51 protein-coding genes, 2 tRNA genes and 1 pseudogene (2 of these 54 running past the window's edge) are annotated in these 57,671 nt (G+C 61.6%); 26 read left to right on the top strand and 28 right to left on the bottom strand.

Annotated elements, in window-relative coordinates:
* The 8 genes from X728_RS152490 to X728_RS152520 all read left to right on the top strand — a co-directional run.
* Positions 1-333, top strand: partial view of a hypothetical protein gene (locus tag X728_RS152490; RefSeq protein WP_023831658.1) — the end only. It extends 1,251 nt beyond the left edge of the window; the window shows 333 of its 1,584 coding nt (coding positions 1,252-1,584); the start codon falls outside the window, past its left edge; the stop codon is at positions 331-333.
* A complete protein-coding gene (locus tag X728_RS152495) occupies positions 330-773 on the top strand; it encodes a GNAT family protein (protein WP_031195509.1) in 444 nt (147 codons plus the stop codon). Before X728_RS152490 ends, X728_RS152495 begins: the two co-directional genes overlap by 4 nt.
* Positions 766-1,779 (top strand): hypothetical protein, encoded by a 1,014-nt coding sequence (locus X728_RS152500; RefSeq protein WP_023807192.1) that lies wholly within the window; start codon positions 766-768, stop codon positions 1,777-1,779. Before X728_RS152495 ends, X728_RS152500 begins: the two co-directional genes overlap by 8 nt.
* Positions 1,780-1,782: 3 nt before the next feature.
* The gene (locus X728_RS1000000167835; protein WP_023831655.1) at positions 1,783-4,308 is read left to right on the top strand and encodes a glycoside hydrolase family 104 protein; all 2,526 of its coding nucleotides are present in this window, start codon (positions 1,783-1,785) and stop codon (positions 4,306-4,308) included.
* Entirely contained in the window at positions 4,308-6,428 is a 2,121-nt protein-coding gene (locus X728_RS0135215; RefSeq protein ID WP_050589906.1) for a hypothetical protein, read from the top strand. The genes X728_RS1000000167835 and X728_RS0135215 overlap by 1 nt, the downstream gene beginning before the upstream one ends.
* A gap of 212 nt (positions 6,429-6,640) precedes the next feature.
* Positions 6,641-7,789, top strand: a complete 1,149-nt coding sequence (locus tag X728_RS152510; RefSeq protein ID WP_155923976.1) for a pyocin knob domain-containing protein — start codon at positions 6,641-6,643, stop codon at positions 7,787-7,789.
* A 48-nt stretch (positions 7,790-7,837) separates the two neighbouring features.
* Positions 7,838-8,761, top strand: coding sequence for a glycosyltransferase (locus tag X728_RS152515; RefSeq protein WP_348524518.1), 924 nt, complete (start codon positions 7,838-7,840; stop codon positions 8,759-8,761).
* A 295-nt stretch (positions 8,762-9,056) separates the two neighbouring features.
* Positions 9,057-9,419, top strand: a complete 363-nt coding sequence (locus X728_RS152520; RefSeq protein WP_023831649.1) for a hypothetical protein — start codon at positions 9,057-9,059, stop codon at positions 9,417-9,419.
* Here X728_RS152520 and X728_RS152525 read toward each other — a convergent pair.
* Positions 9,403-10,188 (bottom strand): hypothetical protein, encoded by a 786-nt coding sequence (locus X728_RS152525; protein ID WP_023831648.1) that lies wholly within the window; start codon positions 10,186-10,188, stop codon positions 9,403-9,405. The genes X728_RS152520 and X728_RS152525 overlap by 17 nt on opposite strands.
* Positions 10,185-10,751 carry a CatB-related O-acetyltransferase gene (locus X728_RS1000000172075; RefSeq protein ID WP_023807183.1) on the bottom strand — a complete coding sequence of 189 codons (567 nt, stop codon included), beginning with the start codon at positions 10,749-10,751 and terminating at the stop codon, positions 10,185-10,187. Before X728_RS1000000172075 ends, X728_RS152525 begins: the two co-directional genes overlap by 4 nt.
* A gap of 68 nt (positions 10,752-10,819) precedes the next feature.
* Between X728_RS1000000172075 and X728_RS152535 the strand changes: the two genes are divergently transcribed.
* The 8 genes and pseudogenes from X728_RS152535 (at position 10,820) to X728_RS152570 (ending at position 17,169) form a co-directional block, all read left to right on the top strand.
* Positions 10,820-11,632, top strand: coding sequence for a glycosyl hydrolase 108 family protein (locus X728_RS152535; protein WP_023831647.1), 813 nt, complete (start codon positions 10,820-10,822; stop codon positions 11,630-11,632).
* A gap of 112 nt (positions 11,633-11,744) precedes the next feature.
* On the top strand, positions 11,745-11,987 hold the full coding sequence (locus tag X728_RS152540) for a hypothetical protein (RefSeq protein ID WP_023831646.1): 243 nt from the start codon (positions 11,745-11,747) through the stop codon (positions 11,985-11,987).
* 14 nt (positions 11,988-12,001) lie between these two features.
* On the top strand, positions 12,002-12,163 hold the full coding sequence (locus X728_RS152545; protein WP_023831645.1) for a hypothetical protein: 162 nt from the start codon (positions 12,002-12,004) through the stop codon (positions 12,161-12,163).
* Between the two features lies 1 nt (position 12,164).
* Positions 12,165-12,566 carry a DUF1515 family protein gene (locus tag X728_RS152550; protein WP_023831644.1) on the top strand — a complete coding sequence of 134 codons (402 nt, stop codon included), beginning with the start codon at positions 12,165-12,167 and terminating at the stop codon, positions 12,564-12,566.
* Positions 12,567-12,736: 170 nt separating this feature from the next.
* On the top strand, positions 12,737-14,740 hold the full coding sequence (locus X728_RS152555) for an acyltransferase family protein (RefSeq protein WP_023831643.1): 2,004 nt from the start codon (positions 12,737-12,739) through the stop codon (positions 14,738-14,740).
* Between the two features lie 387 nt (positions 14,741-15,127).
* Positions 15,128-15,388, top strand: a complete 261-nt coding sequence (locus X728_RS152560) for a metal-sensing transcriptional repressor (protein WP_023831641.1) — start codon at positions 15,128-15,130, stop codon at positions 15,386-15,388.
* Positions 15,385-16,350, top strand: a pseudogene (locus tag X728_RS152565) (cation diffusion facilitator family transporter); the annotation flags it as partial. The gene X728_RS152560 and the pseudogene X728_RS152565, both read left to right, overlap by 4 nt.
* A 105-nt stretch (positions 16,351-16,455) precedes the next feature.
* Positions 16,456-17,169, top strand: coding sequence for an ABC transporter permease (locus tag X728_RS152570; protein WP_023831639.1), 714 nt, complete (start codon positions 16,456-16,458; stop codon positions 17,167-17,169).
* Positions 17,170-17,852: 683 nt separating this feature from the next.
* Here X728_RS152570 and X728_RS152580 read toward each other — a convergent pair.
* The 5 genes from X728_RS152580 to X728_RS152600 all read right to left on the bottom strand — a co-directional run bounded on the left by X728_RS152580 (position 17,853) and on the right by X728_RS152600 (position 20,226).
* On the bottom strand, positions 17,853-18,074 hold the full coding sequence (locus X728_RS152580) for a hypothetical protein (protein WP_348625636.1): 222 nt from the start codon (positions 18,072-18,074) through the stop codon (positions 17,853-17,855).
* A gap of 392 nt (positions 18,075-18,466) precedes the next feature.
* Positions 18,467-18,557, bottom strand: a tRNA-Ser gene (locus X728_RS152585).
* 6 nt (positions 18,558-18,563) lie between these two features.
* A tRNA-Ser gene (locus X728_RS152590) sits at positions 18,564-18,654 on the bottom strand.
* A 111-nt stretch (positions 18,655-18,765) separates the two neighbouring features.
* Positions 18,766-19,941 carry a porin gene (locus X728_RS152595; protein ID WP_023831636.1) on the bottom strand — a complete coding sequence of 392 codons (1,176 nt, stop codon included), beginning with the start codon at positions 19,939-19,941 and terminating at the stop codon, positions 18,766-18,768.
* Positions 19,942-19,986: 45 nt separating this feature from the next.
* A complete protein-coding gene (locus X728_RS152600; RefSeq protein ID WP_023831635.1) occupies positions 19,987-20,226 on the bottom strand; it encodes a porin in 240 nt (79 codons plus the stop codon).
* Positions 20,227-20,551: 325 nt separating this feature from the next.
* Between X728_RS152600 and X728_RS1000000167830 the strand changes: the two genes are divergently transcribed.
* Entirely contained in the window at positions 20,552-21,274 is a 723-nt protein-coding gene (locus tag X728_RS1000000167830) for a hypothetical protein (RefSeq protein WP_155923608.1), read from the top strand.
* A gap of 569 nt (positions 21,275-21,843) precedes the next feature.
* On the opposite strand, the gene X728_RS152605 is transcribed toward X728_RS1000000167830, so the two are convergent.
* The 4 genes from X728_RS152605 to X728_RS152620 form a co-directional block, all read right to left on the bottom strand.
* Positions 21,844-22,098: a GlsB/YeaQ/YmgE family stress response membrane protein gene (locus X728_RS152605; RefSeq protein ID WP_023704219.1), complete on the bottom strand. Its 255-nt coding sequence runs from the start codon at positions 22,096-22,098 to the stop codon at positions 21,844-21,846.
* A 105-nt stretch (positions 22,099-22,203) separates the two neighbouring features.
* Positions 22,204-22,410 (bottom strand): hypothetical protein, encoded by a 207-nt coding sequence (locus X728_RS152610; protein ID WP_023683046.1) that lies wholly within the window; start codon positions 22,408-22,410, stop codon positions 22,204-22,206.
* 80 nt (positions 22,411-22,490) lie between these two features.
* A complete protein-coding gene (locus X728_RS152615; RefSeq protein ID WP_023698188.1) occupies positions 22,491-23,111 on the bottom strand; it encodes a ribonuclease D in 621 nt (206 codons plus the stop codon).
* Positions 23,112-23,188: 77 nt separating this feature from the next.
* Complete coding sequence (locus tag X728_RS152620; protein WP_023831633.1) at positions 23,189-24,574, bottom strand: M20/M25/M40 family metallo-hydrolase; 1,386 nt, start codon at positions 24,572-24,574, stop codon at positions 23,189-23,191.
* A gap of 444 nt (positions 24,575-25,018) precedes the next feature.
* Between X728_RS152620 and polA the strand changes: the two genes are divergently transcribed.
* Positions 25,019-27,946 (top strand): DNA polymerase I, encoded by a 2,928-nt coding sequence (gene polA, locus X728_RS152625; protein WP_023831632.1) that lies wholly within the window; start codon positions 25,019-25,021, stop codon positions 27,944-27,946.
* Positions 27,947-28,149: 203 nt separating this feature from the next.
* Here polA and X728_RS152630 read toward each other — a convergent pair whose 3' ends face one another.
* Complete coding sequence (locus tag X728_RS152630) at positions 28,150-28,554, bottom strand: Fur family transcriptional regulator (RefSeq protein WP_023669789.1); 405 nt, start codon at positions 28,552-28,554, stop codon at positions 28,150-28,152.
* A gap of 294 nt (positions 28,555-28,848) precedes the next feature.
* Here X728_RS152630 and X728_RS152635 point away from each other — a divergent pair, with 294 nt between their 5' ends.
* The 5 genes from X728_RS152635 to amrB all read left to right on the top strand — a co-directional run bounded on the left by X728_RS152635 (position 28,849) and on the right by amrB (position 37,164).
* Positions 28,849-31,068: a caspase family protein gene (locus X728_RS152635; protein WP_023751420.1), complete on the top strand. Its 2,220-nt coding sequence runs from the start codon at positions 28,849-28,851 to the stop codon at positions 31,066-31,068.
* A gap of 101 nt (positions 31,069-31,169) precedes the next feature.
* Positions 31,170-31,550 carry a hypothetical protein gene (locus X728_RS152640; RefSeq protein WP_245266142.1) on the top strand — a complete coding sequence of 127 codons (381 nt, stop codon included), beginning with the start codon at positions 31,170-31,172 and terminating at the stop codon, positions 31,548-31,550.
* The gene (locus tag X728_RS152645; protein WP_023831629.1) at positions 31,547-32,260 is read left to right on the top strand and encodes a hypothetical protein; all 714 of its coding nucleotides are present in this window, start codon (positions 31,547-31,549) and stop codon (positions 32,258-32,260) included. Before X728_RS152640 ends, X728_RS152645 begins: the two co-directional genes overlap by 4 nt.
* 12 nt (positions 32,261-32,272) lie before the next feature.
* Positions 32,273-35,296: a caspase family protein gene (locus tag X728_RS152650; RefSeq protein WP_023831628.1), complete on the top strand. Its 3,024-nt coding sequence runs from the start codon at positions 32,273-32,275 to the stop codon at positions 35,294-35,296.
* A gap of 149 nt (positions 35,297-35,445) precedes the next feature.
* On the top strand, positions 35,446-37,164 hold the full coding sequence (amrB, locus tag X728_RS152655; RefSeq protein ID WP_023831627.1) for an AmmeMemoRadiSam system protein B: 1,719 nt from the start codon (positions 35,446-35,448) through the stop codon (positions 37,162-37,164).
* A gap of 29 nt (positions 37,165-37,193) precedes the next feature.
* Here the strand turns inward: amrB and X728_RS152660 are convergent, their stop codons facing one another.
* Both X728_RS152660 and X728_RS152665 read right to left on the bottom strand, forming a co-directional pair.
* Positions 37,194-38,996 carry a hypothetical protein gene (locus X728_RS152660; RefSeq protein WP_245266141.1) on the bottom strand — a complete coding sequence of 601 codons (1,803 nt, stop codon included), beginning with the start codon at positions 38,994-38,996 and terminating at the stop codon, positions 37,194-37,196.
* 188 nt (positions 38,997-39,184) lie between these two features.
* Positions 39,185-40,264, bottom strand: coding sequence for a serine protease (locus tag X728_RS152665; protein WP_023733608.1), 1,080 nt, complete (start codon positions 40,262-40,264; stop codon positions 39,185-39,187).
* Positions 40,265-40,666: 402 nt separating this feature from the next.
* On the opposite strand from X728_RS152665, the gene X728_RS152670 reads away from it, so the two are divergent.
* Positions 40,667-41,758 (top strand): trypsin-like serine protease, encoded by a 1,092-nt coding sequence (locus tag X728_RS152670; protein ID WP_023831625.1) that lies wholly within the window; start codon positions 40,667-40,669, stop codon positions 41,756-41,758.
* 80 nt (positions 41,759-41,838) lie between these two features.
* On the opposite strand, the gene mgrA is transcribed toward X728_RS152670, so the two are convergent.
* From mgrA to X728_RS152705, 7 genes are all read right to left on the bottom strand, one after another.
* The gene (gene mgrA, locus X728_RS152675; RefSeq protein WP_023831624.1) at positions 41,839-42,885 is read right to left on the bottom strand and encodes an L-glyceraldehyde 3-phosphate reductase; all 1,047 of its coding nucleotides are present in this window, start codon (positions 42,883-42,885) and stop codon (positions 41,839-41,841) included.
* Positions 42,886-42,942: 57 nt separating this feature from the next.
* Positions 42,943-44,085, bottom strand: a complete 1,143-nt coding sequence (locus X728_RS152680; protein ID WP_023691996.1) for a Gfo/Idh/MocA family oxidoreductase — start codon at positions 44,083-44,085, stop codon at positions 42,943-42,945.
* Positions 44,086-44,096: 11 nt separating this feature from the next.
* Positions 44,097-44,843 carry a sugar phosphate isomerase/epimerase gene (locus X728_RS152685; protein WP_023831623.1) on the bottom strand — a complete coding sequence of 249 codons (747 nt, stop codon included), beginning with the start codon at positions 44,841-44,843 and terminating at the stop codon, positions 44,097-44,099.
* 118 nt (positions 44,844-44,961) lie between these two features.
* Complete coding sequence (locus tag X728_RS152690) at positions 44,962-46,062, bottom strand: ABC transporter ATP-binding protein (protein WP_023728557.1); 1,101 nt, start codon at positions 46,060-46,062, stop codon at positions 44,962-44,964.
* Positions 46,063-46,067: 5 nt separating this feature from the next.
* Positions 46,068-47,003: a carbohydrate ABC transporter permease gene (locus X728_RS152695; protein ID WP_023669802.1), complete on the bottom strand. Its 936-nt coding sequence runs from the start codon at positions 47,001-47,003 to the stop codon at positions 46,068-46,070.
* Positions 46,996-47,889, bottom strand: a complete 894-nt coding sequence (locus X728_RS152700; protein WP_023683029.1) for a sugar ABC transporter permease — start codon at positions 47,887-47,889, stop codon at positions 46,996-46,998. Before X728_RS152700 ends, X728_RS152695 begins: the two co-directional genes overlap by 8 nt.
* An 81-nt stretch (positions 47,890-47,970) precedes the next feature.
* On the bottom strand, positions 47,971-49,209 hold the full coding sequence (locus tag X728_RS152705; RefSeq protein WP_023683028.1) for an ABC transporter substrate-binding protein: 1,239 nt from the start codon (positions 49,207-49,209) through the stop codon (positions 47,971-47,973).
* 391 nt (positions 49,210-49,600) lie between these two features.
* On the opposite strand from X728_RS152705, the gene X728_RS152710 reads away from it, so the two are divergent.
* A complete protein-coding gene (locus tag X728_RS152710) occupies positions 49,601-50,644 on the top strand; it encodes a LacI family transcriptional regulator (RefSeq protein WP_023824641.1) in 1,044 nt (347 codons plus the stop codon).
* A 34-nt stretch (positions 50,645-50,678) separates the two neighbouring features.
* On the opposite strand, the gene gndA is transcribed toward X728_RS152710, so the two are convergent.
* On the bottom strand, positions 50,679-52,106 hold the full coding sequence (gene gndA / locus X728_RS152715) for an NADP-dependent phosphogluconate dehydrogenase (RefSeq protein ID WP_023704233.1): 1,428 nt from the start codon (positions 52,104-52,106) through the stop codon (positions 50,679-50,681).
* A 206-nt stretch (positions 52,107-52,312) separates the two neighbouring features.
* Between gndA and X728_RS152720 the strand changes: the two genes are divergently transcribed.
* Positions 52,313-52,750 carry a VOC family protein gene (locus tag X728_RS152720; RefSeq protein WP_023831622.1) on the top strand — a complete coding sequence of 146 codons (438 nt, stop codon included), beginning with the start codon at positions 52,313-52,315 and terminating at the stop codon, positions 52,748-52,750.
* A gap of 66 nt (positions 52,751-52,816) precedes the next feature.
* Here the strand turns inward: X728_RS152720 and X728_RS152725 are convergent, their stop codons facing one another.
* From X728_RS152725 to X728_RS152750, 6 genes are all read right to left on the bottom strand, one after another.
* Positions 52,817-53,368 carry a hypothetical protein gene (locus tag X728_RS152725; protein ID WP_023831621.1) on the bottom strand — a complete coding sequence of 184 codons (552 nt, stop codon included), beginning with the start codon at positions 53,366-53,368 and terminating at the stop codon, positions 52,817-52,819.
* Positions 53,369-53,605: 237 nt separating this feature from the next.
* Positions 53,606-55,231: a copper resistance CopC/CopD family protein gene (locus tag X728_RS152730; protein ID WP_023831620.1), complete on the bottom strand. Its 1,626-nt coding sequence runs from the start codon at positions 55,229-55,231 to the stop codon at positions 53,606-53,608.
* A 53-nt stretch (positions 55,232-55,284) separates the two neighbouring features.
* Positions 55,285-55,803: a YcnI family protein gene (locus X728_RS152735; protein WP_023669809.1), complete on the bottom strand. Its 519-nt coding sequence runs from the start codon at positions 55,801-55,803 to the stop codon at positions 55,285-55,287.
* A gap of 37 nt (positions 55,804-55,840) precedes the next feature.
* A complete protein-coding gene (locus X728_RS152740; protein WP_023824644.1) occupies positions 55,841-56,380 on the bottom strand; it encodes a copper chaperone PCu(A)C in 540 nt (179 codons plus the stop codon).
* A gap of 104 nt (positions 56,381-56,484) precedes the next feature.
* Positions 56,485-56,841: a DUF2946 family protein gene (locus tag X728_RS152745; RefSeq protein ID WP_023831619.1), complete on the bottom strand. Its 357-nt coding sequence runs from the start codon at positions 56,839-56,841 to the stop codon at positions 56,485-56,487.
* Between the two features lie 210 nt (positions 56,842-57,051).
* Positions 57,052-57,671, bottom strand: the 3' portion of a protein-coding gene (locus X728_RS152750) for a GntR family transcriptional regulator (protein WP_023700141.1). Its footprint extends 283 nt past the window's final position; 620 of the gene's 903 nt are visible here — the last part of the coding sequence; its start codon lies off the right edge, out of view — the gene reads right to left on this strand; the stop codon is at positions 57,052-57,054.

Raw genomic sequence — 57,671 nt, 5'->3', positions numbered from 1 at the left:
AAGATCGTTCACATGGCGCGGACGGTCTTTCTGGCCAGCCGCAAATTCATCGCCAAGCTTTCAGTCTCGAAGGACTATCAGGTCTCGCTGCCGTCGGCGCCGTCGTCGGTTGCCGACGATGTCGTTTTCGATGAATGGGATCTGGGCCTCTGGGATGTTGCGAAGTGGGACGCCAGCGCAACGAAGACGGTTTCCACGAAATGGGTCTCTGTCGGCCTGACGGGCTTTGCCATCGCGCCTCAGGTGCAGGTCACATGCGGTATCACTCCGACCCCTGATGCCGAGCTCGTCGCGATCGACATGACCTATGAAGTCGGTTCGGTGGTCGTTTGAAACTGATTTTCGGCCATAGCGAAGCGATCGCTCGGTTCGTGGCCGACATGACGCCGGGCTGCGAAACCGGCTTCGGCAAATGCCAGGCGATCGGCGTGGGCGATGACGAAACCGGCGAACTAGTCGCCGGCATGGTGTTTCATGACTTTCAACCAGGACCGGGCCTGATCCAGATTTCGAGCGCTTCGAAAACGCCGCGATGGCTGACGGCGGATGTCCGCCACATCATGTTTTCGTATCCGTTCGACCAGATCGGTTGCCAGATGGTCGTTCTGCAGGTTTCCGCAAAGAACGAGCGCATGGTTCGGATCGCGAAGGCCTTCGGCTTCACCCCTTACCTGATCAAGCGCATGCGCGGCCGCGACGAAGACGGCTACGTTTTCACGCTCACTGAAGAAGACTGGCGCAACGGCCGTTTCACGAGGAAGACAAATGGGTAAAGCCTCAGCACCTAAGCCGCCAGATCCCAAGGAAACTTCCGCGGCGTCGACCGGGACGAACATCTCGACCGCTATTGCCAACTCATATTTGAACAATGCCAATCAGGTCGGGCCTGATGGCACGATCACCTATACGAACAGCGGCACGCAATCGATCACTGACCCCTATACGGGCAAGACCTATCAAATCCCGACGCGCACCGCGACGACGACGCTTTCCGCCGCGCAGCAGGCGATCAAGGATCAAACCGACAAGGCCCAGCTGAACCTTGGGACGCTGGCCAATACTCAATCCGCGTTCCTGCAAGACTATATGTCGAAGCCGTTCGACGGCTCGAACGACGCCACCGAAGCACGGCTGCTGCAGCTTGGGAAAGCGCGCCTCGATCCGATCTTGGCTCAACAACAGGATGCCTTGGCAACAAAGCTCTCAAATCAGGGCATCAAGCTCGGCTCGGCCGCCTATGACCGTGCGATGGCCCAGCAGGGCCAGAACGTCAATGACGCCAACAACCAGCTAATCCTTTCGGGGCATGGGCAGGCGTTCGCGGAGGGCCAGGCAATCCGCAACCAGCCGATCAACGAAATCACGGCGCTGCTTTCCGGATCGCAGGTCAGTTCGCCACAGGCCGCCGGCTATACCGGCAGCACCATTCCGACAACCGACAACGCTGGGCTGATCAACCAGAATTACCAGCAGCGCGTCGACGCAGTGAATGCAAAAAACGCGCAGACCGGAAGCTTGGTCGGTGGTCTTTTTGGTCTCGGCAGCAAGCTCATCGGACTGTCCGACGACGACGCAAAAAAGGACAAGGAACGGCTCGCCGACATCACCCCGGAAATGGGGCTGTGGAAGTTCCACTACAAAGGCGAGGCGAAGGGCGCTCCGATGCGGCTTGGGCTCATGGCCAGCGAAGTCGAGAAGGTCCGACCCGATGCTGTTTCGCGCCGGCCTGACGGTTATCGCCAGGTCGACTACGGCAAAGCTCTGTCGCTGGGGGCCTGAGACATGGCGTTGTCATTCATCTTCGATGCCGAGAAGGGCGAGACGCCTGCGTCAGTCGCCAAGAAGCGGGCAATTGTCCAGGCGCTGATGTCTTCTCAGCGCGCGCCGCAGAACATCGGCGAGGGCTTGAATGCGCTCGGCGATGGCATCGTGCAGAATGTGCTCAACAGGACCGCCGACGCGGCAGAGACCGCTGGACAAGCCCATGCGACCGATGCTTTTGGCGGCATGATCAACGCTGGCACATTCCCGGCGGCTCCGGGCTCTCCAGTTGCGGCCTCCGCGAGCGGCGCGGCCGACTACGGCGGCGACCAACTCGCATGGCAGGACGCAAAGCCTTACCAGAAGGCGCTGCTCAACACGATTTCCGGCCCAGAAAGCGGCGGTCGCTACAACGTCATCTATGGCGGCGGAAAATTCGATGATTTCTCCCACCATCCGAACCAGGCGGTGCGCATCCAAACAGGGCCGAATGCTGGCCGCACCTCGTCGGCCGCTGGCAAATATCAGTTTCTGGGCTCCACATGGGACGATGAGGCGAAGGAACTTGGCTTGCCCGACTTCTCGCCAGTCAACCAGGACAAGGCGGCATGGAACCTCGCCGCCAAGACCTACAAGGCCAAGACGGGCCAAGTGCTTGATGACGTTCTTCAGTCCGGCGATCCTGACGCAATCGCCAACGTCGGCCAGGTCTTAAGCGGGACGTGGACGAGCCTTCCCGGTGGTATCGAACAGGGGACAAACACGAACAGGTTCGTTGCGACCTATCAGAAGGCGCTTGGCGCCGGCGCTACGCCCGCACAGGCAACGCAGGCGGCCCAGCAGGAGCAGTCACAAGACCCAGTTCAGGTTGCCTCGCTCGATCGCTCCGCTGGTATGACACCGGCCCCGAGCCTCGCCACCATGTCGCCCGGCACCACGGCTCCTGCGTATGATCCCAGCGGCCTTCCTCCGCTCGATCCTAACGACCCGATGGCACCCGCAACGCGTCCGACTTATCCCGGCGCTCCGCAAGGATCTGGAAAAGCTGGTGAAGTTCGCCGCGGCGCCGACGGCAAGACCTATCAGTTTGTCGAAACGACCGGCATGGCCGGCGCGACTGGTGATCAGGGATGGATCCCGGTCAATGCCGATGCGCCGCTGCCCAATCCCGGCCCCGGTGATCCTGCCGCGACCACGCCGGCCGGCCAGCGCGTCCTGTCAACGATGATGAGCTCGGAGCCCCTCAGCGGTCGCGGTGGCGTCGTGCAGGCCCTCAGCGCGGCTCAGCAGCCCGGTCCGGCGGCAGCGGCCCCGTCGCCGGTCGTTGCGGCTCTCGCCGGCGCTCAGCAGCCCCAGCAGGCTGCACCAGCCTCTCCCGGCGTCCAGAAGGTCGCTCAGGCGATGTCTCCGCAGGAAGACCTGTCCAGCATCCCGGTAGAGGCTGGCGGCAGTGGCGGCGCTATCCAGCCCGGTCAGGGCGGTCCGTCTTTTCAGCAGATCATGCAGGTTGCCGCTGACCCTTGGGCATCGCCCGAACAAAAGGCGATGGCCAACATGATGCTCCAGCAGAAAATGCAGGATGCCGATCCTCTGCGGCAGCTGCAAATTCAGGCTGCGCGCAAGTCTCTGGCCGTTCCGCCGAAGCAGTGGCAGAAGCTGGACGACGACACTCTGTTCGATGCGGCCAGCGGCGAGACGAAAAGCATTTCAGGCGGCGGCCCGACGAAGTTCGAAGGCAACGGCCTCGATGCCCAGGCTTGGAACATCCTCTCGACCGCCGATCCCGCTTCGCGAGAATATGCGACTGCCTACGCCATCATTTCGCAGCCAAAGACGCAGATGGTGCAGACGCCTGATGGCATGGTGCCTATTCAGGTGCCGCCCAACCTTCCGGCATGGCTACAGGCTCCCGGTGGTGGTGCCGTGCCTGCCGCACCAGCCGCACCAGGAGTGACTTCGCCCGCTCAGGTAGCGCCTCCTGCTGCTGGGGCACCGGCTCCCGCCGTCGCTGCGCCGCCTTCGGCCGCTCCTTCTGCAGGAGCCGTCATCCCCGGCACAATGAAGCCGACAGAAACACAGCGGAACCGGGTTTCCTCGGTCAACCAGGCGTTCGATGCCATCACCGGCGAACTCGACCGCTATTCGGAGCTGGTCGCCAAGACCGGCATCGAGGTAATGCCCGGCGCGTCCAAGGACAATCTGAACACCGTCCGTCAGGGCATCATGTTGCAGATGAAGGAACTCTTCAATCTGGGCGTCCTCAACGGGCCTGATCTCCAGTTGATGGAAAACATGATCTACGACCCGGTTGTCGACGTGACCAAGGACGGCGGCGCATGGAACCTTCCGAGCCAGGTCTACACCGCCGCAATTGGCGGTGCTGGTGATAGGGCGGCCAACAGCGTCAAAGAGCTGAAGCGCATGCTGGAAGGCATCAAGGCTTCCGTCGACCGGACGACGGCCGAGCCGAACGCTCCGGCACCATCGTCAAATCCGGATGGCTGGAAAGATGTAGGAAACGGCGTGCGGATCAGGGTCAAACCATAATGGCAACATTCGAAATTCAAGGCGCAGACGGCAAGACTTACGAAGTCGATGCGCCCGACGAGAAGACCGCACTGAGCGCCCTCGGACAGGCGGGCGCATCCTCGGGTCCGGATGCCCGCGCTCAAGCGGGCATTGGGCTCGCCCAACAGATGCATGCGCTGTCACCCGAGCAAAAGCGCGCGATTGCCGGGGTCGATCAAGAGACGTTGCAGCCGAACCGCGTTCCTGCCTTCGCACCACCTGGCTACAATGCGCTCACCGACAGGATCGAGGGCGACGATGCTCTGAGCAAAATGCGCACCACCTCGGGCGGGATTCTGGAGGGCATCCCGATCTTGGGCCCAATGATCCGGGGCGGCGTCGATCGTGCAGCTGCTGCGACAATCGCGGGAGCGTCTGACGAGACCTATGACCAAGTTCTGAAGCGCATCCAAGCGGGCACCGTCGCCGAAAAGTCGATGAACCCAAACCTCGACAAGGCGTCACAAGTCACGGGCGCTGTCGCGGGCACTATCCCGGCGATGGCGGCAGCGCCTGGGGCCTTCGGTATTGGCGTGGCGTCGGCGCCGTTGCGCTTCGGCGCCAGTGCCTTGACCGGCGAACTTATCAACGGAACCGATGCGGCAATCCGTTCTGGTGGAGATCCTACGGCAACAGGCATTGGCGCGGTTACTGGAGCCGGCCTCGGTGTGCTCGCCCCGGCTATCGGGCCTCTCGTCGGCCGAGGCGTCAAGTATGTTGCCGATGGCTGGAACCTCGGCGGTGCAGCCAAGGAACTTGGCATCGACAAGGTTGCCGCGGCGATGCTGTCAAGGGCGGCAGGGCGCGACGCGCTCGATGCCGGCGCGCTGGGTCAGATGGACAAGCTCGGCCCCGGCGGAATGATCATGGATCTGGGCGAAAATCTTCGTTCGCAGGCCGGCGGCTTGGCAGCGTTGCCCGGAGAAGGCAAAGCCATTGTTCGCGGGGCCGTCGACGCGCGCAATGCCGGTGCAAACCAGCGCATCACCAGCACGATCGACCAGGAACTTGGCCCAGCCCCTATCCCATCGCGCATCAATGCCGGCATCGACGTGAACCAGGCCAACCTGTCACCGGAATATCGGGCGGCCTTTGCCAACGCTTCGCCGGTCAATCCGCGACCGATCGCCACCTATCTTGATCGGGAACTCCAGACCCTTCGCGGTGAGGCGCAGCGCGGTCTACAGCGTGTTCGCACGATGCTGAACCGCACCGGCACCCAAGAACTGGAAAGCAATCCCGTTACGTTGCTTGAAACCCGCAAGGCTATTGATGGCATGCTGGAAACGACGGTGGAAACGAACGCCCGCAACGCGCTTCAGACGGCCAGACAGGCTGTTGATGACGAGTTGCGCGCTTCCGTGCCCGGCATCAAAGAAGTCGACAGCAAATTTGCCGAGCTGGCCCGCCAGCGGGAGGCGGTCGGACGCGGCCAACAGGTGCTGTCCAGCGGCCGGGAAGCGCCGAGGCCCGCCGAGCTCGCCCAAGAAGTGCAGGAAGGTGCGTTGCCGCAAGGCATGCAGATCGGCCCGTCTGCTGTCCCTATGCGGCTGCGCGAGGGGGCGCGTGCCGAGATTGAGCGCATCGTGGGGACTAACGCAAATGACCGCGTTGCCCTTCAGCGCCTCATCAAGGGCGAAGGCGATTGGAACCGCAGTCGTCTTGCAACGCTTTTCGGTAAGGACCGAGCCGACCGCATCATCGGTCTTCTCGATCGCGAGAAGCACTTCGCCGATACCACGGACATCGTGACGCGGAATTCACTCACCGCCGCCCGCCAGGCTTCCCAGCAAGAGCTTACCGGCTCAGGTGCCGAAGCCTTTGGCGTGCCGCAAGCATTCATGGCTGGCGGAGTAGCGGGAGCGACCCGGGCCACTGCCATGAAGGGTGTTGATGCCGTTGTCGAAGCTCTTCGAGGAATAAAGGATGAGTCTACGCGCACCGCCATGGCCCGCATCCTGACCAGCAACAATCCGGATGTGCTTGAAGCCCTTCTTCGTGCTGGGCGTGGTTCCGGTGTGTCAGGCTCAGAGGTCGATAAGGTCGCGCGCTCTCTGCTCCTCTCGCAAGGCCAGCGATCGGCGCTCCCACAGCAATAGCGCAACGAAAACCGCCGTCGTTCCCATAACGCCAACGGCAAGACCGATGACGAATTGGGGCTCCAAGCTTCGGAGAAACCCTCCAATCACGTCGTGCAGCACGACCATAATGCCGATCGTGACGACGGCGGCGATGATCTGAAGAATTCTGACGCGCATAGGCGCGGAACATACGAGCAAACCCCAAATATTAAAAGGTGCTGCCAATGCCTATGAATGGAGCCGGCGTCACGTCATGGCCGCCGAACACAACGGCGATTCCGAACACGACGATCGAGAGCGGGAAGTACAACGCCTTCTTGGCCGATCTTCTGTCGATCATGAACACGCCGCGCCCAATCACGATGGGCGGCACGGGCGCGAGCTCGGCGGTCGGTGGCAATGATGCTCTGCACACGACCAGCAGTGTCATCGCATCAGCTGCGACGACTGATCTGGCCGCGGCAACCGGTGTCTCCGTCACGGTGTCGGGCGCGGCGGTGATCACCGCTTTGGGCGTGCTGCCCAGCGGCGTCTTGCGTTTCCTGACCTTCTCCGGAGCGGCGACGCTTACCCATAATGCCGCCACGCTCATCCTGCCGGGGGCCGCCAACATCGTTGCCGCAGCCGGTGATACCGCCGTGGCGCAGTCCCTGGGTGGTGGCAACTGGCGTGTTCGATCCTACATCCGCGCGTCTGGCCAACCAGTCGCAGTAATCTCTGATGCCAACCTCCCCGCGCGCCTCGGTGTGGTGGCTAAGACGATCACCGACTGGAACACTGCGCTCGACAACGGCTGGTATATGGGCAGTGGGGCGGCCAACGCCCCTGCGGCAAACACCGGGTGGAATATCGGCACGGTCGAGGCACACGGGGCGGCCGGCTACCGAACCCAAACGGTTTACGATTTTGTGAATGCCACGGCGGCCAACACCACCATCTGGCGCCGTTACCAGAACGGCGGCGTGTGGGGTGCTTGGTTTAAAATCCAGTGGTCTCAGGCCGAGCAAGACGCCCGCTACGTTCAGTCGAGCACGGCGCTTCTGCAGAAAGCCTACGAGAGCGCCCAGCAGACCATCACGGCCGGCGGCACATTGACGCTGGCGCATGGGCTAGGGGTGAAGCCGAAGCTCTACATCGCCGTCATCCAGTGCACGACTGCGGACTTGGCGTATTCGATCGGCGATGAAGTCGCCATTAATCCTATGCTGAACACTACTGACGCTACCGTGCAGGCCATCAGCATGGTTCCGGATACAACCAATTTGAATGTTCGAATTGGCGCCAATTCCAGTTCACTTCGAATTATGGCCAAAAGCGGAGCAAGCCTTACCAACATAACGAACACAAGCTGGAGGCTGGTATTCAGGGCGTGGGCCTAGCTTGCTGAATAGGAATCCGTCTAAACCTGCGAAATGCATGCTACTGTCGTGGTTCAAGGCGAAATACCCTGCAAAGGCTACGGTGGCACTCAGCGCCAAGTAGACTGGCTGGCCACCACGCTGGTCGGTCTGGGGCATCGGGTCACGCTGATTGCCGCCCATGGCTCTACACATCCCCTTTGTGAGGTTCGACACGCTGCATCTGCGCCCGAAAGCGTGGCGGCAATCCCGCCAGATACCGACATTGTGCACTTCAACGGCTGGTACGAGGCCGAGACCAGTCACCGAGCGCTCTACACGCTGCACGGCTATGTGCCGAATACGCCAAGGGAAGGGCTGAACTGGAGTTTCGTTAGCGCCAGCCACGCCCGGCACCAGGGCCGGCAGACATTCGTCTACAACGGGTTCCCGGTGGATGCCTACCGGCTCACCGACAAGAAGACCGGTCGGCTGTTGTTTCTCGGCGGTATCGCAAGAGCGGGAAAGGGTCTCGGTCGCGCCGTCGACCTCGCCAAGAGATTTGACTTCGATCTCGACGTTGCCGGCGGCTCTCGCTGGAAGTTGCTCGGGCGTAGCAAGACTCGGGGCGTGTTCCTCAAAAGCCTTTCGCGTCGTTTCAATTTCACGGGGACTGTCGACGGTGACGAAAAGCTGCGGCTGTTGGGCGAGGCAAAAGCCTTCCTCAACCCGATTTCTTGGGATGAGCCGTTCGGCATGGCGCCGGTCGAGGCAATGCTATGCGGAACTCCAGTACTGACTACTCGACGCGGCGCGCTACCTGAAACAGTTAACGCAGAGACCGGACGCTTTTTCGACAGTAACGATGAATTCGCGACCGGCCTGAACGAGATCAGCGGGATGTCCGCACTCCGCTGCCGCGAATCGGCTGCTGACCGATTCCCAATCGAAAAGACCACTAAAGCCTACCTGGCCCTCTACCAGCGCGTTCTTGACGGCGAAACGCTTCCGTAAGTTTCCGGACGGGCGGCAATGCCCAAACCGGAGGTTTCCCATGACAAAATACTTCGCCAAAGCTCAAGGCGTGCGCAGCTAGCCGGCGGAAGGCCTATGCTGCTAACGCTCTTCCCCCCGCCTGATCTCAAAATCATCATGGTGCGTCCAATAATAAACGGCAGCTGACATTGCCACGATGCCCAACGCAAAGCCGACCGCCAACCCCAAATAAAACATCTCTGCCTCACGGCGAAAACCATGCTTGGCGAAGGCATACACCTATCACAAATTCTGAGTAAAGGGATCGGCAGATATGACCAAATTCTTCGTCGACGCGGATGGCGTCTATCTCGGCGGCTTTGACGGTGAAAACGTCGGTCTGCCTCAAAATGGCATTGAGGTCTTGGAGGCCCCGGCAGATGCCCGCCAACTCTGGGATGGCAAAGCGTGGAGCGCGCCGCCTGCTGAGCGTCGCATGGTGCCAAAATCGGTTGTGCAGGCTCGGATTATTGAGGCTGGCAAGATGTCGCAGGCCTATGCCGCCCTGGCGGGCAACCCAATCTATTTTGCCCGCTGGTTCGCGCCGGATCGGCCGGAAGTTTACAGCGACGATCCTGACGCAGTCGGGCTAGTCCGTGCTCTTGGGCTTGATCCTGCAGTCATCCTCGCGCCTTGAGTTTTTGGCGAATGATATCCACCGGCGTCCGCCACACTCGATATCGGCCAGCTTCGACGATTTGCCGTGCAACGGGCTCGGCAGCGTATGCATCGAAGAAGCGATGTACACGAGGTTCTGCGAACGCCTTCTTCCCTCGCGTATTATAGTCCCTGATCTTGAGCTTATGCGGGCTGATCGTCCGCCCCCCCAAGGACAAGGCTGTGCCGATGCAGAACTGCTCCGCAGCGTCAATTTTCGATATCTGATGCACAGCAAGCATCGGTGGATACGCGTCCATCAGAGCGGGAAGATTGTCTCGATGCACTCCGAGAATGCCACTTTGCCACATAGGTTCGCGGCCCGTGATAACATGTTGGCCGATTCGAAGGCCTTCCCCTTCCAGCACAGGCGTCCATTTGTGGGGTTTCTCTAGGCGTCGCATCACTGAATGCTTAGGCGAAATGCTTTCGAAGCCAAGGGATAGAAATCCTGCTGGGTAGTGGTCTGAGTCCATGAAGATGAGGCGGTCGGTCATCCTCAGCAGTTTGATCAGCGCCCGGGCCTTGATGCCAAAATGATATTGACCGCTGAAGGACCAAGCCTCTTTCTGCATGTCAGTCAGAAGCAACGTCTCCATGGGATAGCCGACAAACAATTCGGGCCTATCCGTCGCAACAATGATCTTTGCTTCTGGACAATGATACAAAAGCTTGAGTGCGCTCAGCAACGCGCCGCGATGGTACAATTCGTTTTCGCCATACGCGATATAACCGAAAACGTCCCTCATCGAGTGGCGTGCTTTGCAATGAAAGTCTCGATCGGACCGCTGAGAGTAGCTGCCTCGCTCTTGATCTTATCGTCGTCCCACAACCACCACTGTATTTCCAGCAATTGCACAACGGTATCAGCAGGGAACCGGCTGCGGACAACTTGCGCGCGATTGCCGGCCACTATCGCATAGGGCTCGACAGACTTGGCGACGACGGAGCCGGCACCCACAACAGCGCCGTCGCCGACTGTCACGCCTGGCAATATGATGGCACCGTGGCCAATCCAAACATCGTTGCCGATCGTGATGCCCCCAGGCTTCCCAGCGTTGGGTAAAGGCTCAGGCTGCTTCAGGACGCGGCTATAGATCGGGAATGAAGTGGCACTCTTCGTCTGGTGTTGGCCGGTGCACATGAACAGCACTTGGCCAGCAACAGAGCAGAAGCTACCGACATTTAGGGGGGCTTCATTAGTCGGGAAAAGCACCTTCCGCCAAGTGACGCCATAGGTGTGGCGGCCGACGGACACATTATCGGGCAGTTTCGCGCGCGCGTCTTTGAACCACTTAGAAAATACTGACATTTAGACATCCCGCCCTGCCGCTAAATAGCGGTTACCTTCTTTCAAATGCAACCTCAAGAGGCTTACACATGGACCGCAATTTCGCGCGGGCGCTTACGCTCGTCCTAAAACCCGAAGGCGGCTGGTCGGACAATCCGGCCGATCCGGGCGGCGCCACCATGAAGGGCGTGACGCTGGCGACCTTCCGCGCCTACATCAAACCCGCCGGCACCAAGGCCGACCTGAAGATTATCACCGATGCCCAGATAGCGACGGTCTACCGCCGGCAGTTCTGGGATGCGGTGCACGGATCCGAGCTTCCGGGCGGTGTCGACTATGCCGCATTTGACTTCGCAGTGAATTCCGGCCCTAAGCGCGCCGCCGAATACTTGCAGCGCGTGGCTGGTGCAACGGTTGACGGCCGACTGGGACCAGACAGCCTCAAGGCGATCAGCGCCAAGCCCGCCGGCGTCATCATCGACGCCTATTGCGATGCGCGTCTGGCCTTCATGAGGCGGGCCAAGAACAAGAAGACCGGCAAACTGCTGTGGCCGACCTTCGGCAAAGGCTGGACGGCCCGCATGGCAGCCGTGCGTCGCGATGCAATGCTGATCTCTACACTGCCCGCAGCGCCGCCGCCGATCAGGGTGCCGGTAGAGGTCCCTAAGCCTGTTGTCCCCGAAAAGGTGGAGCAGAAGGTCAAGGAGAAATCCGGATTCCTGTCCTGGCTGACTGGCCTCTTTGGCTCCGGTGCGCTTGGTCTTGGCTGGCTTGCCGGCATCGACTGGAAGGCCGTTCTTGCGGGCGGCGGCGTCCTCATCGTCTTCATCCTGATCTTGCTCCTGCTGCGCTCCCAGATCGTCGCGGCGGTGCGCCAGATCAAGGAAGAGGTGGCTGAGTGATGGAGGGCTTCCGCGAACTGCTCATCCCGGCATTCGATCGGCTGCTGCGCACCGTCGGCGCTGTCAGCCTAGCTATCATCGCCGGGTTTGCCGTCTGGTTCTGGTGGCCGCTATGAGCGCGGTCATCGCATGGTTCCTGAGCAACCCGACCGTCCTAGCCATTGGCGCGGCCATCATCGGCGCGCTTGCCTTCGGCTTTCAACAGCGGCTTGCCGGCGCCAAGGCCGAACGCAACAAGCAGGCGGCCGACAACGCAGCTGCGGCAACCGAAGGCCAGAAGATCGATGATGCTGTCGCCGGCCGCGCGCCGGACGTCAACCGGGAGAGGCTGGGCAAATGGTCACCAAAGCAATAGCTCTTGCGGTTTTCATGGCGATTGCCGGCTGCACGACGATAGGCGGCTCGTTTTGCGCGGTCGAGCACCCGATCCGCCTGTCCGCCGAAGCAATCGCGGCGCTTTCGGACGGCGAGGTGAATCAGGTCTTGGCCCACAACGAAAAGGGCGCCCAGCTCTGCGGCTGGAAAGCCTGACATGCCAACATCGGCGACGAAGAGCCTAGAGATGATGGTAGGCGGCCTCGTCGCCGCTATGGAGGGCGTCCAGCGGGACGTCACCGAGATCCGGCGCGATATCAAAGATAGCGACGCCCGGGCCGCGCTGAGCTACGAGCAATCCGAACAGCGCGCCGCCGCCAGCCGATCGAAGATGTACGCCAAGACCGACGAGTTGGTGGAGCGTCTTTCCCAGACCGAAGGCGCGGTGAAATCCCTCAGTGAAGACATGACCGAGGTGAAGGCCGTGACAGCGGAGGTCACCCGGTGGAAGCTGATGGGGCTCGGGGCGCTTGGTGTGACCGGCATGGCCGCAGCGGCGCTAGCCTCCCTTGTCACCGCGTACTGGTCGGATATCTGGCGGGCGCTGCGCGGCGGCTGATTGGCGACGACATGAAACCAATATCCGACTTCGCCCCGGCGCCTAACGGTGTCCGGGGCTTTTCGCTTTTCTGGTCCCAGCCGATGCCATGAGGTTGTTATTGGGGGCTACTTGTTCCATTCGTTTCATTCTGTATAAGCGCGAGCCTAGCAGCAACCGGAAGCAAGTATTTGAGCAAGTCGAATTTCCGGCCTGAGATCCAGGGGCTGCGTGCTATCGCTGTCTGCTCAGTCGCTTTGTTCCATGTCTGGCCGTGGCTGGTCCCCGGCGGCTATGTCGGCGTTGACGTGTTTTTTGTCATTTCTGGGTTCTTGATCACCGGCGTCTTGCTGCGGGAGGTGGAGGACACCGGAAGAATCGACCTACTTGGTTTCTATGTTCGCCGGGCGCGGCGCCTCTTGCCTGCCGCGATGCTTGTGCTTCTGCTGGTGGGCTTGGCGACCCCGCTCTATCTACCCTCCGCGCTATGGAGGGACGGCACGAATGAACTGGTGCATAGCGCCTTTCAATTGGAGAACTGGCGGCTCGCAGCGAAGGCGATTGATTACCTGGCGATGACGAGCGCGCCGAGCCCCGTCCAACATTACTGGTCGTTGTCGATCGAAGAACAGTTCTACGTTGTCTGGCCGGGACTGATCATCGGCGTCCTGTGGCTTTCTCGAAAGTTCCGCAGGCCCTGGCGGCCCTTGCTCGTCGCCGTCCTAGGCGCAATCTTCATCATCTCGATTGCCGCCTCGGTATGGCTCACGCTTGTCGACCCGGCGCGGGCTTATTTTGTCACCCACACCCGCATATGGGAGCTGGCGCTGGGCGCTCTGCTGTGTGTCATGGTGCTGGGGTCAGCCGACACACGGATCGGGGAACGAGCGCGGCGATTGCTTGGGTTTGCCGGCGTCGGCTCGATTCTCGCAGCCGCCTTTCTGTTCTCGACCAAGACACCCTTCCCCGGCTATGCGGCGCTGTTGCCGACCGTTGGTACCGCGTTGGTGATCGTCTCTGGTCAAAGCCAGTCGTCGTTCAGCGCCTTTGCTTTGCTCAAGTCACGACCGTTCCAATTCCTCGGCGACATCTCTTACTCGCTCTATCTTTGGCATTGGCCAATCATCGTTTTTTTCACCCAGCAAAGTGGCGAAGCGATCGGCCTTTGGGGCGGCCTGGCCATCCTTGCAGCAAGCGTCGGTCTAGCCGCCATCACCAAGGTTCATGTCGAGGATCGTTTCCGCCACCGCGCATCGTTGCCATCACGCCCCCGACTGGTCGAGTGGCTGGCCGTTTTTGCCCCGGTTCCCTTGGTGCCTCTAATCGCATTTTGCGCTGTCTCGATAGAAATTGCCCGGCAACAAGCATTGATCTCGGAAAACCCGAATGACTATCCAGGGGCTAGATCGTTGTTCACCAACAGGCCGGTGCCGACCGTAGCGGCCTATGCTCCTTCGCTGCCGACAATAAAGCAGGATAAGCCACAAACGGACATCTGCCGCCCGCCTCGTGAAAACGGCGAACCTGTCGGTTGCCAGTTTGGCGATCCAAATGGGCGGCTCAAGGTGTTCCTGGTTGGCGATTCGCACGCAGAGCACTGGCTTCCGGCGTTTCAGGTGGCGGCGTCGGATCGAGGTTGGAATGCGGAGAGTTTTACCAAGCCCGGATGCCCGCTATTTCCTACCATGATCATGGTGTCTGACAGCGACCGTCCGTTTCCAGATTGCCTGACCTGGGGTCAGCATATGCTGCGAATTATTCAACAACAAAGGCCAGACATCATCATTTTCGGGCAGAGAGATGTTTTACGTGCTTATCCCGACGACGGAAGCCAGATGCCCGTGAGCGATACGTTGGTGCAGCTATGGCGCCGCATCGAGGCATTGGGCATTAAGGTGGTGGTAATAGCCGACACACCAGCTTGGGGAACGAACCCGGAGCGATGCATGGCTCGGGACCGCCACTGCTCCGTTCCATATAAATCGGTACGTGATCGGGATCCCGTGGTAGTTGCCCAGCGCCTCTACCCGCATGTGCCGCTCGTGGACTTCAGCGACATTGTATGCCCCGGGGACGTATGCCCCGCGGTTATCGGCAATGTTTTTGTCTGGCGCGACACGGACCACCTGACCGCCACGTATTCGCGTTCAATGGCCGACATTTTCGGCAAACGCATCGACGCGGCAATCAATTAGCCGCGTGCGGCCGGCGCTCATTGGTCGAACTGCAGGGGCTCGTGGTCCGGTTTCTCGTGCCACATCACCTGACGGAAGTCGCGCGGTCGACCTGCTGGCGGCAGATGGGGCACACATAGAAATGCTCCTGCCAGTCAGGGTCATGAGGTTTGCCGGGGATAGCTGGCCCAAGGTCCGCAATTCTGGTCATGATTTCCGCAGCGCCTTCGCTTCCCGCTCCAGCGTCTCGCGTTGGTTGCCGTGCTTCGCGATCAATTCCTTCATCTGCTGCGGGGTGATGGACGATTTCAGCGCCATGGATACACGTCCTGCGGGGTGGCTGATCAAGAGCCGATCTGCGCTCACATCATACTTGACGCATCCTACCGGGGGGGATACCGGTGGGGCATGTCCGAAGGCATCCATAGTTCTCATCCGGCTATCGTGAAGCGCTTAAAGCGCGCACAGGGGCATCTAGCATCCGTGCTTGGCATGTTCGAGGCGCAGCGATCCTGCGTCGACCTAGCGCAGCAACTCCATGCAGTGGAGAGCGCCATCAGCAGCGCAAAGCGAGAACTGATCCACGATCATATCGAACATTGTCTGACCGACACGAAAGCGGGAGGCAACTCGCTGGCAGAGCTCAAGCAACTGGCGAAATACCTATGACCAGTATCGGCGCACGCGTCCTGGGTTGGTTCGGCTTCGGGTCACATGATCATGACGCGCACGCTCATGATCATGGCTCGCATGGCCATACCCACGGGGTCATTGACGCAACGATTGCAACCACCGACCGCGGCATCTGGGCCATCAAATGGTCGTTTGTCACCTTGGCCATCACGGCGGCATTGCAGATGGCCGTGGTGTTGGTGTCAGGCAGCGTGGCGCTGTTGGCCGATACGATCCACAACATCGGCGACGCCACAACCGCCATTCCGCTCTGGATCGCATTCATGCTGGCACGACGCAAGCCGTCACGGACCTTCACCTACGGCCTTGGCAGGGTAGAGGATCTGGCCGGTATCATTATCGTGCTGATCATTCTGTTCAGCGCCATCGTCGCCGGGTACCAGGCTATCGAGCGCTTGGTCAATCCGCAGGCAGTGACTCATCTCGGTTGGCTGACCGCGGCGGGCATTGTCGGCTTCCTCGGGAATGAGGCCGTCGCGGTGTTTCGCATCCGTATCGGCAGGGAAATCAACAGTGCGGCCCTCGTCGCCGACGGCTACCATGCCCGCACCGACGGGCTTACCAGCCTTGCAGTGGTCATCGGCGCCATCGGCGTCTGGCTCGGATTTCCGCTGGCCGACCCGATCATCGGGCTTCTCATCACGGTCGCTATATTCGGTATCGTCTGGCAATCGGCGCGCTCAGTGCTCACCCGCATGCTCGACGGCGTCGAGCCGGGCGTGATGGCCGAAATTCAGCATGCCGCTGCGCATGTGCAGGGTGCTCGCATCGTCGACGCCAAGGCCCGCTGGATTGGCCACAAGTTACATGCCGATATCGCTATTGCGGCCGACGGAACCTTGCCTCTCTCAGAGGCGAACAAGATCACGGCGGCGCTGGAGAACGAACTGTTCGAACACATGCCGGCGCTCGCAGCTGCCAATATCCGGTTTTCGACCGACCAAGGTGAGCACGAGCATCCGCACTCTCATGATCATGGCGAACATCACGGCCACCAGCACTGACAGCTGCCGGAAACCACTCGCTTCTGCCGGTCTCGGCTGATGTTCCAGGCGCTTGTCGAATTTCAGCGCTCCATATACCTGGCGCTCGCAGATCAGATAAAGCTGCTTTCAGTTGGCGGTGATTGGCTTGCGTTCCTTGCCTTTCTGCCGATGGGCGTCCTGTTCGGTGCGGCACATGCTCTAACGCCCGGCCACAGTAAGGCTGTCTTGGCGACTTACCTTGCAGGTTCGGATGCGAAGGTTTCGCGCGGCCTCCTGGTGTCGATTACGCTGTCCTTCACTCACGTGGCGACAGCGGTGCTGATCGCCGTATTCTCCCTGCCGCTCGTCTCGATTGCATTGGGCAGCGTTGGACGCGCACCACTGCTTGAGGGTGTGAGTCGCGGTCTGCTCGGGCTGATCGGCGTCTGGATGCTTTGGCGTTCGGTGAGCCACGGCCACCATCACAAGCATGAGGGCGAGGCCGTTGGAGTCATGGCCGGTTTGATTCCGTGCCCGCTGACCCTTTTTGTCATGACCTTCGCGATTTCCAGAGGGGTGCCGGGAGCTGGAATTCTGTTCGCAATCACCATGATGGTGGGCGTGGCCCTAACGCTGTCCAGCGTGGCGGTACTGTCGATCTTGTTTCGGGAGCGCCTGGTGCATTTTTTCGACAGCAGGCCACGGCTGTTCGATACCATATCGCGAGCAATCGAAGGCGCAGCGGGCCTTGCCCTCGCCAGCGTAGCGGTCTGGCAACTTACAGCCGGATAGAGCCACAGCTGTCCACAGACCCTCTCCTTTCTTAGGAAAAGGCGATGAGAAGCTGCGGCACGCAAGGCTGCTGGATTTCTGGGAGGATGATGCAAATGGCCATGCCTAAGAAAGATCAGGAACGCGCCACCTACGCCTGGATGTACGGCGCCCANTTACTGGCAGGAACATGCCGACGCGTGGCTGCAGGGCTTTGACGGTGTGGCGATGGACGGTTTTGGCAAGACCAAAACCGTCAACAACGAGATGGAGGCCGAGGTCGACGAAGCCGCCGTCGAGCGGCCCGCCGAATAGCCATTTGGCGTATGCCGTATGGTCGTTTTTGATTGAAGAAAGGGCTTCGTTGGGCCTATAGAGATTGCGTTTACCATTGCCTTTTTGGGAGGATGCGATGGTTGCAACGCCCATAGAAATCGCTCAAGCCGCTACTGCGACTACGGCTACCTTGCTGAAGTGGCAGAAGTCCATGGAGGAACGCGCCACGTTTCGCCAGAACATGGATCAATCGCGCAGGGCGATTCAAGCCTCACGCGATCTGCTGAAGCGCCTTCGCCAACGTCATCGCGACGACATGGCGGAAAGTTGGGAAGATGCCGACCCATCGCCGGCAGCTAGCGCGAGGCGACCAGAGCCGATGTGAAGGGGAAAGTTTCAGTGGCCTGTGCCTTGGGTCGGCAGTGCCGTTAGGCTTTGCCAACAAGCGGCCTTTTCCGCTTCGGCGCCACATAGCTCTCAACCAGCCGCACATGCTCGGCGTCCACAGTCACCAATGGCCGGAGGCTCACGGTCACTTTGTCGCCGTCGATGCGCGTGACCGGGCCGATTAATTCCATATGCTGGCCGATCACGGCCTTCGAAGTCGAATCGACAACCGAATGCGGGAAGTCATAGGAGGGGATCGTCACGCTTATGCGGTCGCGTGACACGCGATCGCGCACAACCGCCGTGACGGCGACCTCGTCGCCAACTTTGATATTGCCCCGAGCTATGTGCAAGTCTCTGGAGCGGGCGGCTGCGGCGTCAAGATGAGAGGTTGCTAATTAATGAGCACACGCGGCCTGAAGTTTCTCGATAAGTGGGTGGCCAAGCAACTGCCTATCATAGCGAGGGGAGATCCGATCGCCGCCAGCGACTTGGCGAAGGACTTGATGACAGCAGCAGAGAGTGGGTATCGGCGAGCATGAAATCGCTGGCGAGGCCGCAAGCGTCTTCGACCTGCTCTTGGAGGTGATGCGGCGGCGAGAGGTGCGCGAGACCGGGCATTATGGCCGGACAAAACGTCTCTCAGAAGGGCAATTGGCGGAGAGGATGGGATTCGAACCCACGAGAAGCTTTTGACCTCTACTCCCTTAGCAGGGGAGCGCCTTCGACCACTCGGCCACCTCTCCGTNAATTGGCGGAGAGGATGGGATTCGAACCCACGAGAAGCTTTTGACCTCTACTCCCTTAGCAGGGGAGCGCCTTCGACCACTCGGCCACCTCTCCATAACGCCGCAGCTACAGCGACTTCTGCACCCAATGGGGCTTGGGTAAGGTTTGATAAAAATGCGAAACCCGGCGGTTGCCCGCCGGGTTCCATTTCCAATCGAGCGCCTATTAGAACGAGCGCTGGAAGCGGAGCATGCCGCCGATGGCGTCGTCGCCATCAGTGATACCGGTCCAGTTGTGGTTCGTGCCAAGGGTGTCGACATCGTCGATCTTGCCTGCATTGACGTAGTCAACTTCGGCAGTGATCGTGAACCCGGGAACGACGTCGTAGGCGATGTTGGCGGCGATGCCGAGGTTCTCACCTTCGTCATACGAGACCTGAGCGTTGAACGAGGTCTTCTCGTTGATGGTGTAGGTGCCACCACCCCAGACTGCCCAGTTGCCATCCCACTGCTTGTAGAAGCCGCGACCGCCGGCCGGGAACGCGTAGGTCACGTCCGTGTAATTGTCGTCGGTTCCATAGCCGCCCATGATGAACAGCGACAGGTTCTGCATCGGGGTGATGTCCAAACGAACCTTGCCGGCGACTTCTTCATAGTTGCTGTCGTAAGCGATGACGCCGGTGATGGCGCCCCAGCCCTGCGTGTACTTCAAGCCGCCGACGACATGCGGAACGTAGCTGTCGATCGTGCCCACGCCGTAGGAACCGACCGTGGAGCCGCCCGCGCCCGAGCCTTCTTCGAGAGAGATCACGGCCGAGAAGCCGTTGCCCGCGTCGAAGTAGTACTGGATGACGTTGGTGTCGAAATCGCCGTAGGGAACGAGCGTATCCTGGATGACGTTGCCGGCGTAGCCGATGAACGTGTTGAAGGCCGATTCGTCCTTACCGACACGGAGACCACCAAGCTGGATCCAGGCGAAGTTCAGCGAAGCACCGGTGTTGCCGGCAGGATTGACGTCACCAAGCGCGCCCGCATTACGGTTGTTGTTCTGGAAGTTGAAGCGGGTCTCAGTGTAGGTCTTCAAGGTGCCGAGCTCGGTTTCCTGGCCGGTCCAGGTCTTCAGCGAGAAACGGGCCTTTTTGAACCAGGTGTCGTTGCTGCCGCCGTCCTCAACGTCGGCGGACGTCGCGCCGTCGAACGAGCCGACATCACCACCGCCGATGTCGTAGCGGACATAGCCGCCGATGCGCAGGCAGGTTTCGGTGCCGGGGATGTAGAAGTAGCCCGAGCCNACGTATTCAGCCGGTTCCGGCTCGGCGACGACGACGGCGTCGGCGGCGCGCGCACCGGAAACTGCGATCAGGGCCGCAGCGGAGCCGAGAAGAAGGCTCTTAATGTTCATTTTCTGACCTCCAGTCAAAAGTTAAAAAACGGGTCTGGGTATTCTTTAGCTGAAGGACAGCGTTCCCTGCCCCATCCCCACTACCGAAAAAGATGCGCACCGCGCCGCTCCTTCGAAATCGACATTACNGCCGGGGATGTAGAAGTAGCCCGAGCCGTAAACGTCGCAAATCTTGACGTATTCAGCCGGTTCCGGCTCGGCGACGACGACGGCGTCGGCGGCGCGCGCACCGGAAACTGCGATCAAGGCCGCAGCGGAGCCGAGGAGAAGGCTCTTAATGTTCATTTTCTGACCTCCAGTCAAAAGTTAAAAAACGGGTCTGGGTATTCTTTGCTGAAGGACAGCGTTCCCTGCCCCATCCCCACTACCGAAAAAGATGCGCACCGCGCCGCTCCTTCGAAATCGACATTACGCATCGGACTGCGGTGAGCAACCAAGATCGTCGCGCCAAAAGGCCAATCTGGCTTCTATGACAGCCCCGTGTTGCAGAAACGTCACGTTTTTGCCACTTGAGAAACAATTTGGTAACGAATTGGCGTTGCCTCGGCCCGCCTTTATGATCTTTGTATGGCGCTGGGATGCCTTGCTTAGCAATAGAATCGAGAGCGCAATGACAACCAAAAGACGTTTTTCCAAACTGCGGCACAGGGAAAAGCTTGAAAGCCGCGAAGGCCTGCAGGAGACCCTCTACCTAGCCATTGAGAGCGTGCTCCAAACGGATGGACCGAAGATTCGACTGCCGGCGATGAGGGCTGCGTCTGAGATAGCGGCCATCATCGTATCCCAGATAGTATGTCAGCCAGACGCTATTCAGAGGGCCTTCAAAACCATTGAGGAAGACATTCCAAATTACGCGACGGAGTTTGCGACCGAGTTGACACAGATCGCCTTGGGACAAGTTTCTAGGCGCCTCGTTCGTCTCAAAGCCAGCCGTTCCGAACCGGCAGCAACTCTGAAACTGGCGGACGATTGGGCCGGGCCGGTGGCTGGCCCAACGGAGATCGAGCGTTTCTTCGGAATTCCGCGCTCCACATTATATCGTTGGCAGAAACGAAATGAAGCCGTCGCTCTAAATACCCGGAGCAGCAGCAAGCCCGTATTCCCTTTAAGGCAGTTTGCTGATGGACGGCCGGTCCCTGGCATCGCCGAGGTAATCTCGATCGTTGGTAGTCCACGTCAAGCATGGGAATGGCTCATATCGCCAAACTTTCAACTTAAGGAACAAAGTCCAATCGATGTTCTTCACGCTGGCGACATAAAGGGGGTGGTTTCGGCTGCTCGGAACCTCGCACCGAACGACACCACAGTTATCCCGTTCAAAATCTCAACTTAAGTTTTGGTGGTGCCAACACGAGACTTGGTTGGTCGCGAACAGCTCGCACTCGCCCTCGCCCCTGAGTGCGTTTCGCACAGCGCGCTCCATCGCGACCTGGAATTCATTGGGGTGTAGTTTTTTACTAAATTTCTCTCCCCAACGCCCCGAACGATCGCAACCAACGGTAACCACTTCAAGCAAAATCAAGGGCTTAGTCTTAAGGGCGCGTTAAAGCAGGGTTTATGCACCCTTCTGAAATTCCTTAAGAATTTCTAAAATCCGCTGCCGCCAACTGGGTCCGAAAGCCGCATCCTCGCGGCCTGTCTGCCGCAAAAGGCAGAGGCCCTGGCTACCCCGAATATTTCAATTCTGCTGGATCGAAATGCCCTTGTCGTCGATCTTCAGTTCGACGCCCTTGGGCTTGGTCTATTCGTGATAGACATATGCACCGAGCGCGATGACCACGACAACGAGCGCGCCGACAAGGAGATAGAGAGTGTTCTGTTTCACGGCGCGCTCCTTTGGCAGCAATTCCAGGAAAGCACAGGCTTTCTCCTGAGGAATTGCGTTGAATGAAACTTAGAGCGTCAAGCTCGCTTCAGAACCTTGACCAGCACCAGCAGGATGACGGCGCCGATCGTGGCGTTGATGATGGCAGCCAGAATGCCGCCGCCGATAGCGAAACCGAGCCTTGGAAATAGCCAGCCGGCGATCAGGGCGCCGATAATGCCGACGATGATGTTGCCGATGAGGCCGAAGCCGAAGCCCGAGACGATGAGGCCGGCGAGCCAGCCGGCAATGGCGCCGATTATGATGAAGATGAGAAGGCTTTCGATGCCCATGACGCGTTCCTCCAGGAAGAGAGGCTACGGAGCGGAAGGCCCCGAATCGGCCTCGATATCAACGACTTCAGGCTATGCGAAAGCAGTTGCACCCGCCAGCGGCGCTCATTGATCGTCGTCATCGTCGCTGGAGACTGGCCGCCAGCTGGTCGGGTCGACCTTTTTCTGGGTATCGCTGTCGGTGTAGACCCACCAGGCGCCGTCGCGATATTGCCCGACGGATTCGCTGACGACGCCGGCGCCGTCCTTCCACAGAACAGTGACCTTGGATCCATCCGTCGGGGCGGTCGCTATCGGTTTGCGGTCTGCCACGTCATCCCCCTCATTGAGTCGACAGAACGCCACGACGCGTGTCTGGTTGCAAGGCTGCCGGAAGCGTTATCCGAAGGCCATCAGCTGTGGGCAAAAATATCCTCTTCGTCCCAACCCATCAAATCGAGCTTGGCACGCGTCGGCAGGAAGCGGAAGCAGGCGTCGGCTTCCTTGGTGCGCCCGTCCCGCGCCAGGCGTCCAGCCAGCACCTCGCGCAGACGGTGCAGATAGAGAACGTCGGAAGCGGCATATTCGAGCTGTTCGGGCGACAGGGTCTCGGCCGCCCAGTCCGACGATTGCTGCGCCTTCGACAGGCCGACGCCAAGCAGTTCGAAGCAGATGTCCTTCAAGCCGTGCCGGTCGGTATAAGTGCGGGTCAGCCGCGAGGCGATCTTGGTGCAGAACACCGGCTCCGGCATGACGCCGAAGGCGTTGTAGAGCACGGCGAGGTCGAAACGGCCGTAGTGGAACAGTTTCGATATGCCGCGGTTGCGGAGCAGGCTGACGAGGTTCGGCGCTTTCTTCTGGCCGGGCGCGATCTGGATCACGTCGGCCGAGCCATCGCCGGGCGAGATCTGCACCACGCACAGCCGGTCGCGGTGCGGGTTCAACCCCAGCGTCTCGGTATCGATGGCCACCGCGTCGACATTGTAGTGGGCGAGGTCGGGCAGATCGTTCTTGTGGAAGCGGATGTCGGGCATAGTTGTCTCCGGATCGCGGCGTAACTCGTCCTCGCCGCGATCCGCTGAAAAATCAACAAGAAAACTTCCCAGCCTCCTCAGCGCGTCAGCGCATCGAGAATGCGCGCCCAGGAGCGCTGGCCCTTGTGGAAGGAGGTCAGCTCGTATTTCTCGTTGGGCGAGTGGATGCGGTCGTCGTCGAGGCCGAACCCGACCAGCAGCGATTCCATGCCGAGATAGGTCTGGAAGTCGCCGACCACCGGTATCGAGCCGCCGCTGCCCGTCGTCACCGCTGGCTTCGGCCATTCATCCGACAGCGCAGTCTTGGCCTTGGCCAGGAATGGCGAGTCGTAGGAAAGCTGAATTGCCGACCCGCCGCCATGCGGGTGGAATTCGACCGAACAGTCCCCGGGAATGCGCGCCTTGACGAATTTCCGGAAAGCGGCGCGGATCTTCTCGGGGTCCTGCTTGTGGACGAGGCGGAAGGAGATTTTGGACGACGCTTCCGCCGCGATCACCGTCTTGAACCCCTTGCCGGTATAGCCGCCGATGATGCCGTTGAACTCGGCCGCCGGCCGCGCCCAGGTCAGTTCCATCACCGAGCGGCCTTTTTCGCCCGACGGGATCGAGAGGCCGATCGGTCCGAGGAAGGTTTCGGCGGTCTCGCCCAGAGTTTCCCATGATTTCAGGATCTGCGACGGCGTTTCCTCGACCCCGTCATAGAAGCCGGGAATGGTGATGTGGCCGTTCTCGTCATGGATGTCGGCGAGGATTTTCGCCAGGATGCGGATCGGGTTGGCGGCGGCGCCGCCATAGAGGCCCGAATGCAGGTCGCGATCGGCAGCCTTGACCGTGACCTCCTCGCCGACCATTCCGCGCAGCGAAACGCAGATCGACGGCGTTTCGCGGTCCCACATGCCGGTGTCGCAGACCAGAGCGAAATCGGCCTTGAGCTCATCGGCATTGGCCTCGAGGAACGGCTTGAGCGACGGCGAACCGGACTCCTCCTCGCCCTCGAACAGGATGGTGATGCGGCAGGGCAGATTGCCATGCACCTGCTTCCAGGCGCGGCAGGCCTCGACGAAGGTCATCAGCTGCCCCTTGTCGTCGGCCGAGCCACGGCCGGTGATTACCTTGTGACCGGGCTCGATCTCCTTGACCGCCGGCGCAAACGGGTCGTTCTCCCAAAGCTCGATCGGATCGACCGGCTGCACGTCGTAATGGCCGTAAAACAGCACATGCGGCGAACCGGCGGGACCTTCATGGTGCGCAACCACCATCGGGTGTCCCGGCGTGTCGCGCACCGAAGCGTCGAAGCCGATCAGCTTGAGGTCCGCCACCAGCCACTCCGCGGCCTTGCGGCAGTCGGCGGCATAGTCGGAATCGGTCGAGATCGACTTGATGCGAAGCAGGCCGAACAGGCGCTCCAGGCTATGGTCGAGATTTTTGTCGAGACGGTCTAGGACGGAGGAAATGGTGGACATTACTGCGGGCCTTTCTTTTCGGTGCCGGGACCGTAAAGGCAGCGCATCAAAACGAAAAGCCCGCGATCGTTGGACCACGGACCGTAAACACTTGTCAGAAGGCAAAAAAGAACCGCCGTGGTGGAGGGGAACCACGGCGGTCTTTTACTCGAAACGATGCGGCAGCCCGGAGAGGGGGGATAGGCTGCCGCAATTGTCCGGGATAGGCGGGGGACGGGCCTTGCTCCGGACTCGGCGAAAACTGCCGATGACCTTTATTTGTGTCTCGGATCGTGGCGTTTCAAGGGCACAAAAATTACACTTTTGTAACATCGCCGTGAGCGCCGAGGCAAACAGCAGCAGGGCCTATCGGCAGGCAGGCTCTGTCAGGATGTCGCCGCAACACCTGTTGGAAGCCCGCCTTTGCCATGGACCGCGCCGTCCCGCCGCGCTATCCCTGCCGGCATGAAAAAAGGCGATCATCTCTTCCTTATCGACGGCTCCGGTTACATCTTTCGCGCCTATCATGCGCTGCCGCCGCTAACCCGCAAATCCGATGGGCTACCGGTCGGCGCGGTCTCCGGCTTCTGCAACATGTTGTGGAAGCTGATGCAGGACGCCCGCAACACCGATGTAGGCATTGTGCCGACGCATTTAGCGGTCATTTTCGATTATTCGTCGAAAACCTTCCGCAACGATCTCTACCCGGAATACAAGGCAAACCGCAACGCGCCGCCCGAAGACCTGATCCCGCAATTCGGTCTGATCCGCCAGGCAACCGTGGCCTTCAACCTGCCTTGCATCGAGATCGAAGGCTACGAGGCCGACGACCTCATCGCCACTTATGCCAGGCTGGCGTGCGAGGCCGGCGGCGACACCACTATCATCTCCTCCGACAAGGATCTGATGCAGCTGGTCGGACCCACGGTCGGCATGTACGACCCGATGAAGGACCGCCAGATCGGCATCCCCGAAGTCATCGAGAAATGGGGCGTGCCGCCGGAAAAGATGATCGACCTGCAGGCGCTGACCGGCGACTCCGTCGACAATGTGCCGGGCGTACCCGGCATCGGGCCGAAGACGGCGGCGCAATTGCTGGAACAGTTCGGCGACCTTGACGGGTTGCTCGCAAGGGCCAGCGAGATCAAGCAGGAAAAAAGGCGCGAATCCATCATCGCCAATGCCGACAAGGCGCGCATATCGCGCCAGCTGGTGACGCTGAAGAACGACGTGCCGGTGACCGACGGGCTCGACGATTTCGTGTTGCACGCGCCGGACGGGCCGAAGCTGATCGGCTTCCTCAAGACCATGGAATTCACCTCGCTGACCCGGCGCGTTGCTGAAGCGACCAGCACCGAAGCCGGCGATGTGCAGGCTGTCGCCGTCACCGTCGAGCGCGCCGACACCGCGCACGGCCCCGATGTCGGTTCCGGCATAGCGGCGCCTGCGGCAACACAGGATGAAGCCAAAACCGAAACCGCCAGGGCCGGCGACGCCCCTTCGCTGCTTGCCGCACTTCGCCTGGAAACGGCCGCTGCGGCCAAAATCGATCCCGCCGCCTATGTCGCCATCCGCGACACGGCGACGCTCAAGACCTGGCTGGCCCAGGCCAAGGAGACCGGCATCGTCGCCTTCGACACCGAAACCACGTCTTCCGATCCGATGCTGGCCGACCTCATCGGTTTCTCTCTGGCGATCGGCCCCGGCCGCGCCGCCTATGTGCCGCTCGCCCACAAGAGCGGCGCCGGCGACCTGCTCGGTGGCGGTACGCTGGAGAACCAGATTCCGGTCCGCGAGGCGCTGGCGCTTCTGAAGCCGCTGCTGGAAGACAAATCGGTCCTCAAGATCGCCCAGGACGCCAAATACGACATCGTCGTCATGAGCCGCCACGGCATCGATATCGCACCCTTCGACGACACGATGTTGATTTCCTATGTGCTCGACGCCGGCACCGGCCACCACACTTTGTCCTCGCTTGCCGACAAATGGCTCGGCCATGCCACGACGCCGCTCAAGGATCTCGCGGGTTCCGGCAGAAGCTCGGTCGGCTTCGACCAGGTCGACATCGACCGGGCGACCACCTACGCCGCCGGCCATGCCGACGTGGCGCTGCGGCTATGGCAGGTGCTGAAGCCCCGACTTGCCGCCAAGGGCCTCGTCTCGGTCTATGAGCGGCTGGAGCGGCCGCTGGTGCCGGTGCTGGCGCGGATGGAGCAGCGCGGCATCTCGGTCGACCGCCAGATCCTGTCGCGGCTCTCCGGCGAGCTGGCGCAAGGCGCCGCACGGCTGGAAGAGGAAATCTACGGCCTTGTCGGCGAGCGCATCAACATCGGGTCGCCAAAGCAGCTGGGCGACATCCTGTTCGGCCGCATGGGCCTGCCCGGCGGCTCCAAGACCAAGACCGGGCAATGGTCGACTTCCGCGCAGCTTCTGGAGGATCTCGCCGCCGAAGGCCACGAACTGCCGCGCAAGATCGTCGACTGGCGTCAGCTGACCAAGCTGAAATCGACCTACACCGACGCGCTGCCCGGCTTCATCCATCCCGACACCAGGCGCGTGCACACATCTTATGCGCTGGCCGCAACGACGACGGGCCGGCTGTCCTCCTCCGATCCCAATCTGCAGAACATCCCGGTGCGCACCGCGGAGGGACGCAAGATCAGGACGGCCTTCATCGCCGACAAGGGCCAGAAACTGGTCTCGGCCGACTACAGCCAGATCGAACTGCGCGTGCTTGCCCACGTCGCCGAGATCCCGCAGTTGAAGCAGGCCTTCGCCGATGGCGCCGACATCCACGCCATCACCGCCTCGGAAATGTTCAACGTGCCGGTCGAAGGCATGCCTTCCGAAGTGCGCCGCCGCGCCAAGGCGATCAATTTCGGCATCATCTACGGCATCTCGGCCTTTGGGCTCGCCAACCAGCTGTCGATCCCGCGCGAGGAGGCCGGCGCCTACATCAAGAAGTACTTCGAGCGTTTCCCCGGCATCCGCGACTATATCGAGGCAACAAAGGCCTATGCGCGCGAACATGGCTTCGTCGAAACCATCTTCGGCCGCCGCATCCACTATCCTGAGATCCGGTCGTCAAACCCGTCGATCCGCGCGTTCAACGAGCGCGCCTCGATCAACGCCAGGCTGCAAGGCACCGCCGCCGACATTATCCGTCGCGCCATGGTGCATATGGACGAGGCGCTGGAGAAGGCCGGCCTGTCCGCCCGCATGCTCTTACAGGTGCATGACGAATTGATCTTCGAGACGGTTGAAGCGGAAGTCGAGGCGACGATCCCCGTGGTGCGCAGGGTGATGGAGAACGCGCCGATGCCGGCCATCTCGATGTCGGTGCCGCTGCATGTCGATGCCCGCGCAGCGAACAACTGGGACGAGGCGCATTAGCGCCGGATACGCCTCGATCCTTCACACCCCCCTCTGCCCTGCCGGGCATCTCCCCCGCAAGGGAGGAGATCAGCCGCCACTTCCGGTTTCGCCAATCTACGACGTTGCTGCAATGGGCGCAGCGCTTGAACTGCCAATCTCCCCCCTTGCGGGGAAGATGTCCGGCAGGACAGAGGGGGTGCTGTCCCGCCAGCGTCGAAAAGTTAGGCAGCCTCAGCCAGGCACTTGGCACACGTCCCCCGAAACTCGATCACCGCCTTCTTGGCGGCAAACCCGGTCGAGCGCACCCATTCGTCCAGCCGATGGTCGACGTCATGGTCCGACATTTCCATCACCTGCCCGCATGTGTCGCAGATAGCGAAGGCCGTCATCGAATGCGTATGGTCGTGCGGTTCGGCGCAGGCGACGAAGGAGTTGAGGCTTTCCAACCGGTGCACGAAGCCTGACTTCACCAGGCTGTCGAGCGCCCGGTAAACCTGTAGCGGCGCGCGGAAACCGCGCTCGCGCAGCTGGTCGAGAAGCGTATAGGCGCTGAGCGGTCCGCTGGCGGCCTCAAGCTTCTCGAGCACGCTCAGCTGATTCTTCGTCAGCACATCCCTTGCCGCCATGATCCCGTTTCCGATCGTTTAGAGCATGATGCCGAAAAGTGTGAAGCGGTTCTCGGACGACATCATGTTCTATCTGTTTGATCCAGCGCCGCTCGCAAATCATTTCTGCCATGCGACGGTCTCAATTCTCTTGAGATAGCGATGAAGCCGGCTTTTTGCCACTGTTTCCGTTATCGCCATCGACACCATGACCACCACCGCCGATTGACGGCACCGACCACATTCAAAATACTGACAAAATTCGCGACGAAAGGTGCCGCACTTGCAAATTCGATCGGGCTTGGGGAAGCAATTATGATCAAACTGACACGACGGACGCTGCTCGTCGGCACGTCGGCGCTTGTGGCTGCCGGTACTGTCTCGTTCCGCGCTCTCGCCGCCTCGCGCACCTATCACGCGCTGCTGGTTGCCTGCACCGACTATCCGAACCTGCCGCAGAAGAACTGGCTGATCGGGCCGAAGAACGATGCCGGCCTAGTGCGCGACTATCTCCTGAAGAACACGCCCGATCCGGTGAAATTCTCGGCCGAGAACGTGATCCTGCTCGCCAAGGACGTCGAAGGCGCCAACGGCCCGCCGACGCATGCGGCGATCAAGGCCGCTCTTGCCGACCTCGCCGGCAAGGTGCAACGCGACGATTTCGTCTATCTGCACCTCTCCGGCCACGGCGCCCAGCAGCCGCAGGCCAAGGCCGGCGACGAGACCGACGGCCTCGACGAGATTTTCCTGCCCTCCGATATCGACAAATGGATCAACCGCGAAGAGGGCGTGCCGAACGCGCTGGTCGACAACGAAGTCGGCGCCGCACTCGACGCCATCCGCGACAAGGGCGCCTTTGTCTGGGTGGTGTTCGACTGCTGCCATTCCGGCACCGCGACGCGCGCCGCGGAAGTCGATGACGAACTGGAGCGCAAGGTCGAGTTCGCCGACCTCGTCGGCGGCGACGACGCGGCGAGAGCAGCGGCGGTGAAGGCCTATGACGACATCTCGGCAAGCGCATCGCGCGGTTTCGACGAGAATGGCGGCCGCAAGCCGGCCTTCAACCTGACCCCGACCGGGGCCGAGCCGATCGCCCGGGGCAAGCTGGTCGCCTTCTATGCGGCGCAGACGGTCGAGACGACGCCGGAAATGCCGCTGCCCAAGGGCACGCCCGACGCGCCGCGCTTCGGCCTGTTCACCTTCACCATCCTGTCGAAATTGGCCGAGAACCCCAACGTCACCTATCGCCAGCTCGGCCAGGCCGTGCTGCAGCAATATTCGGCCGACGGCCGCACAAGGCCGACGCCCCTGTTCGAGGGCGAACTGGACGCCCGCGTGTTCGGCACCGACAAGACCGACGCCGTCATGCAATGGCCGATTGCCGTCAAGGACGGCGATGTCGCGATCGGCGCCGGGCTGCTGCAGGGTCTGACCCCCGGCAGCAAGCTCGCCATTTTGCCTTCGGCGCTGTCGAAGCTCTCCGACGCCGTCGGCTATCTCGAAGTGAAATCGGCAAAAAACCTCGAAAGCCAGCTCGCACCGGTCGAATTCGACGGCAAGCCGGCGCTTGCGCCGACGGCGGTGCCCGCCGGCGCCTATGCGCGCGTTGCCGAACTCGCAGTCGACTACAAGCTGCTGGTGGCAAAGCCGGCCCCGACCGCAGGGCTCGAAAAAGAAACCGAGCTGGTCAATTCGGTTCTGGACGAATTGGTGGCGAAGCCGAAGTCCGGCTTCCACATCGCGCTGGTCGAGCCCGGCAAGAGCGCCGATCTGCGGCTTGCGGTGCTGCGCGAAAAATCCATGGACGGCGCTGCCGCCAACGCCAGCGACGAACCGGCGCTGTGGTTCCTGCCGGCGTCCGGCGACATCAGCCTGAAGGACGGCAGCAAGCCGCCACGCATCGTCATCCATCAGGATGGCCGCGACAAGCTTGCGGAAAACACAGCCAAGACCCTGACCACGATCTTCCGCGCCACCGGCCTGTCGCGGCTCGCCGCGGCGTCCGACTACCGGCCGGACGAGGTCAGCGTCCAGTTCCTGATCAAGCGCCAGGACAGCGATGCGCTGGAGCCGATCGAATCGTCAAAGGTGCCGCGCGTTTCGCCGGGCGATCAGGTACACATTGCGTCAAAGAACGAGTCCGACGAGTTCGTCGACATCAACGTGCTGTATATCGGCAGCGACTATTCGATCACCCACATCGTCGCCGAGCGGCTGGCCCCGATCAATCAGCAGGCCGATCAGGGCCTGAAGGAAGGGCTGCTCGCCTTCACCGACACCAGCTTCGGCATGGAGCGCATGATTGCCGTGCTGACCGAGGCGCCGCCGCAAAGCGAGAAAGAGGATCTGAGCTTTCTTGCCCAGGAAGGCGTGCGCGCCGTGACGCGTGCCGCATCGGGAACGCCTGGTTTTTCCGACATGCTGGCCGACATCGGCATGGCGCCGGCAACGCGCTCCGTGATGCGGCTTGCCGACAAGAGCGGTCCCAAAGGCGCGGTGATGATCTTCCCGATGGAGACGGTGCCCCGCGCCTGACCTGACATCGCTTCGCCGGCTCTTGTCGGCGTGATATAGGAACATTCCCGGCTCGCGACACTTCTATGCGCCGCGGCTGAATGCAACAGATGAGGACATCAGTGACTATCCCCGTGCTCTCCTGGCGTGCAGCGACAGCCGGCCTTGCCGGCAGCCTGTTGCTGGTTGCCAGCGCCTCGGCGGACGAGAATTGCGGCTTGTGCGCCAAGCAGATCGTCACCAACTCCGAGCTCGCCACCTGCTTTCTCGACCAGTACGACCAGATCGCCAAGACCGGCAACAGGGCCGTTGTCGTCGATCTCTCCAGCTGCGCCTCGCGCGGCGTGGTCGAGCCCTTGCCGTCACCCAGCAAGGCGGCTGCCGAACCGGACGTGCAGTTCATGATTTCGCGCACGCAGCTCGATTGCCTAAAAAAGAAGCTAGAGACACCCGGCATCGTGCTCGATCCCACCGCCACCATCCAACTGGACAGCTGCGGATGAAAAAGCCGGGGGGCACTGCAACGCAGAAATCGCCGGCCACATTGGCGCCTCCGCCGGCCAAGAAGCCGGCGACCTTGCCCGAAACCACCGAAGGCTTTCCGTGGCCGAGCAGTCACGAGATCAAGAAGGAAGCCAACCCCTTCACCGACCGCGACTGGCGCATGCTGATCTACGCCTGGTCGGGTCTCGCCGTGCGCCTGGCGATCATCTTCACCCTGGCCTTCTCGGTCTTCCAGTTTCTCGCAAACCAGGAACAGAAGCGCGTCGAGCAGACGATGTCGCTGGTCGAGCTTTGGGAAAGCAAGGATTTTCAGCAGGCGCAGCGCGCGCTCAAGGAGCGCCTCTCGTCGCTCAACGCCAAATACGACAATCTGCTCAGCGCCACGCCGTCGCCGACCGAGGAACGGGTCTTCCGGCAACGCATTGGCATTGAGGCGATGACTGCCGGCGGCGGCACCATGCCGATCGCCGATTTCAACGACAATTTTGATCGCATCGTCTATTTCCTCAATCGTCTCTCCATCTGCGTTGAGGGCAAGCTCTGTTCGCGCGATGTCGCCGATGCCTATTTCCGCGACTATGCGGTGTCGTTCTGGAGCTATTTTGCCAGCTACATCGAAAAAGAACGCAAGGCCGGTTCCGCCAATTATGCCCAGGCGATCGAGAATTATGTGCGTCACGGGTCGCCGCCGCCCGCCGACTCCAAATAGCGGCGCAACAAGGTGCCGGGCAGCTCCCATCCCTTGCGTGCTATCCGGTGGCTAATCCTGGTCGGTCTTCTGGCGTTAACGTCAACCGCCGGTGCCGAGGACCTCGATTTCCATCTCGATCTCAACACCGGCGGCCACAGCGCCAGGGTCACCGATCTTGCCTTCACGCCGGACGGCGAGGGACTGGTCTCGGCGTCCGATGACAAGACCATCCGCATCTGGGACTGGCAGAGCGGGGTGACGCTCCGCACCATTCGCGGCTATCTTGGCAATGGCAATGACGGCAAGGTCTTTGCGATTGCCGTGTCGCCGGATGGCAAGACGATCGCCGCCGGCGGTTATTTCGGCGCCGGCATCGGCGACAAGCCCCCTTATGGCGATATCAGGCTGTTCGATTTCGCCACCGGCAAGATCAAAACCGTGCTCAAGGCCGCCGACTATGCCATCTATGATGTCGCCTTTTCACCCGACGGAAACACGCTCGCCGCCGGCGGTGGCGATGGTTTCGTCTACCTCTGGCGGGCGGACGACAAATCCGCGTCGGGCTGGACGCTGGCGGAAAAACTCGATGCCGATTCCTGGCGTGTGGAAAAGCTCGCCTTCGCCGCTGCGGGAACCCGGCTGGTGGCGACGACCACCGACAACGGCATAAGGCTCTGGGACATCGCCAAGTCAGAGGAAATCGCTTTGCCCGCCGAGGCCGAACCGCTGCGCGATGTCGGCGTCGCCGCACTCGCCGTGTCATTGGATGGCAGGCTGTTCGCCACCGGCAGCAAGGACGGCGACGTCCAGCTCTGGCAGGCCAGCACCGGCAAATTCGTCCGCGCCATGCCGAAGCAGGATTTCCAGATCGGCGCTCTGAGCTTCGCCACGGGTTCGCGGCTTGTGGCGTCATGCAGCTATCGCTGCGCCGACAAGCATCGCTCGGCGGTCTGGAATACCGACAGCCGCGAGCAACTGCTCGATTATAACGGCCATGACGGCACGGTCTTTGCTGGCGCCGGCAATGCCGACGGCTCGCTGGTGGCGACAGCCGGCGGCACCCGCAACGCCATCCAGGTCTGGAACCCCATGACCGGCGAGCGCAAGGCGCTGCTGCAAGGGGTCGGTGAACCGGTGACGGCGATCGGGATCGATGCGGCGAGCAGCTCCATCGCTTGGGGCAACACCAACCCCTGCCCTGAACGCGTGTCCTGTCCCGAGCTGCAGGGCACGCTGGACAAGGTACTGGCGCTACCGACGGCCGAGCGGTTCTTCGAGGACCCGGAGGCGCTGGCGGAACAGGGCGCCTATGCCCGCGCGGCACTGACCGACGGTGGGTGGTTGCTTCGCGCCGTCCCCGGCGGCAAGGACGGCCTGGAGAATGCCGTGCTCGAAATCGCGAGCGGCGGAAAGGTGATGCACAGCATCGAGAATTCCGCCACCAATGGCTTCGTCCATTCGGCTTACACGCTGATCGGCAATGGGCTTGGCCTGATCACCGGCGGCAGCGACGGCACGCTGTTGGAATACAAAACCGCGACCGCCGAGGTATCGAGTGAATTCACCGGCCACACCGGCGAGATCAACGCCATGGTTGCCGTCGAGAAGGAAGGGCTGTTGGTCACCGGCAGCGCCGACCAGACCGTGCGGCTGTGGAATTTGAAGAGCCACAAACTGATCGTGTCGATGTTCTTCGCCGACTCCGAATGGATCGCCTGGATGCCGCAGGGCTACTATTATTCCTCCGCCGATGGCGACAAGTTGATCGGCTGGCACGTCAATCAGGGCCGCGACCACGAAGGGCGTTTCATCAGCGCCGGCCAGCTGAAGAAATATCTCTGGAGCCCGGAAATGGTGCGCCGGGCCATCATCCTGCGCAGCGCCGAACAGGCGGTCCAGGAAATGCGCCCCGGCGTCGACCGCGAACTGGAAAAGCTGCTTGAACGCAAGCCGCCGGAATTCGGCATCAAGCTTGCCGCCGACCAGAGCAGTGTCCGCGAAGGCTATGTCGCCGTCGAAATATCAGGCGTGCAGGAAGCAGGCGCCGACGTCGCCGGGTTTTCGATCCTGTCGAACAGCCGCAATGTCGGCAATGTCACGGCGCGCTCGGCCGATGGCGGCAAGAGCACCATCGTCGAAGTGCCGGTCGAGAATGGCGAGAACACCATCCGCATCACCGGCACGAATGAGTTCGGCTATTTGACCGAGCGCAGCGTAACGGCACTTGGCCAAAAACCCGAGAAGCAGGCCAACAAGGGCAAGCTCTACGTCGCCGTGATCGGCGTCGACAAATATCCCTTCCTCACCGACGCATGCGCCGGCCACGCCTGCGATCTGCGCTATCCCGTCGACGACGCTACCGAATTCCTCAAGGTGATCTCGCAGAAATCCGCGCCCTTGTTTTCGGCGATGGAGACGCTGGTTCTGGTCAACCGCGAAGCGCTGGATGAGGCGCCCGATTCCGGCAAGGACGTGTTCAAGGTCGCCAGCGCCGACACCATCCTGGAACCGGATTCCGACACCATCGACGACCAGCTCGCCGACTTCCTCGACAGACCCGGCGAGAACGACACCACCATCATTTTCGTCGCCGGTCACGGCATCAACATCGACGAAGACTATTATTTCATCCCCACGGACGGCCGCAAACAGGATGCCGACCGCTGGAAGCGCTCCTCGCTGGTCGACTGGGGCGACATCCAGAAATCGGTTGAGCGGGCCAAGGGCATGCGCTTCATGCTGCTCGACACCTGCCACGCCGCCAACGCCTTCAACCCGCGCCTGGAAAAAGACGCGCAGGACGCACGCATCGTCGTCTTCTCGGCCACCGCTGCCAACAACACCGCCGCCGAAATGCCCGAGCTCGGCCATGGCGTCTTCACCTATTCGATCCTCGAAGGCCTGCGCGGCCGGGCCAAGACCTCCGACGGCGGCGTGACGCTGTTCGGCCTCGCCGACTATATTTCGCGCGAAGTGCTGCGGCTGACCGCGTCCAAGCAGAAGCCGTTCTACTATGTCGGCGGCGTGGAGAACATTGTGCTGGCTGAGCCGTGAGAGGTCGGCACCCAGGCACCCACCTCTGGCCTGCCGGCCATCTCCCCCGCAAGGGGGGAGATCAGCCTCTTCATTGCTGGAGATCTATTTTCAAGGTTGATGATTGGCGAAAGTCGAGGCGACATCCAATCTCCCCCCTTGCGGGGGAGATGTCCGGCAGGACAGCGGGGGGTGCCTGGGCACGGACCAGCATTCTGGTCTTTGCCACCGCCTTGCTTATCCTCTCAGTGCTTCAAGCGTCTGCCGCCCCCATCACCTGCCCGCCCGGCGACACAAACTTCCCGTCCTTCTACTCCGACCCCACACCCTTCACCGACGCCATCGCCGCCGTCGCCAGAATCGAGCCGTCCAACCAACGCCTCACCGGCATCACAGTCCCCCACCACCTGCTCGTCGCAGATCTCGTCGCACTCGGTTTCCACGCCGCGTCCGGCTTCCGCTACAAGCGCATCGTCATCCTGTCGCCGGACCATTTCCACGAGACGCAGAAACTCTTCGCTACGACGCCGCGCGGTTTTGAAACAGTGCTCGGTCCAGTCCAGGCCGACACGGAAGCCGTGCACCTTCTGGAAGCGAACAGCGACATGGTCGAAGACTCCTGCCTGTTCGCCAGGGAGCATGGCGTGCAGGCGATGCTGCCTTTCCTGCATCACTATTTCCCCGAAGCTGAAATCGTGCCGGTGGCGATGTCGGTCAAAGCCAAGCGAGCCGACTGGGACCGGCTGGCGCAGGCGCTGAAAGCGATGGTCGACAAGGACACGCTGATCGTCGAATCCACCGATTTCTCCCACTATCTGCCGCAGCACGAAGCCAGGCGTTTCGACCAGCAGACGCTGAACATGCTCGCCGCCGGTTCGCTCGACGGCATCGCGGCGCTGCGCCAGCCGGATCACGCCGATTCGGTCGGTGCGCTCTATATCCAGACCAGGCTGCAGCGCGAACTGTTCGGTGCTGCGCCGCTGGTCGTCGCCAACGAGAACTCGCAGGCGCATTCAAGCCACTATGTCGAGCGCACCACCAGCTATGTCGTGGCGCTGTTCGGCGCCTTCGGCCCCGGCTTCAACAATCCTGCCCGTCCCGACGACAAGCTCTATTATTTCGCGGGCGACGTGAATTTCGGCCGCGCCATGAAGAAGATCCTGGTCCGCGACGGTGTTGCCGAGAAGATCGTCGAAAGCGTGCTGGCCCTGACCCGCTCGCGGCCGCTGATCGTCAATCTCGAAGGCGTGATCCTGCCCAACGTCCCTGAAGCGATCGACGACATGACGCTGGCCATGCCCGCAGACCTCGCCATCGACATGCTCAAGAAATTGCATGTCGCCGCTGTCAGCCTCGCCAACAATCACGCCTACGACCTCGGCCCGTCAGGCTATGCCGAGACGCTGGCCGCACTCGATGCGGCCGGCATCGCCCATTTCGGGCAGGGCGAGACGCTGGCGCTTGCCGATCTCGACCTGGTCGGGCTGACCGACATCGATACCAACGGCTCCAGGAACACCGACCTTCTGACGCCTGCTTTGCTCGACCGGCTGCTGCACGACAATGCCGAGCGGCCGGTGATTGCCTTCGTCCATTGGGGCCGCGAGTACAAGACGGAGCCGTCGCCGCGCGAGGAGATGCTTGCCGACCAGATGCGGCTGCGCGGTGTCACGGCAATCGTCGGCGGTCATCCGCATGTATCGAGCGAGGCGATCCTGCCGCTCGGCGGCGGCGATGTTGCGGAGATCTATTCGCTCGGCAATTTCCTGTTCGACCAGAAAGCCGAACGATCGTCCGGGACGATGCTGGAACTCAGGGTGTTCAGCCAGGGCACGATCTTTGCCCGGCTGATCCCGCTGCCCAATTTTTTCGAGATGGGCTCGAAATGACGCGATTCCCGAAAGGACGTGACAGGACCTCAACAGCCTTGCAGATCTTCCGGCAGATAGCAGACCGCCGGCTTGGTGCTGGTTTCGAACAGCGACTGCTTCGGCCTGAAATAGAAGAACGTGGCCGGCTTGCTCTCGCGTGTGCTGCCATCGGCGAAATGGGCGGCGATGCTGAAGCGATGGATCGACGACATTGACGACCACATTTTCAGCCGTGCCGTGTAGGCGCTGAGATTCTTGTTGCCGCGCACCGGCATGGGGATGCTGTAATCGGTCTTGCCGATCGGAAATTCGATGTTCTGGTAGCGCAGCGCTTCGGGCGACGCGCCGCCGCCATCGCCGCATTCGGCGAGCGATTCTGGGACCTCGATGCTGACCAGCGAGACGATGACGCGAAACGGCTCGCTCTGCTGGTAGACAGCGCCCTGATCGTCCGCCCAGGAATAATCGAGCTTGCCAATCCCGGTCACGCTCATTTTCTCGACGCTGCCGCTGACGTAATCGGCAACGTCGCCGAACTTGACCTTGTTGGCCACCTGGGCGCGGCAGACATCCAGGCTGTCCCTTGACGGGCAGGTGAAGCGCTCGGTCTCGAGCGTGGTTGTGTCGACGCCGGCTTCAGTCAGCACGTCCTTGATCGAGACGTCGACGCCATCGCCGAAAGTGCCGATGTCCTTCGTGAACATGCGGCTCGGCTCGCCGGTCGCGTTGTCCTCCTCGTCGGTCCTGGTGAACTGGATCGACATCTTCATGTCTTTCACGTCGCCCCAGCCATTGTTGACGATCGAGAAGTCGGGGCGGAAGCCGACGCAGCCATAGTGCTCGCTGATCGACAGCATCGGCTTGCGGTAGGCCTCGCTCGCGGCCACCTTCATTTCCAGGCTGTCGATCTTGACCCTCGACCGGTCGGTGGTCTTGAGGTCGACTTCGGCGAAGGCCGGCGCCGTCTCCCAGTCCATGCCTTCATAGACATTGCCGGTACGAATCTCTCCGGTGCCGTTCCAGGCATCGTTGTACTGGTCCGACACCGGATAGATCGCGATGTCTTCGTCGCGCACCAGATGCTGGTACTGCATGTCGGCCTGCTGCGTCATGCGCTGGTCGACGGCAATGCCGATCTCGACCTTGTCGGCGGAACCGCCGCCGGTCTGCGCCTTGAGCAACCCGCCCACTCTGGCATCGGCCAGCACGTCGGGGCGCGCACCGCCGATCTCCTTGCCCATCGCCCATTGCGACCAGTAGACGGTGCCGCCGGACAGCCGGGTGCGGCCCTTGCCGTCCTTCAGCCCATCGGCAAAAGAGCCGACGAATATCTCGCCTGTCTTCGTCTCCAGCCTGCCCTCGCCATTCGGCACACCGGCCCTGAATTGCCCTTCATAGCGATTGCCGTCGGCATCGACATGGATCGCATGGCCGTAGAGCTGGCCGGCGACCCAACGGCCGTCGAGAATCTCGCCTGAACGCAGCTCCAGCCGGCCTTGTCCTTCAGGGCGGCCATTCCTGATCTCGCCGAAATAGCTGGAATAGATCGTCTTGGGGTCATAGCTCGCCGAGCCGCGTACGCGCCAGACCAGCCTGCCCTTGCCGTTGACGGTGCCGTCGGCTGCGACGGTGCGGTCCGGCGACACGCCGGCTGCCGGCTCCCAGGTGAAATCAAGACCCAATTCCGGGTGGGAATCCCAGACCCGTACATTCTTGCGCAGCACCGAACGTGTTTCGCTTTTATAGAGGATTTGCACCCGCTCGGCCCAGGCGCCATCGGGTGTGGCACCGCCTTGATCGGCCATAGCGGAAAAGCATGTCAGTGCGGCCAGCATGGATGCAGCCGCCATCGCTTTGACTCCGAAGATCATTCTTGCCCGCGCCATCTTACCCAACCCCTTGGATCGCCTAGCGTAAGCACCGCTGTAACACAGTGCAAGAGAGGTGTTCCGATACAAAAACACCGGCGGCAGGAACGTCCCGCCGCCGGTTTGCTAATGCTGTTTCTCGCCGCTGTTTGCCGGCGAAAGATCGGGCCTTATTTGTACAGGCTGTTGATCCACGCCACGTTGGCAGCGTTCAGGCGCACCGCTGTGTTGGCGTTGGGGCTTTCGGCCACGTTCACGCCGGTGACGACGCGCTGCTTGGCGCCATTGTCATAGGCGTAGACCGAGCTGCCGCTCGACCCCGGATAGGTGTCGCAGTCGTACTGGAAATACTCCGCGCCGATGTTTTCGGCTTTCACTTCGCAGGTCGCCTTCCACATCGTACCCATCGGCTTGTCGCCGGGGTAGCCAACGATGTTGGCGGTGAAATCGCCGAGGTTCTCATAGTTGGCATAACCCAGCCAGCCGAGATTGGTGCCGACATCCTGCTTCAGCGTGATGATGCCGAGGTCCCACGGAATGACCGAGCCGTAGTAACCCTGATAATTGTCGATGAAGCCCTGCAGGATGTAGACGCTCTCATAGCTGAAAGCGCCAAACGGTGCATCGTCGGCGGTGTTGCCGTTGAGCGACGGCACGAAGATGACGTCGTCGAGCCAAGCCTTATCTTCATTGCTGTAGAGGCAATGCGCGGCGGTGAGCACCGTGCGCGGACCGATCAGGGTTCCCGAGCAGCTGCCATAACCGCTCTTGGCTTTGCCTTCGATATACCCGATCGCGGTGAACGGGTAGGTCTTGGTGTTCTTGATCTGCTCGCGATCGTCGGCCCCGAACACCTGGCGGCCGGCTTCGTCGCCGCCCGTCAATCCGGTCTTGTCGGCGTTCGGTGTGTTGGCGGGCGCGTTCAATTCCTTGATGACAAGGTCCTTCAGCGTCTCGCCTGCATCGATCTTGATGTCCTTGCCATCGGCGGAACGTCCGACGATGCCATAGGATTTGACCGCCGTGCCCTCGTCGGTCAGCGGCGCTGCCCGGCTGGCTTCATCTTCGGTCAGTTTCGGCGGCGCGATCGGCTTTGCACGGCCGGGCTGGTAGTCGCCCGTTCCGAGATCGCGCATGCTTTCGCCATTGCCGGCATTCGCTGAGCCGGGATCGGCGGCGAAGGCAGGCATCGTCCACAGTGCGGTGGATAGCAGTGCGGACGCAATGATAGTGCTTGTCAGTTTCGTCATGGTGAGACTCTCCCAAAGGTCAGCAAGGAGTGGAGCAAAATACAGAAATATTGTCGAGATCGTGGTGGAGTTAAAAAATTAGTTTGGTTACCCGCCCGTATCGGATCATCGGTCCGGGCGGCCTCGTTAAAGCCCTCCGCCAAACGCACCCGCGTCGATATACTGCCTAAAATAATCCAACATTGGCAATGACAAATCGCTTCCACGTAGGCCGTGGGGGGCTATAGGGTTTGGGTGGGCTCTGCCCGATGGGGCACGATTAGCAAAAGTGGTATTTCGGTTTTATGACCGCGCGGATGTCGTTCGTTCTGGCAGAAGGCGATCGAGGTACCGCTACCGCTTCTGTTGGTTATGCGTCAGTGCGGCATGGCTCGGCATTTTTCATCTCAGGAGGGTTTCAAGGTGAACATTATCCATCGGTTCAGGCCGCTTGCCGCTGCATCGCTGCTGGGCATCGCGGCCGCTTTCCCCGCCGTCAACGCGCTCTATGCAGCCGACGACGCCGCCAGGCCGGAAGCGGCGGTCTCGCCGATGCAGCGCGTCGCCGAATCCCGGGACAAGGCCAAGGCCGAGAATCCCGACGGGGCCGACCGCGTCTATGGCGGCAAGGAAGCCGACAAAGGGGCCTATCCGTTCCAGGTGGCGCTGCTGACCAGCGCCCGGCTGGACCCCAGCCCGGCCTCGCAGCCGAACGCGCAATTCTGCGGCGGCAGCCTGATTGCTCCGCAATGGGTGCTGACGGCGGCGCACTGCCTCAACGACAAGGGCCGGCCGATTTCGCCCGACACGGTGACCGTGCTGACCGGCGCCACCGATCTTACCGAAGGCAAGCGCTACAAGGTGGTCGAGGTCATCGTCAACGAGGGCTACAGCGAACAGACGCTGGACAATGATCTCGGCCTGCTCCGGCTGGCGGAGCCCGCCGATGCGCCGGTCATCAAGATCACCAATGAGCCGACGCCAGACAGCGGCAAGACCACGGTCATCGGCTGGGGCAAGATGCAGGACGGCACCTTCCCGACCGCGCTGATGGTGGCCGATCTCGATCTCGAGCCGAGCGCTGCCTGCAACAGCGGCATCAAGTCGATCTATGCGCATGACCTGAAGGCGGCACTTGGCGATCTCTCGCATCGGATGCGTTATTCGGAAAAGGGCATCGATGCCGCCGCCAATGCGATCGCCGCCGATATGTCGGATCCGCTGACCAAGAACATGATCTGCGCCGGCACCGACAGCGGCGAACGCGACGCCTGCAACGGCGACAGCGGCGGTCCGCTGTTCATGACCGGCGCCAACGGTCCGGTCCAGGTCGGCGTCGTCTCCTGGGGCGAAGGTCCGTCCGACGGCACCGCCGCTTGCGGCCACAAGAATGCCTATGGCATCTACACGCGATTGGCCAACTATACGGGTTGGATCGAAGCCAAGATGAAGACCCCGGCTCCGGCAGCCGCGGCGGCGCCCAGGGCCGGTCTCGGCACGGCCAAGAAGCCCTGAACGGGCCCGAAGCTTGATAAACGCAAAACGGCGGGATCTTTCCCGCCGTTTTAATTCATGTCCGGTGCCGGCTGTTCCGCTTACTTCCGCGGCGGGCCTTTGCGCTCGGCCGACGCCGCCCACAGATTGATGTCGGACTCGCGTGCGTAAGTGTCGATTTCGGCGAGCTCGGCATCGCTGAACTCGAGCACCTTGAGCGCGCCGACGCAGTCCTCGACCTGTTCGGGCCGGCTGGCGCCGATCAGCGCCGAGGTGACCCGGCCCTTGCGCAGCACCCAGGCTAGCGCCATCTGCGCCAGCGTCTGGCCACGCTTGCCGGCGATCGCGTTCAGCGCCTGGATGTTAGCGATGGTCTTTTCGTTGATGAAGGCGGGCCGCAGCGACTTGCCTTGGCTGGCGCGGCTACCCTCGGGGATGCCGCCGAGATATTTGTCGGTCAGCATGCCTTGCGCCAGCGGCGAGAACACGATCGATCCGACACCGAGCCCTTCCAGCGTATCGAGCAGTCCGTCCTCTTCGACCCAGCGGTTGAGCATCGAATAGCTCGGCTGATGGATGATGCAGGGCGTACCGAGCTGCTTCAATATGTCGGCGGCCTCGCGCGTGCGCTGCGAATTGTAGGACGAGATGCCGGCATAGAGCGCCTTGCCAGAACGCACCGCATGGTCGAGCGCGCCCATCGTTTCCTCAAGCGGCGTATCCGGATCGAAGCGGTGCGAATAGAAGATGTCGATATAGTCGAGCCCCATCCGCTTCAGGCTCTGGTCGAGGCTCGCCAGCACATATTTGCGGCTGCCCCATTCGCCGTAAGGCCCTGCCCACATCTCATAGCCGGCCTTGGTCGAGATGATCAGCTCGTCGCGATAACTGGCGAAGTCGGTGCGCAATATCTCGCCGAAGGCGATCTCGGCCGAGCCCGGCGGCGGGCCGTAATTGTTGGCAAGATCGAAATGGGTGATGCCGATATCGAAGGCCTTGCGCGCGATCGCCTGCTTGGTCTTGTGTGGCGTGTCGTTGCCGAAATTGTGCCACAGGCCGAGCGAGATCGCCGGCAGTTTCAGGCCGGATCGCCCGCACCTGTTGTAGAGCATTTTCTCATAGCGGTTTTCAGCCGGCTGCCAGCGCATGGGTACAGATCCTGGATTGTATGGATGTCGGCGCGAGCGCGCCGACACCCTTCTACCTCATTTCTGCTTCGCCAACAGTCCTTTTGCGTCCTTGACGCCGAGCGCGGCCGGCCGCTCGCAGCTGGTCTGCATAGCGACGAACTTGCCGGTCTCGCCCGACCGCAACAGGCCGGTCATGACGTCGACGGCATGCAGCGCGAGCTCCATCGAGCAACGATGCGGCCGGCCCTCGGCGATCGCCAGCGCCATGTCGGCAAGGCCTGCGGTGCGGTAGTTGGCCATCATGCCTTGGCCGTGCATTTCGTTGGGCACGCCGAACGGATGCTGCCATTTCGGCAGTTTCTTCACCGGTTTTGCCGCCTTGGTTATGCGCACGTCGCCACCGAAGAAATTCGGATCCGGCACGAACACCGTGCCCGTTTCGCCATAGAGTTCCATCGGCGCATGACCATGCGCCCAGACGTCCCAGCTGGTGTTAAGCGTGATCACGGCGCCGTTCTCGAACTCCAGCAGCCCGTGGATCGTCGTCGGCGTGTTGACCGGGATTTTCTCGCCCGCGCGCGGTTTTGATGAGATCGTGCGTTCCTTGGCAGGCGTCGTCGCGAAGGCCGCCACCTGCTTCACCGGCCCGATCAGCTGGATCAGGTTGGTGATGTAGTAAGGCCCGATGTCGAGCACCGGCCCGGCGCCCGGCTGGAAGAAGAAATCGGGATTGGGGTGCCAGTGCTCCATGCCGTGGCCCATCACATGACAGGTGCCGCTGGTGATCTTGCCGAGCGCGCCGGTGTCGACGAGGTTGCGCACCAGCTGGTGCGCGCCGCCGAGGAAAGTGTCCGGAGCCGAACCGATGCGCAGCCCTTTCTTCTCGGCCCGGCTCTTGAGGTCGAGGCCTTCCTTGACCGACAGCACGAACGGCTTTTCCGAATAGACGTGCTTGCCGGCATCGAGGATCTGCTTCGACACCCCGTAGTGCACCGCCGGGATGGTGAGGTTGACGATGATGTCGATCTCGTCATCCTTGAGCAGTTCTTCGACGGTCTCGGCGCGCAGCTTGAACTCCTTCGCCCGTGCCTTGGCCGCGTCCATGTTGATGTCGGCGCAGGCGCGCATCTCGATGCCGCGAAACAGAGGCGCCAGCGAGAAATACGCTTTCGAGATGTTGCCGCAGCCGATGACGCCGATACCCAGTTTCTTTGCCATGATGATTGTTCCTAGTAAGCCTTGACGGATGCGAGCGAGCGGCTGGCGAAGCGCTCGATGTCGTTGGGGTTGTCCTGTTCCATGACGTAATATTTGGCCGCGCTCTTCGCCCGAAGTGTCTTGATCAGGCCGGCCCAGTCGATGGTGCCGTGGCCGACATCCGCCCAGCCGTCCTCGTCAAGGCCTTCGCCTGACTTGGCCATGTCCTTGACATGGACGGCGCTGATGCGCTTGCCGTGCTTTTCGATCCACGGCAGCGGATCAACGCCGCCGCGGATTACCCAGGCGACGTCCATCTCCCAGCCGATGTCGGGCGCAGCCGACAGGATGTGATCCTGCGGCACCGAGCCGTCGGCGAGTGTCTTGAACTCGAAATCATGGTTGTGCCAGGCAAAGCCGTAGCCGGCTTTTTTTGCGGTCTCGCCGACCTTGGCCAGACGCTCGCCAAAGCCGCGCCAGCCGGCAGCGTCGGCCGGCCGCTGCTCGGCCAGCAGATAGGGACAGATGACCAGCGTGATGCCGAGTGCGTCGGCTGTTTTGCGTACGCCGTCGAAATCATTCTCCAGCGCATCGATCGAGAAATGTCCGGTCGGCATCGAAAGCCCGTTCTTGTCGAGTTCGGCGCGGAACGCCGTGGGGTCGTCATAGACGCCGCCGAAACCTTCGACTTCCTTGTAGCCGAGCTTGCCGAGCATTTTCAGGATGCCGTCCCACGGCTGGAAATTGCGGGCGCTGTAGAGTTGGAATGACCAGTTCATCGTCTCTGTCCGTTTCTTGGGTGGTTAAGGCTTGGGGATGTTTTCGGGGGATCGTTTTCGCGAGATCGTTTTAGGGGGATCGTTCTTGGGAGGATGGTTTGCGGATGATTCTAGAGGGTCACAGGCGATTGCCGGTCGCAGCGTCGAACAGCGAGGCGCGCGCCGGATCGAAACCGAACTGGATCGGATCGCCGCTGCGCAGCGTCCGTTCCGCCTCGACGCGGAAGGAGAGGTTGCGGCCGGCAAGCTTCGTCCACACCAGCGTGTCGGAACCCATCGGCTCCACGATCTCGACCGAACCGCCGGCGGAAAACGGCATCGACTTCGCCGCGTCACCGAAAGCGATATGTTCAGGCCGGATGCCCAGCACGCAAGCGCCGGCCGGGCGCTCCGTGCCGTCAAAGGTATAGCGATCGAGCGGCACCGAAACACCGTCGGTCCTGAACACTGGAGCAGCACTGGCCTCCAGCTCCCCTTCGAGGAAATTCATCGCCGGCGAGCCGAGGAAGCCGGCGACAAACCGGTTGACCGGCCGGTTATAGATCGTCTGCGGCGCGTCAAGCTGCTGGATGACGCCGCCGCGCATGACCGCGATACGGTCGGCCAGCGTCATCGCCTCGATCTGGTCGTGGGTGACGTAGATCATGGTGTTCTGCAGCTTGCGATGCAGAAGCTTGATTTCGACGCGCAGTTCCGAGCGCAGCTTGGCGTCGAGATTGGATAGTGGCTCGTCGAACAGGAAGACGTCGACGTCGCGCACCAGAGCCCGCCCGATCGCCACGCGCTGGCGTTGGCCGCCTGACAAGGCCGCGGGCTTGCGCTGCAAAAGCGGCTCGATCTGCAGGATCTCGGCGGCGCGGGCGATGCGCTTGGCGATCTCGTCCCTAGGCACGCCGGCAACGCGCAGGCCGAACGACAGGTTCTTCTCCACCGTCATTTGCGGATAGAGCGCATAGGACTGGAACACCATGCCGATGCCGCGATCCTTGGGCTCTTCCCAGGTGACGTTCTTGCCCTTGATGAAGATGCGGCCTTCGGAAATATCGAGCAGCCCGGCGATGCAGTTGAGCAAGGTCGACTTGCCGCAGCCCGAGGGACCGAGCAGCACGATGAACTCGCCCTCTGCGACCTCGAGATTGAGGGTCTGCAGCACCGATACAGAGCCGAAATTCAGGGACAGATCCTGGATCGAAACGCTGGTGCCGTTGGCTGCCGTCATCGCCATCACCCTTTCACCGCACCGGCGGCGATGCCGCGCACGAAAAGCTTGCCGGAAATGAAGTAGACGATGAGTGGCACAAGGCCGGTCAGGATGGTGGCGGCCATGTTGACGTTGTACTCCTTCACGCCTTGCACCGAATTGACGATGTTGTTGAGCTGCACCGTCATCGGATAGGTGTCGGGGCGGGTGTAGACGACGCCGAACAGGAAGTCGTTCCAGATGCCGGTCACCTGCAGGATGATGGCGACGACGAAGATCGGCAGCGACATCGGCGCCATGATCCGCAGGAAGATGCCCCAGAAGCCGGCGCCGTCGACCCGTGCCGCCCTGAACAGCTCTTCCGGCATCGAGGCAAAATAGTTGCGGAACAAAAGCGTGAGGATCGGCATGCCGAAGATGGAATGGACGATCACCAGGCCGCTGAGGCTGCCGTAGAGGCCGATCTCGCGCAGGATGATGACGATCGGATAGATCATCACCTGATAGGGGATGAAGGCGCCGACGATCAGGATGACGAAGAATGTGTCGGCGCCCTTGAAGCGCCAGTTGGCGAGCGCATAGCCGTTCACCGAGGCGATCGCGATCGACAGCAGCACTGACGGCACCGTGATGCGCACCGAATTCCAGAAGCCGCGCGAAAGCCCGTCGCAATTGAGGCCGGTGCAGGCCGTCGCCCACGCCTTCACCCACGGTTCGAACGTGATTTCGAGCGGCGGCGAGAAGATATTGCCCATCCGTATCTCGGGCATGCCCTTGAGCGACGTGACCACCATCACATAGAGCGGCAGCAGATAGTAGACTGCCACCACGATCAGCGTGCCATAGAGGAAGATGTTGCGGCGCGAGAAGACATGCCGCGGCTTCGGCCCGCGCGGCCCCGAGGCTTCGCGCTCGGCGGCACCCGCGCTGGCGGGCAAAGGGACGGCCGGGTCAGCCACGCTTCCTGCCTCCGAATTCAAGGTAGGCCCACGGCACGACGACGATCACCACCGAGAGCAGCATCATGGTCGAGGCGGCGAAGCCCTGGCCAAGATTCTGTGCGAAGAACATGTAGTCATAGACATATTTGGCAGGCACTTCGGAGGCGATTCCGGGGCCGCCGCTGGTCTGGGCGACAACGAGGTCGTAGACCTTGACGATGCCCGACGCGATGATGACCAGCGTGGTGATGAAAACCGGCCGCATCATCGGGATGACGATGAACAGATAGGTCTTCCACATCGGGATCCCGTCTACCCGCGCTGCCTTCCAGATGTCCTCGTCGATGCCGCGCAGGCCGGCCAGCATCAGGCACATGATGAGCCCGGTGCCTTGCCACAGCGCCGCAATCGAAATGCCGTAGATGACGATGCTGGAATTGTAGAGCGGGTCGAAGTTGAAGCTCGTCCAGCCGAGGTCCCGCACCACATGCTGGATGCCGAAATCCGGATTGAGCAGCCACTGCCAGACCAGGCCGGTGACGATGAAGGAAAGCGCGAACGGATAGAGGAAGATGGTGCGGAACGTGTCCTCGAAACGGATCTTCTGGTCGAGAAGCGCTGCAAGCAGGAAGCCGATGACCAGTGAGAACACCAGCGAGATCGCGCCGTAGATCAAAAGGTTCTCGATCGAGATCAGCCAGCGCGGCGTCGCCCACAGCCGGTAATACTGGTCGAGCCCGGCGAAATTCAGCCGTGGCAGCAGCTTCGAATTGGTAAAGGAATAGAACACCGTCCAGACGGTGCCGCCGACGAAAACCACCGACGCGGTGAGGATCATCGGGATCGAGGCGACCTTCGCATTGATGTTGCGGAACAGCGGGTTGGGGCGTTCGCTCTTGCTCATCTCGTCAGCCGGCTGGGTAAGGGCGGTGCGATCCCGGCCCTGCTTTCGCAAGGCCGGGAGCGAGGTGTATTGCCTCCAACGTCAGTCTGCCGAAGCGATGAGGTCGGCGAAGCGCTTCTGCGCGTCTTCGATGGTCAGGTCCGGCTTGGCGAAGAATTCGGCGAAGAGATCTTCCTTCTGCTTCTGGGTATCCTGCGAAAGCAGTTGGTCCGTCCACGGGATGACGGCGCCCTTGGCGAGGATGGCCAGACCCTTCTTCATGCAGTCGTTCGCCGCATTGAGATCGACGTCACCGCGCACCGGCAGCGAGCCCTTCTTGAGATTGAAGGCGACCTGAGTCTTAGGGTCGAGCAGCGTCTCTGCCAACACCTCCTGCGCCTTGGACTTGTCGGCATCCTTGAGCAGCGGGAAATAGAAGGCGTCGCCGCCGGTGGCGATAACTTCGTTCAGACCGAGGCCCGGCAGGCAGGCATAGTCCTTGCCGGCGACCTTGCCGGCAACCTGGAACTCGCCTTGCGCCCAGTCACCCATGATCTGGCCGCCGGCCTTGCCGGTGATGACCAGATTGGTCGCTTGGTTCCAGTCCTGCACATTGGTGTTCTTCGCCATCTTGCGGGCATCGTCGGCGGCCTTGAAGACCTTGGCGATCTCGGGCCCAGCGGCGAACTTGGCGTCCTTGTCCTTGTAGACCTTGAGGAATGCATCGGTGCCGCCGACCGCCGCCAGCAGCACATCGAAGGCGCCGGAAGATTGCCAGGCCTGTCCGCCGACAGCGAGCGGGATGATGCCCGCCTTTTCCAGGGCGGGCGCTGCCGCCACGAATTCATTCCAGTCCTTCGGCAGCGGCACGCCGGCCTTCTCGAAGGCTTCGTTCGACAGCCACAACCACTGCCAGGAGTGGATATTGACCGGCACGCAGTAGATCTTGCCGTCGATGGTGCAGCTGTCGAGCAGGCTCTTCGGCCGCACGATTTCCGTCCACTTGCCCTTGGTGGCGACATCGGTGAGGTCGCGCATCAGGCCGGCCTGCACCAGTTCTTCGGCCTGCCGGCCGTGATTGAACTGGGTGGCGCCCATCGGATCGCCGCCGGTGATGCGGCTGATCATGATCGGCCGTGCCGTGCCGCCGGATCCGGCAATGGCGCCATCGACCCAGTGATTGCCGGTGGCGTCGAAGGCCTTGGCGAATTCCGCAACCGCCGCTGCCTCGCCGCCCGACGTCCACCAATGGGTGACTTCCAGGTCGGTGGCGGCCGCCGGGCCGGCAAGCTGAAGCGCGGCCGTCGCGGCAAGGGCAGCGGTCAAAAGTCTATAGCGCATTTCGGTTCCTCCCAGAATCTGAAACGTTACAGATTTTCGATACGGCAATTATGCGGTGCGTGCAACCCCTGAGATAAACGCGCTCGAATGTTTTTTCGAGGCGCGAACAAATTCGTTGCGTGCAAACCGGCAAACTCCGCGCAAAACCGGGTGCTGCGCTGCAAAATCATGCTGCAGCGCAAGAAACCGTCTCGAACCTGATGGTCGCGCAACGTTTCTGGCCGCCAAAACCCTGCCAAAACCATGGCTTGAGAGGCCCACGCGCTGCGATGTTGGAAATCTGTAACGTTTCAGTATATTGAGGCCTGACTGCGAAGAACCGTGCCACATCGTCATCGAAGCGATTGTCGGCTGGTCCGGCGGCTGCTATGCGCCTGACGGGGCGGGACGAATGGACAGGGACCAGACGGACAAGGACGACGAGGCGTCGGCGCATGAGCGGCCGACGCTGAAGACGCTTGCCTTCATGACCGGGCTCGGCGTCACCACCGTCTCGCGCGCGCTCAAGGATGCACCCGAGATCGGCGCCGAGACCAGGCGGCGGGTTCAACTCGTCGCGAGGCAGATCGGCTACCGGCCGAACCGCGCCGGCGTGCGCCTGCGGACCGGCAAGACCAATGTTATCAGCCTCGTGCTCAATACCGAGCGCGAGATCATGAGCTTTGTCTCGGACATCATCTACGGCGTCTCGGAGGTCATTGCCGACACACCCTATCACCTGATCGTCACGCCCTACTCGCGCTCGCAGGATCCGCTGGACCCGGTAAAATATCTGGTCGAGTCCGGCTCGGCCGATGGCGTCATCATCTCACGCACGCAGCCCAACGATCCGCGCGCCCGCTACATGCTGGAGCGTGGCATACCCTTTGCCACGCATGGCCGCACCGACATGGGGCTTGTCCACCCCTATCACGACTTCGACAATTACGCCTTCGCCGCCGAAGCGGTGCGCCATCTGGCCGGCGTCGGCCGGCGCCGGCTGGCGCTGGTAGCGCCGCCGGTCGGGCTCACCTACTACGACCACACGGTCAATGGCTTTGCCGACGCACTGAGCGAGGTCGACGCCAGCGAAGTGCCGTTCAACGCCGTTTCGATCGACCAGTCGATCGATCAGATCAGGACGCGGACCGCGCAGTTGATGCGCCGCGACGTCAGGCCGGACGGTTTCGTCAGCAGCGCCGCCGCAGCGACGCTGGCAATCGTCGCCGGCATCGAGGATGCCGGCCTGAAACTCGGCCGCGACGTCGATGTCGTGTCCAAGCAATCGTCGGAACTGCTGCATCTGTTCCGCCGGGAGTTGCTGATCGTCAACGAAGACTTCCGCCTCGCCGGCACCGAGCTTGCCCGCGCCGTGCTGGGCTGGATAGGCGGCGCGGCACCTGGCTCTTTGCAGACTGTAGTCAAGCCAGGCGACGTCGTCGCGTATCAGGGCTGACTGGCACGACCTGAGAGGTCCGCCTCACCTGACCCTAGCCGGCAGCGCCGCTGCCCCATGGGCCATGGAAAGCCCCCTGCTCGCCGATGCGCTCGAAGCCATGCGCGCCGAAGAAATCGCGCTGCGCCTGGATCAGGTTCGAGGTGCCGCGGCCCTGGCGGTAGCTGTCGAAATAGGCAAGTGCCGACGCCAGTGCAGGCACCGGCGAGCCTGCTTCTGATGCCTTGGCAACGGTGCGCCTAAGCGACGGATGCGCCTCCTGCATCATGGTGGTGAAAGCCGGCGCCATCAAAAGGTTGGTGGACGCGCCGCCCGAGCCGAAGGCTTCCGCCATGGTGTCGAGCATCTGCGAGCGGATGATACAGCCGGCACGCCAGATCTTGGCGATGGTCGGCATCGGCAAGTTCCAGTTGAACTCCTTCGAGGCGGCGCTCATCACCGCGAAACCTTGTGCATAGGCGGCGATCTTGCCGGCGAGCAGCGCCAGCTCCAGGTCTTTCAGAAGTGCCGCCTTGTCGCCGGAGATCTTGGTGACGCCGATATTGCCATAGGCTTTTTCGGCCGCCTGCCGCTCATCCTTGATCGAGGACAGCACGCGGGCCGCCACCGCCGCCTCGATGGCCGTCGCCGGAATGCCGAGCTGCTGCGCCTCGATGACAGACCATTTGCCGGTGCCCTTCTGGCCGGCACGGTCGAGGATGATGTCGACCACCGGCTTGCCGGTCTTTGCATCGTCAGCGGCCAGCACCCTGGCGGTGATCTCGATCAGATACGAATCGAGCCGGCCCTTGTTCCAGTCCTCGAAGACCTTGCCGATCTCCTTCGGCCCCATGCCGAGACCGTCACGCAGGATACCGTAGATCTCGGCGATCATCTGCATGTCGGCATATTCGATGCCGTTGTGGATGGTTTTCACGAAATGCCCGGCGCCGTCTGTGCCAAGCCAGGCAGCGCACGGTTCATCCTTGAACTTGGCCGAGATCGCGGTCAGCACGCGTTCGACGCGCTTCCAAGAGTCTTCGGTGCCGCCGACCATGATCGACGGCCCGTGGCGCGCGCCTTCCTCGCCGCCGGATACGCCCATGCCGATGAAGGTGAGACCCGAGCCCGACAGTTCCGAAAAGCGCCGCATCGTATCGCGGAAATTGGCGTTGCCGGCATCGATGACGATATCGTTGTCAGACAACACGCCGCGCAACGCTTCAATCTGTTCGTCGACCGGCTTGCCGGCCAGCACCATGATGATGACCGGGCGCGGCGGCTTGATCGCAGCTGCCAGTTCCTCCAGGCTGTAGCAGGGCACCACCATGTCCCTGAGCGAACCGGCGCCTTCGAGGAAGGCATCGGTGCGTGCCTTGGTGCGGTTGAAGACGGCGATGCGGTGCCCGTGCTCGGCAATGTTGAGCGCCAGGTTGGAGCCCATTGTGCCAAGGCCGATCAGGCCGATTTCGGCTTTTTCCATCGTTTCTTCCCTGCTTTCGGATTTTGTTGAGGCCGCGTTTTTCGGGATGCCCATTTTTCGGCGAGATGATTGACGGGCCTTTCGGGCCACGTCAACCGCCTCGCCGAATTGTGTTGCGTCGGCGTTGTGTCAGACCGAGTCAGGAAGGGTCCATTGGTGACCAGGCGACGCCTTGCCGATCGAACATATGGCGATAGGTTGGACATATGGCAGTCAAACGGATGGACAATGTCGGAATCGTCGTCGAGGACCTCGACGAGACGGTTGCTTTCTTTCGCGAGCTCGGCCTCGAACTGGAAGGGCGGGCGACGATCGAAGGCGAGTGGGCCGGACGTGTCACCGGGCTCGGCGATCAGCACGTCGAGATTGCCATGATGCGCTCACCGGATGGCTATAGCCGGCTCGAGCTCTCCCGCTTCCTCACGCCGACTGTCGTCGCCGATCACCGCAACGCCCCGGTCAACGCCCTGGGCTACCTGCGCGTCATGTTTACCGTGGACGACATCGACGACACGCTGGAAAGGCTCCGCAAGCGTGGCGCGCAGCTGGTCGGTGAAGTCGTCCGTTACCAGGAGGTGTATCGGCTCTGCTACATCCGCGGGCCGGAAGGGCATCTCATCGGGTTAGCCCAGGAACTCGGCTGAGCGAGTTGAGAGCCCGACGCGGCTTTCCGGGAGCCAAGTTGCGCTCAGGCGTCGGGTACTATTCTCTTACCAGGGACGAGGAGTGCAGCTCTCCGCGCGGTATGTAGCCAGGACTGCGTCCATGGCCTTGCTGTATTCGCGAAAGCTTGGAATGAGCCCCAATTCGATGGCCTGGGCGACGCATAAATCGCCGGCAGCGGAGGAATTTGCCTGAAAGAGGCAATTTTTCAACTTTGTCATTGAAGCCGGAGGAGGAGGGTTGATTGAACTATAAATGATCGAGCCTGAACGCATGGATACAACCGTGACATCGTCCTTATTCCATCGAGCAGGGTCAAAGATATAGTTGAGATTGCTATTGCCGTCAGGGTGTTTTGCCGCACCGTAGATGGCAATGACAGTCACATTGGCATCATGCGCATCGCCTTTCATATCCGAATCCGTGGCCGGCATCTTGAGCCCGAGCTCAAGCTCATAGGCAAGCTCCGACAGGGCTTCGCCATCGCCTTCTCGCGCCAAGGGCCAAAGTACCGCCCATTGCTTTTTACATTGCTCTTTGGCGTAGGAATCTCGGGCAAACTTCAGGCGCTCCTCACGGGTCAAACTCGGCTGCGTCAAGCTTTTTTACCTGTGAGATCGCACCCGCCGGCAAGAAAGAAGACCAGAAGACCGCAACATACTTTCGCTATAGACCGAGCTGATACGACGGCTGATCGAATTGCTTTTTGCCACAAAGAGTGCTCCGTCAGAGGCATCGCTCGATCCCGAACATATCAATGCACCAGTAAAAGCCAATGAACCGCACAAGGCGACTCGTAGCTTATGCGGAAAACGAAAGCATAGCCATTTGGTATATTAGTCGGCGCGGATATCGATCGGCGCTTCGATCTTTACCACTTCGAAATCCGAAACCAGAATATCGAGCCGTGCCGTCCAGCGGCCTGGAATCGGAATGACGAGATTATCGACGCGCCAGGTGCCGTCGCCTGGCTTGGTCGCCGGACGCTTGATCGGCTCGATCCCCGAATCGGGCTTGGACAGCACCAGCGTCACTTCCTTGGCGTCGAGCGGGCCGAAATCGCCATCCATGATGACGATGGAGGCGGTGACCTCCCCGGTATGGCCGGGCGTGATGTCGATGTCGGCCATCGCCTTCATAGTGTGGATATGGGTCGACGTCGGTTGTGCCGCGGCGATTGCCAGGGCCCGTGGCGGCGGCGTGAAGCGCCAGCCGGCGGCAACGCCGAAGATCAGGAGCACGATCAGCATTTCGACTGAGATCGAGCGGCTAAGCCGACGCCGCACTTCCGTCGCACCGGCCTCGGCCAAGGCGGTGAGCCGCCATCGATTGACCGCCGCCAGCGTGAACAGAAACACCAGCAGCGCCAGCTTGATCAGCAGCAGCCGGCCATAGGCGGTGTTGATCAGTGCCGCCGGTGTCTGCACCTGGATGATGGCGAGCACCACACCGGCGGCGGCAAGCACTACCACCACGGGCATGATCGCGCGCGAAAACCGCCGCAGGAACGCCCCGGCTTCCACCGATTGGCTGCTCAACGCCAAGCCGAGCGGCAGCAATGCTCCAGCCCAGAAAGCGATGCCGGCGCCATGCAGGAACACCATAGGCCGCGTCAGCCATTGCGGTTCGGCTGCACTGGCATGGCCGCTGGCGGCAAGGGCTGCACCCACACCGGCCAGCCCGGCGAGCGCCAACGGCCTGGCGCCGGCACGCGATCCGACCAACGACAGCAGGCCAAGCCCGAGCGCCGCCAGCGAAATCAGCACCGTCCAGCCGAAGCTGGTGCCAAGCGCCGTCCGCCAGACCACCGGTTGCGCCAGCCGGGCGAGTGGCGCGCCCAGCGCGTCCAGCCCCTGGAACCCGAGCGACAGGGGTGCTGCGACCAGCCCGCATAGGATGGCGGCAATGACGAAGCGCTGGCCTGAGCGCTGGCCTTGCGCCAGCCATGTCAGCGCGAAGGCGCCGCCAATGCCGAGGAAAAGCCCGATGTAGAGAAGAACCTTGCCGGTCCAGATCGCTGACCGCAAATCTATATCGACAGCTTCCCCCACCGCCGGCGCCGCACTTGGCGCGCCAACGGAAAACAGCACCGAGCCGCCGACAGGATGGCCGTCGGCGGAAATCACCCGCCAGCTCAAGACATGCGTGCCCGGCCCGAGCTTTTGTGGATTGTCGATCTCAACCGTTTGGTCGCTCAACCGAAACGAGGTCAAAGCGACAGGCGTACCGTCGGGCCGCACCAAGGTCAGCACCAGCGGCGACACAGGCTCGCTGAAGGTCAGCGAAAATTGTGTCGGCGCTCGCTCCAGAACCGCGCCGTCGGCAGGCTCGGCCTTGATCAGCGCCGCATGGGCAAAGGCCTGGTTTGGCGTGGCAAGGACGGCAAGCAGCAGGATCGCGGCCAGCAAGCTGAAGCACCTGCCGGCTGTCCGTTCTATCCGCTGGAAACAGGCCACGTTCATGCCATCCACCAAAACGGTGGCGCGCCGCTTCGAGGCAGCGCGCCGCCAATGCATCATTTCTTGGGCAGCAGGTTGAGGCCGGGCGCCGGATCTTCCAGCGCATCCTCATCCTGACCAGCCGCCGGAATCTCTATCCAACGCGTGGTGGCGCCATCGCATTCCTGCACCACCGGAAAATAGAGTTTTTGCCCGGCCGGCAGATCGGCGGCCAACGTGCCGCGGAAGACGAACTCGTCATAAAATTCATCCGGCAGGCTGCCGCCGCTCCAGTCGACTTCCTTGACGCCCGAGGTCACCGCCTCGCCATAGAGCTGGTAGGATTTCTCGTACTTGCCTTTCTTGACCTGCAGCGTCCAGCCCGGCTTCGGCATCGGCTTCACTCCGATCACCCCTTCCGGGATCTGCACGCGCACGGCAATCGTCGCCTTGCCGTCGCAGCCATGCGGCACCCGCAGCACGGCCTTGTAGGTCGAACCGACCGGCGCTTCCTGGGTTTCGAGCGTGATATGGCCGAAGGCAGCGCTTGTCCCCAGGACAAGGAATGCAGCGGCCGGCAAAAGATACTTGTTCATGATGGTCCTCTCGAAAAATCGGTGGCAAATTGATTGGTCAGTCGTTGTCTTCGAGGGGTGGCGCGCTGCCTATGGCTTGCACGGCAAACTCGACGGTCACGGTTCCGGCCTTCTCGAAAGTCAGCGTGGCGGCAAACATCTGGCCTTCTTTAGGCGGCTGCTTCAAATCCATGAACATCACGTGGTAGGCGCCAGGACCCAGCGTGATCTTGCCGCCCGCCGGAATGTCCAGGGCGCCACTGACCGGGCGCATGGTCATGACGCCATCCTTCACCCCCATTTCATGCAGTTCGGCCTTCCCCGAAATGTCGGAGGAAATCGACAGCAGCCGGTCTGGTGCGCTGCCCTTGTTGACGATGGTGAAATAGCCGCCGGCAACCTTGGCGCCGGCTGGCGTGGCACGGGACCAGGGATGCTCGATCTCGATGTCACCGGCCTTGAACTCATGCGCAAGGACGGAATGGGCGCCGACGAACAACAGTGCAAAGGCAAAGAGGGCGCTGCCGAGACGCTGCTCGATAGTGGTGAAGATAGGGGTGCTGCGGCGCAACGCGCCGGCATGACGAAAACGGGACATGGGTAGGCTCCATGAATATGAGGTCGCGCCTTTGTCCGGCTGCGAACGAGTTTATCATTGGATGATTATCGCCTGCGCAGGTTACGCAAAGCGAGCGGCGGTTTTCAGCCCGCAAGCGGCGGCGCGCGCGGGTTGGCCGGAGAGCGCGCGCGCGTGACGTCGGGATGCCTGACTGCCGGCGGGGCAAAAGCGACTGTTTCCAAGTACTGGCTGACCGGCGCCAGGCCGACGCCTGCCGGCGGCGCATAGGCGACGGAGGCCATGCTGCAGCCGAGCATGCAGCACGCCGGCATATGCTGCTGGTGCGGATCGCCGCCGGGAAGCTTGACCGCTCCCTCATGGCTGCAGATGACATTGCCGAAAGCGTCGAGTTGCGAGGCATCCGGCGCAATGCCGAAGGCAAACACGCCGAGCGTCGACTGGAGCAGCAGCACACAGGCCGCGACAAAGGCGGCCGTCATGCTCCATCTCTTACGCCGGAAGTCCAAAGACCTGCCTCTTCACGCAGCAACGCGTGGATATCTAGCACGCGGCATGTCGGCGGAAAATCGCCAAATCATCGCTGCGGCAACGCGGCGCGTTCGATCCATGTCGCACAAAAGTGCGCAGCGGTTTGGGATAACGCATGAGGCAGAGATCTTGTGCGCATAACGTCCCTTCGGACGTCGCGCTCAGGAAGCCGGGCGGCCGCCGATTTCCGGGATCGACGTCAACAGCGTGTGGCGTGCCGACTTCAGATGCTTGCGGCAGGCGGCGTCGACCTTGCCGAGATCGCGCGATTTCAGCGCCGCGATGTAGGCGAGATGCTCGCCAACCGCGACTTCGTTGCGCTCGCGCTCCTGCGCCTTGTTCCACTGGTAGTGGTAGTGAAAGATCATGGCGATGACGTCGTAGAAATCGACGATGAAGCGGTTGTGCGACGCCCGGTGGATCAGCCGGTGGAAGCGCTCGTCTAGCTCCGAGAATTCGTTGAAGCGGATGGCGATTTCGCTGGCCAGAAGCCGGTGCTCGTCTTCCAGCCGGTCGAGATCCGCCCAGACCGGACTATCCCCAGGCAAGGCGGCAAAGGCCGCCGCCGAGCGTATCTCGAACATTTCGCGGATTTCAGTGAGTTCGAGCGCAAAGGCACGGGTAAATCCTTTCAGCACCCAGTGGCTGTTGCGCCGCTTCTCGATCAGGCCGAAGCGGGAGAAGCGGATCAGGAACTCGCGCACGCTGGTGGTGCCGACGCCGATCTCGCGCGCCAGTTCGAGCTCGTTGATCTGCATGCCGGCCTCTGCACCGCCGGCCA

The organism is Mesorhizobium sp. L103C119B0 (genome assembly GCF_000502235.1).
Lineage (GTDB): Bacteria > Pseudomonadota > Alphaproteobacteria > Rhizobiales > Rhizobiaceae > Mesorhizobium.
This window is presented reverse-complemented; position numbering and strand designations above follow the sequence as displayed.

What these genes read in the sequence shown, in the direction of transcription:
- X728_RS152500 (WP_023807192.1), top strand. Translation starts at nt 766, where the DNA reads ATGGGTAAAGCCTCAGCACCTAAGCCGCCAGATCCCAAGGAAACTTCC.
- X728_RS1000000167835 (WP_023831655.1), top strand. Translation starts at nt 1,783, where the DNA reads ATGGCGTTGTCATTCATCTTCGATGCCGAGAAGGGCGAGACGCCTGCG.
- X728_RS0135215 (WP_050589906.1), top strand. Translation starts at nt 4,308, where the DNA reads ATGGCAACATTCGAAATTCAAGGCGCAGACGGCAAGACTTACGAAGTC.
- X728_RS152510 (WP_155923976.1), top strand. Translation starts at nt 6,641, where the DNA reads ATGAATGGAGCCGGCGTCACGTCATGGCCGCCGAACACAACGGCGATT.
- X728_RS152520 (WP_023831649.1), top strand. Translation starts at nt 9,057, where the DNA reads ATGACCAAATTCTTCGTCGACGCGGATGGCGTCTATCTCGGCGGCTTT.
- X728_RS152525 (WP_023831648.1), bottom strand. Translation starts at nt 10,188, where the DNA reads ATGAGGGACGTTTTCGGTTATATCGCGTATGGCGAAAACGAATTGTAC.
- X728_RS1000000172075 (WP_023807183.1), bottom strand. Translation starts at nt 10,751, where the DNA reads ATGTCAGTATTTTCTAAGTGGTTCAAAGACGCGCGCGCGAAACTGCCC.
- X728_RS152535 (WP_023831647.1), top strand. Translation starts at nt 10,820, where the DNA reads ATGGACCGCAATTTCGCGCGGGCGCTTACGCTCGTCCTAAAACCCGAA.
- X728_RS152540 (WP_023831646.1), top strand. Translation starts at nt 11,745, where the DNA reads ATGAGCGCGGTCATCGCATGGTTCCTGAGCAACCCGACCGTCCTAGCC.
- X728_RS152545 (WP_023831645.1), top strand. Translation starts at nt 12,002, where the DNA reads ATGGCGATTGCCGGCTGCACGACGATAGGCGGCTCGTTTTGCGCGGTC.
- X728_RS152550 (WP_023831644.1), top strand. Translation starts at nt 12,165, where the DNA reads ATGCCAACATCGGCGACGAAGAGCCTAGAGATGATGGTAGGCGGCCTC.
- X728_RS152560 (WP_023831641.1), top strand. Translation starts at nt 15,128, where the DNA reads ATGTCCGAAGGCATCCATAGTTCTCATCCGGCTATCGTGAAGCGCTTA.
- X728_RS152570 (WP_023831639.1), top strand. Translation starts at nt 16,456, where the DNA reads ATGTTCCAGGCGCTTGTCGAATTTCAGCGCTCCATATACCTGGCGCTC.
- X728_RS1000000167830 (WP_155923608.1), top strand. Translation starts at nt 20,552, where the DNA reads ATGACAACCAAAAGACGTTTTTCCAAACTGCGGCACAGGGAAAAGCTT.
- X728_RS152605 (WP_023704219.1), bottom strand. Translation starts at nt 22,098, where the DNA reads ATGGGCATCGAAAGCCTTCTCATCTTCATCATAATCGGCGCCATTGCC.
- X728_RS152615 (WP_023698188.1), bottom strand. Translation starts at nt 23,111, where the DNA reads ATGCCCGACATCCGCTTCCACAAGAACGATCTGCCCGACCTCGCCCAC.
- X728_RS152620 (WP_023831633.1), bottom strand. Translation starts at nt 24,574, where the DNA reads ATGTCCACCATTTCCTCCGTCCTAGACCGTCTCGACAAAAATCTCGAC.
- polA (WP_023831632.1), top strand. Translation starts at nt 25,019, where the DNA reads ATGAAAAAAGGCGATCATCTCTTCCTTATCGACGGCTCCGGTTACATC.
- X728_RS152630 (WP_023669789.1), bottom strand. Translation starts at nt 28,554, where the DNA reads ATGGCGGCAAGGGATGTGCTGACGAAGAATCAGCTGAGCGTGCTCGAG.
- X728_RS152635 (WP_023751420.1), top strand. Translation starts at nt 28,849, where the DNA reads ATGATCAAACTGACACGACGGACGCTGCTCGTCGGCACGTCGGCGCTT.
- X728_RS152645 (WP_023831629.1), top strand. Translation starts at nt 31,547, where the DNA reads ATGAAAAAGCCGGGGGGCACTGCAACGCAGAAATCGCCGGCCACATTG.
- amrB (WP_023831627.1), top strand. Translation starts at nt 35,446, where the DNA reads ATGTCCGGCAGGACAGCGGGGGGTGCCTGGGCACGGACCAGCATTCTG.
- X728_RS152660 (WP_245266141.1), bottom strand. Translation starts at nt 38,996, where the DNA reads ATGGCGGCTGCATCCATGCTGGCCGCACTGACATGCTTTTCCGCTATG.
- X728_RS152665 (WP_023733608.1), bottom strand. Translation starts at nt 40,264, where the DNA reads ATGACGAAACTGACAAGCACTATCATTGCGTCCGCACTGCTATCCACC.
- mgrA (WP_023831624.1), bottom strand. Translation starts at nt 42,885, where the DNA reads ATGCGCTGGCAGCCGGCTGAAAACCGCTATGAGAAAATGCTCTACAAC.
- X728_RS152680 (WP_023691996.1), bottom strand. Translation starts at nt 44,085, where the DNA reads ATGGCAAAGAAACTGGGTATCGGCGTCATCGGCTGCGGCAACATCTCG.
- X728_RS152685 (WP_023831623.1), bottom strand. Translation starts at nt 44,843, where the DNA reads ATGAACTGGTCATTCCAACTCTACAGCGCCCGCAATTTCCAGCCGTGG.
- X728_RS152690 (WP_023728557.1), bottom strand. Translation starts at nt 46,062, where the DNA reads ATGACGGCAGCCAACGGCACCAGCGTTTCGATCCAGGATCTGTCCCTG.
- X728_RS152700 (WP_023683029.1), bottom strand. Translation starts at nt 47,889, where the DNA reads ATGAGCAAGAGCGAACGCCCCAACCCGCTGTTCCGCAACATCAATGCG.
- X728_RS152705 (WP_023683028.1), bottom strand. Translation starts at nt 49,209, where the DNA reads ATGCGCTATAGACTTTTGACCGCTGCCCTTGCCGCGACGGCCGCGCTT.
- X728_RS152710 (WP_023824641.1), top strand. Translation starts at nt 49,601, where the DNA reads ATGGACAGGGACCAGACGGACAAGGACGACGAGGCGTCGGCGCATGAG.
- gndA (WP_023704233.1), bottom strand. Translation starts at nt 52,106, where the DNA reads ATGGAAAAAGCCGAAATCGGCCTGATCGGCCTTGGCACAATGGGCTCC.
- X728_RS152720 (WP_023831622.1), top strand. Translation starts at nt 52,313, where the DNA reads ATGGCAGTCAAACGGATGGACAATGTCGGAATCGTCGTCGAGGACCTC.
- X728_RS152730 (WP_023831620.1), bottom strand. Translation starts at nt 55,231, where the DNA reads ATGAACGTGGCCTGTTTCCAGCGGATAGAACGGACAGCCGGCAGGTGC.
- X728_RS152735 (WP_023669809.1), bottom strand. Translation starts at nt 55,803, where the DNA reads ATGAACAAGTATCTTTTGCCGGCCGCTGCATTCCTTGTCCTGGGGACA.
- X728_RS152740 (WP_023824644.1), bottom strand. Translation starts at nt 56,380, where the DNA reads ATGTCCCGTTTTCGTCATGCCGGCGCGTTGCGCCGCAGCACCCCTATC.
- X728_RS152745 (WP_023831619.1), bottom strand. Translation starts at nt 56,841, where the DNA reads ATGACGGCCGCCTTTGTCGCGGCCTGTGTGCTGCTGCTCCAGTCGACG.